At 66.4% G+C, this 48132-nt stretch carries 48 protein-coding genes and 2 pseudogenes; 37 read left to right on the forward strand and 13 right to left on the reverse strand.

Annotated elements, in window-relative coordinates:
* From TVC13_RS09580 to dapF, 5 genes and pseudogenes are all read left to right on the forward strand, one after another.
* Positions 1-331 (forward strand): annotated as a pseudogene (locus TVC13_RS09580) (transglycosylase); the annotation flags it as partial.
* Positions 332-412: 81 nt separating this feature from the next.
* On the forward strand, positions 413-1240 hold the full coding sequence (locus TVC13_RS09585) for a hypothetical protein (protein ID WP_422400989.1): 828 nt from the start codon (positions 413-415) through the stop codon (positions 1238-1240).
* A 117-nt stretch (positions 1241-1357) separates the two neighbouring features.
* Complete coding sequence (gene miaB / locus TVC13_RS09590) at positions 1358-2893, forward strand: tRNA (N6-isopentenyl adenosine(37)-C2)-methylthiotransferase MiaB (protein ID WP_422401030.1); 1536 nt, start codon at positions 1358-1360, stop codon at positions 2891-2893.
* On the forward strand, positions 2890-3798 hold the full coding sequence (miaA, locus tag TVC13_RS09595) for a tRNA (adenosine(37)-N6)-dimethylallyltransferase MiaA (protein ID WP_422400990.1): 909 nt from the start codon (positions 2890-2892) through the stop codon (positions 3796-3798). The genes miaB and miaA overlap by 4 nt, the downstream gene beginning before the upstream one ends.
* Positions 3795-4745, forward strand: coding sequence for a diaminopimelate epimerase (dapF, locus tag TVC13_RS09600; RefSeq protein ID WP_422400991.1), 951 nt, complete (start codon positions 3795-3797; stop codon positions 4743-4745). The genes miaA and dapF overlap by 4 nt, the downstream gene beginning before the upstream one ends.
* A 23-nt stretch (positions 4746-4768) precedes the next feature.
* On the opposite strand, the gene TVC13_RS09605 is transcribed toward dapF, so the two are convergent.
* Entirely contained in the window at positions 4769-5380 is a 612-nt protein-coding gene (locus TVC13_RS09605) for a class I SAM-dependent methyltransferase (RefSeq protein WP_422400992.1), read from the reverse strand.
* 143 nt (positions 5381-5523) lie between these two features.
* Between TVC13_RS09605 and hflX the strand changes: the two genes are divergently transcribed.
* Positions 5524-7092: a GTPase HflX gene (gene hflX, locus TVC13_RS09610; RefSeq protein WP_422400993.1), complete on the forward strand. Its 1569-nt coding sequence runs from the start codon at positions 5524-5526 to the stop codon at positions 7090-7092.
* On the forward strand, positions 7085-9121 hold the full coding sequence (locus tag TVC13_RS09615) for an ATP-dependent DNA helicase (RefSeq protein ID WP_422400994.1): 2037 nt from the start codon (positions 7085-7087) through the stop codon (positions 9119-9121). The genes hflX and TVC13_RS09615 overlap by 8 nt, the downstream gene beginning before the upstream one ends.
* A gap of 39 nt (positions 9122-9160) precedes the next feature.
* Here TVC13_RS09615 and lexA read toward each other — a convergent pair.
* Positions 9161-9832 (reverse strand): annotated as a pseudogene (gene lexA / locus TVC13_RS09620) (transcriptional repressor LexA); the annotation flags it as partial.
* Between the two features lie 436 nt (positions 9833-10268).
* On the opposite strand from lexA, the gene TVC13_RS09625 reads away from it, so the two are divergent.
* The 8 genes from TVC13_RS09625 (at position 10269) to TVC13_RS09660 (ending at position 16360) form a co-directional block, all read left to right on the forward strand.
* Positions 10269-10718, forward strand: a complete 450-nt coding sequence (locus TVC13_RS09625) for a LysM peptidoglycan-binding domain-containing protein (RefSeq protein ID WP_422400995.1) — start codon at positions 10269-10271, stop codon at positions 10716-10718.
* 87 nt (positions 10719-10805) lie between these two features.
* Positions 10806-11906, forward strand: a complete 1101-nt coding sequence (locus TVC13_RS09630) for a histidinol-phosphate transaminase (protein ID WP_422400996.1) — start codon at positions 10806-10808, stop codon at positions 11904-11906.
* 71 nt (positions 11907-11977) lie between these two features.
* Positions 11978-12595, forward strand: a complete 618-nt coding sequence (gene hisB, locus TVC13_RS09635) for an imidazoleglycerol-phosphate dehydratase HisB (protein ID WP_422400997.1) — start codon at positions 11978-11980, stop codon at positions 12593-12595.
* Positions 12592-13227: an imidazole glycerol phosphate synthase subunit HisH gene (gene hisH, locus TVC13_RS09640; protein ID WP_422400998.1), complete on the forward strand. Its 636-nt coding sequence runs from the start codon at positions 12592-12594 to the stop codon at positions 13225-13227. Before hisB ends, hisH begins: the two co-directional genes overlap by 4 nt.
* A 3-nt stretch (positions 13228-13230) precedes the next feature.
* The gene (locus tag TVC13_RS09645; RefSeq protein WP_422400999.1) at positions 13231-13386 is read left to right on the forward strand and encodes a hypothetical protein; all 156 of its coding nucleotides are present in this window, start codon (positions 13231-13233) and stop codon (positions 13384-13386) included.
* A gap of 27 nt (positions 13387-13413) precedes the next feature.
* On the forward strand, positions 13414-14163 hold the full coding sequence (priA, locus tag TVC13_RS09650) for a bifunctional 1-(5-phosphoribosyl)-5-((5-phosphoribosylamino)methylideneamino)imidazole-4-carboxamide isomerase/phosphoribosylanthranilate isomerase PriA (protein ID WP_325786518.1): 750 nt from the start codon (positions 13414-13416) through the stop codon (positions 14161-14163).
* 5 nt (positions 14164-14168) lie between these two features.
* The gene (locus TVC13_RS09655) at positions 14169-15017 is read left to right on the forward strand and encodes an SseB family protein (protein WP_422401000.1); all 849 of its coding nucleotides are present in this window, start codon (positions 14169-14171) and stop codon (positions 15015-15017) included.
* A 29-nt stretch (positions 15018-15046) separates the two neighbouring features.
* Complete coding sequence (locus tag TVC13_RS09660) at positions 15047-16360, forward strand: MFS transporter (protein WP_422401001.1); 1314 nt, start codon at positions 15047-15049, stop codon at positions 16358-16360.
* Positions 16361-16432: 72 nt separating this feature from the next.
* On the opposite strand, the gene TVC13_RS09665 is transcribed toward TVC13_RS09660, so the two are convergent.
* On the reverse strand, positions 16433-16858 hold the full coding sequence (locus TVC13_RS09665; protein WP_422401002.1) for a DUF1844 domain-containing protein: 426 nt from the start codon (positions 16856-16858) through the stop codon (positions 16433-16435).
* A gap of 369 nt (positions 16859-17227) precedes the next feature.
* On the opposite strand from TVC13_RS09665, the gene infC reads away from it, so the two are divergent.
* From infC to TVC13_RS09685, 4 genes are all read left to right on the forward strand, one after another.
* Positions 17228-18217, forward strand: a complete 990-nt coding sequence (gene infC, locus TVC13_RS09670) for a translation initiation factor IF-3 (RefSeq protein WP_422401003.1) — start codon at positions 17228-17230, stop codon at positions 18215-18217.
* 117 nt (positions 18218-18334) lie between these two features.
* The gene (gene rpmI, locus TVC13_RS09675) at positions 18335-18529 is read left to right on the forward strand and encodes a 50S ribosomal protein L35 (RefSeq protein WP_055240480.1); all 195 of its coding nucleotides are present in this window, start codon (positions 18335-18337) and stop codon (positions 18527-18529) included.
* A gap of 117 nt (positions 18530-18646) precedes the next feature.
* Positions 18647-19312 (forward strand): 50S ribosomal protein L20, encoded by a 666-nt coding sequence (gene rplT / locus TVC13_RS09680; RefSeq protein WP_422401004.1) that lies wholly within the window; start codon positions 18647-18649, stop codon positions 19310-19312.
* 18 nt (positions 19313-19330) lie between these two features.
* On the forward strand, positions 19331-20233 hold the full coding sequence (locus TVC13_RS09685) for a TrmH family RNA methyltransferase (RefSeq protein WP_422401005.1): 903 nt from the start codon (positions 19331-19333) through the stop codon (positions 20231-20233).
* On the opposite strand, the gene TVC13_RS09690 is transcribed toward TVC13_RS09685, so the two are convergent.
* Positions 20230-21498: an MFS transporter gene (locus TVC13_RS09690; RefSeq protein WP_422401006.1), complete on the reverse strand. Its 1269-nt coding sequence runs from the start codon at positions 21496-21498 to the stop codon at positions 20230-20232. The two genes, TVC13_RS09685 and TVC13_RS09690, sit on opposite strands and share 4 nt — an antisense overlap.
* A 165-nt stretch (positions 21499-21663) precedes the next feature.
* Here TVC13_RS09690 and TVC13_RS09695 point away from each other — a divergent pair, with 165 nt between their 5' ends.
* Complete coding sequence (locus TVC13_RS09695; protein WP_422401007.1) at positions 21664-22113, forward strand: (deoxy)nucleoside triphosphate pyrophosphohydrolase; 450 nt, start codon at positions 21664-21666, stop codon at positions 22111-22113.
* Positions 22114-22155: 42 nt separating this feature from the next.
* Here TVC13_RS09695 and TVC13_RS09700 read toward each other — a convergent pair whose 3' ends face one another.
* The 4 genes from TVC13_RS09700 to TVC13_RS09715 all read right to left on the reverse strand — a co-directional run bounded on the left by TVC13_RS09700 (position 22156) and on the right by TVC13_RS09715 (position 24618).
* A complete protein-coding gene (locus TVC13_RS09700; protein WP_422401008.1) occupies positions 22156-22644 on the reverse strand; it encodes an SRPBCC family protein in 489 nt (162 codons plus the stop codon).
* 12 nt (positions 22645-22656) lie between these two features.
* Positions 22657-23010: an ArsR/SmtB family transcription factor gene (locus TVC13_RS09705; protein WP_422401009.1), complete on the reverse strand. Its 354-nt coding sequence runs from the start codon at positions 23008-23010 to the stop codon at positions 22657-22659.
* Positions 23011-23060: 50 nt separating this feature from the next.
* Complete coding sequence (locus tag TVC13_RS09710; RefSeq protein ID WP_422401010.1) at positions 23061-24092, reverse strand: Rv2578c family radical SAM protein; 1032 nt, start codon at positions 24090-24092, stop codon at positions 23061-23063.
* A 64-nt stretch (positions 24093-24156) separates the two neighbouring features.
* Entirely contained in the window at positions 24157-24618 is a 462-nt protein-coding gene (locus tag TVC13_RS09715) for a hypothetical protein (protein ID WP_422401011.1), read from the reverse strand.
* A gap of 153 nt (positions 24619-24771) precedes the next feature.
* Between TVC13_RS09715 and pheS the strand changes: the two genes are divergently transcribed.
* The 3 genes from pheS to TVC13_RS09730 all read left to right on the forward strand — a co-directional run bounded on the left by pheS (position 24772) and on the right by TVC13_RS09730 (position 29086).
* Positions 24772-25848 carry a phenylalanine--tRNA ligase subunit alpha gene (gene pheS / locus TVC13_RS09720; protein ID WP_400488415.1) on the forward strand — a complete coding sequence of 359 codons (1077 nt, stop codon included), beginning with the start codon at positions 24772-24774 and terminating at the stop codon, positions 25846-25848.
* Positions 25849-28392, forward strand: a complete 2544-nt coding sequence (gene pheT, locus TVC13_RS09725; protein WP_422401012.1) for a phenylalanine--tRNA ligase subunit beta — start codon at positions 25849-25851, stop codon at positions 28390-28392.
* 73 nt (positions 28393-28465) lie between these two features.
* Entirely contained in the window at positions 28466-29086 is a 621-nt protein-coding gene (locus tag TVC13_RS09730; protein WP_422401013.1) for an HAD family hydrolase, read from the forward strand.
* Here the strand turns inward: TVC13_RS09730 and TVC13_RS09735 are convergent.
* From TVC13_RS09735 to TVC13_RS09755, 5 genes are all read right to left on the reverse strand, one after another.
* Positions 29083-29415 (reverse strand): TfoX/Sxy family protein, encoded by a 333-nt coding sequence (locus TVC13_RS09735; protein WP_422401014.1) that lies wholly within the window; start codon positions 29413-29415, stop codon positions 29083-29085. The genes TVC13_RS09730 and TVC13_RS09735 overlap by 4 nt on opposite strands.
* Before the next feature lie 14 nt (positions 29416-29429).
* Complete coding sequence (locus TVC13_RS09740) at positions 29430-29846, reverse strand: hypothetical protein (protein WP_152228437.1); 417 nt, start codon at positions 29844-29846, stop codon at positions 29430-29432.
* 275 nt (positions 29847-30121) lie between these two features.
* Positions 30122-30325: a helix-turn-helix domain-containing protein gene (locus TVC13_RS09745; RefSeq protein WP_321164372.1), complete on the reverse strand. Its 204-nt coding sequence runs from the start codon at positions 30323-30325 to the stop codon at positions 30122-30124.
* A gap of 37 nt (positions 30326-30362) precedes the next feature.
* Positions 30363-30887 (reverse strand): hypothetical protein, encoded by a 525-nt coding sequence (locus TVC13_RS09750; RefSeq protein WP_422401015.1) that lies wholly within the window; start codon positions 30885-30887, stop codon positions 30363-30365.
* Between the two features lie 303 nt (positions 30888-31190).
* The gene (locus TVC13_RS09755; RefSeq protein ID WP_422401016.1) at positions 31191-32156 is read right to left on the reverse strand and encodes a quinone oxidoreductase family protein; all 966 of its coding nucleotides are present in this window, start codon (positions 32154-32156) and stop codon (positions 31191-31193) included.
* A 151-nt stretch (positions 32157-32307) separates the two neighbouring features.
* On the opposite strand from TVC13_RS09755, the gene argC reads away from it, so the two are divergent.
* From argC to tyrS, 14 genes are all read left to right on the forward strand, one after another.
* On the forward strand, positions 32308-33339 hold the full coding sequence (gene argC / locus TVC13_RS09760; RefSeq protein WP_422401017.1) for an N-acetyl-gamma-glutamyl-phosphate reductase: 1032 nt from the start codon (positions 32308-32310) through the stop codon (positions 33337-33339).
* Complete coding sequence (argJ, locus tag TVC13_RS09765) at positions 33339-34508, forward strand: bifunctional glutamate N-acetyltransferase/amino-acid acetyltransferase ArgJ (RefSeq protein ID WP_422401018.1); 1170 nt, start codon at positions 33339-33341, stop codon at positions 34506-34508. Before argC ends, argJ begins: the two co-directional genes overlap by 1 nt.
* Positions 34509-34522: 14 nt before the next feature.
* The gene (gene argB / locus TVC13_RS09770; RefSeq protein WP_422401019.1) at positions 34523-35446 is read left to right on the forward strand and encodes an acetylglutamate kinase; all 924 of its coding nucleotides are present in this window, start codon (positions 34523-34525) and stop codon (positions 35444-35446) included.
* Positions 35443-36708 (forward strand): acetylornithine transaminase, encoded by a 1266-nt coding sequence (locus TVC13_RS09775; protein WP_422401020.1) that lies wholly within the window; start codon positions 35443-35445, stop codon positions 36706-36708. The genes argB and TVC13_RS09775 overlap by 4 nt, the downstream gene beginning before the upstream one ends.
* A complete protein-coding gene (gene argF / locus TVC13_RS09780) occupies positions 36705-37670 on the forward strand; it encodes an ornithine carbamoyltransferase (protein WP_422401021.1) in 966 nt (321 codons plus the stop codon). The genes TVC13_RS09775 and argF overlap by 4 nt, the downstream gene beginning before the upstream one ends.
* On the forward strand, positions 37667-38203 hold the full coding sequence (locus TVC13_RS09785) for an arginine repressor (RefSeq protein ID WP_422401022.1): 537 nt from the start codon (positions 37667-37669) through the stop codon (positions 38201-38203). Before argF ends, TVC13_RS09785 begins: the two co-directional genes overlap by 4 nt.
* Positions 38204-38299: 96 nt before the next feature.
* Positions 38300-39508, forward strand: a complete 1209-nt coding sequence (locus TVC13_RS09790; protein WP_152228427.1) for an argininosuccinate synthase — start codon at positions 38300-38302, stop codon at positions 39506-39508.
* Positions 39509-39511: 3 nt separating this feature from the next.
* On the forward strand, positions 39512-40966 hold the full coding sequence (gene argH / locus TVC13_RS09795; RefSeq protein ID WP_422401023.1) for an argininosuccinate lyase: 1455 nt from the start codon (positions 39512-39514) through the stop codon (positions 40964-40966).
* Positions 40967-41060: 94 nt separating this feature from the next.
* A complete protein-coding gene (locus TVC13_RS09800; RefSeq protein WP_422401024.1) occupies positions 41061-41582 on the forward strand; it encodes a pyridoxine/pyridoxamine 5'-phosphate oxidase in 522 nt (173 codons plus the stop codon).
* Between the two features lie 106 nt (positions 41583-41688).
* Positions 41689-42558: an SRPBCC domain-containing protein gene (locus TVC13_RS09805; RefSeq protein ID WP_422401025.1), complete on the forward strand. Its 870-nt coding sequence runs from the start codon at positions 41689-41691 to the stop codon at positions 42556-42558.
* A 38-nt stretch (positions 42559-42596) separates the two neighbouring features.
* Entirely contained in the window at positions 42597-43256 is a 660-nt protein-coding gene (locus TVC13_RS09810; protein ID WP_422401026.1) for a DNA-3-methyladenine glycosylase, read from the forward strand.
* A gap of 84 nt (positions 43257-43340) precedes the next feature.
* Entirely contained in the window at positions 43341-43910 is a 570-nt protein-coding gene (locus tag TVC13_RS09815) for an adenine phosphoribosyltransferase (RefSeq protein ID WP_422401027.1), read from the forward strand.
* Between the two features lie 110 nt (positions 43911-44020).
* Positions 44021-46288, forward strand: coding sequence for a UvrD-helicase domain-containing protein (locus TVC13_RS09820; RefSeq protein WP_422401028.1), 2268 nt, complete (start codon positions 44021-44023; stop codon positions 46286-46288).
* Positions 46289-46301: 13 nt separating this feature from the next.
* Entirely contained in the window at positions 46302-47627 is a 1326-nt protein-coding gene (gene tyrS / locus TVC13_RS09825) for a tyrosine--tRNA ligase (RefSeq protein ID WP_422401029.1), read from the forward strand.
* The last annotated feature ends 505 nt before the right edge of the window (positions 47628-48132 follow it).

Below are 48132 nucleotides of genomic sequence, written 5' to 3' on the forward strand. Positions count from 1 at the left end.
GCCTCCGCCGGCCGCTCCCGTGAACGATCCTGCCGGTGCCCAGGCCTACGCTTCCTCGCTGATGTCCGGTTACGGCTGGGGCAGCGGCGAGTTCCGGTGCCTCGTGGATTTGTGGAACCGGGAATCAAACTGGCAGACCAGCGCCATGAATCCCTACAGCGGGGCCTACGGAATTCCGCAGTCACTGCCCGGGGACAAGATGGCGGCGGCGGGCAGTGACTGGCGGACCAGCTACCGCACTCAGATTCACTGGGGGCTGAGCTACATCAGCCAGCGCTACAAAGCCCCGTGTGGGGCCTGGGCCCACTCGGAGTTAAAGGGTTGGTATTAAAGCGGTTCCGTTACCGGAATGCAACACTGCCGTTACCATTTCGCGATCTGTCCCAGAAATGCTGTGTACAGTCCCGGACCTATGGAGAACTCACAGGGCCGTCGTGAACAGAGGCAGCAGCGCGTCATTCAGCGCCGCCGCAACCGGAGGAAGGTTGGGGCCGTAGCCGTCCTCGGCGGAATCATGGTGGTCGGAACCGCCGGCAGCGCAGTCGGAGAAGAAGACCTGCGGGCCACGGCAGGCATCCAGCTGGCCAGCCTTGCCCTTCCGCTGTTCACTGATGCACCTGCACCGGAGCCTGCCTCTTCGCCGTCAGCGACACCGGAAACCGAAAGCACGGATGCTCCTGCAGAACCGACGCCGGACGCGGAGGATGATGCAGCACAGCAGGCCACGGCCCAGCAGGCTGCCGAGGCCGAGCAGGCCGCCGCCGCGGCGGAGGCAGAAGCAGCCCAGGCTCCCGCGGCGCGTGAAGCCGAAGCTGCCGCTGCCGCCGAAGCTGCTGCTGTAGCCGAAGCTGCCGCTGCCGCCGAGAAGGCTGCTGCGGAACTGGCCGCAGCCGAGGAAGCAGCGCGCATTGCCGCTGCCTCGGTTCCCGTCGACGATCCCGCAGGCGCCAAAGCCTATGCCGCGTCAGTCCTGGGCGGCCATGGCTGGGAGGCATCCCAGATGACCTGTCTGGACACCCTGTGGACCAAGGAATCCGAATGGCTGACCAGCGCCACCAACGCCAGCTCCGGGGCATACGGCATCCCGCAGGCGCTGCCCGGCGTCAAGCTCGCCACAGCCGGCGGTGACTGGCAGACCAACTACCGCACGCAGATCAACTGGGGCCTGACCTACATCGAGTCCCGCTATGGCAGCCCCTGCTCGGCACTGAACTTCCACTACGCCAACAACTGGTACTAGGCCCGAACCGCCGGGAGGGCACTTGCGGCTCTTCCCAGCGCTGAAAAGACCCCCAACTGGCCTCTCGGGGGAAATTGCGGAGCGGGTGCCGGCGGGACGTACCCTTGTAGGGTGAGCCTGTCTGTATCCCGTCCCGTGTCCGAACCGCTAGCCGGCCCGGCCACCGAAGAGCACCAGCGCACCTACCAGGTGCGGACCTTCGGCTGCCAGATGAACGTCCACGACTCCGAACGGATTTCCGGCCTCCTCGAAGGCGCCGGTTACGTCCCGGCCCAGGAGGGCGACGCCGACGTCGTCGTCTTTAATACCTGCGCCGTGCGCGAGAATGCGGACAACAAGCTTTACGGCAACCTCGGACAGCTGGCACGGGTCAAGGAATCCCGCCCCGGCATGCAGATCGCGGTCGGCGGCTGCCTGGCCCAGAAGGACCGTGACACCATCCTGGCCAAAGCCCCGTTTGTTGATGCCGTCTTCGGCACCCACAACATCGGCGCCCTGCCTGCCCTGCTGGAGCGCGCACGGCACAACGACGCAGCGCAGCTGGAGATCCTTGAATCCCTCGAGGTCTTCCCCTCGACGCTGCCCACCAAGCGGGATTCCGTCTACTCGGGCTGGGTCTCCATCTCCGTCGGCTGCAACAACACCTGCACGTTCTGTATTGTCCCGTCCCTGCGCGGCAAGGAACGCGACCGGCGCCCGGGGGAGATCCTCGCAGAAGTCCAGGCACTGGTGGATGACGGCGCGATCGAAGTGACCCTTCTGGGCCAGAACGTGAATTCCTACGGCGTTGAGTTCGGAGACCGCGGTGCCTTCGCCAAGCTGCTGCGCGCCTGCGGATCCATCGAAGGGCTTGAACGGGTCCGCTTCACCAGCCCCCACCCGGCGGCGTTTACCGACGATGTCATCGACGCCATGGCCGAAACCCCCAACGTGATGCCCCAGCTGCACATGCCGCTGCAGTCCGGTTCGGACAAGGTCCTCAAGGACATGCGCCGGTCCTACCGGTCCAAGAAGTTCCTTGGCATCCTGGAGAAGGTCCGCCGGCAGATGCCGCACGCCGCCATCTCCACGGACATCATCGTCGGGTTCCCGGGGGAGACGGAGGAGGACTTCCAGGCAACGCTCGACGTCGTTGAGCAGGCCAGGTTCGCCACCGCCTTCACCTTCCAGTACTCCAAGCGTCCCGGAACACCGGCTGCCGAGCTGCCGGACCAGCTGCCCAAGGCCGTGGTGCAGGAGCGCTTCGAGCGGCTCACCGCCCTGCAGGACCGCATCGCCGCCGAAGAGAACGCCAAGCAGGTCGGCACCACGGTCGAGGTCATGGTTACCGCCGCAGCAGGCCGCAAGTCGGAGGAAACCGGGCGGCTGTCCGGCCGGTCCCGCGACCAGCGCCTGGTGCACTTCACCGTGCCCGACGGCGCACCGGTTCCGCGCCCGGGAGACCTCGTTACCGTTCCGGTCACGTCCGCAGCGGCCTTCCATCTGGTGGCGGATCCGGCGACGGCCGCCGATTATTCGCTGCGCCGTTCCCGCGCCGGGGATGCCTGGGACCGCTCGCAGGCACAATCCTGCGGCGTTCCGGCGCCTGCCGCCGGCGGCACGGCCCGCGCAGGCGTCTCGCTTGGCATGCCTGCCCTGCCGCCGCGCCGGTGACTGCCGCACCGCTGCCCGTTCTCGCCGTCGTCGGTCCCACCGGAACCGGGAAGTCCGACCTCGGCGTGGCGCTGGCCCGGCACCTCGGCGGGGAGATCATCAACGCCGACTCCATGCAGTTCTACCGCGGCATGGACATCGGCACGGCCAAGCTGCCCGAAGCCGAACGGGGCGGCATCCCGCACCACCTGCTGGACATCCTGGACGTGACGGAAGAGGCCAGCGTCTCCGCGTTTCAGGCCCAGGCCCGGGAGACAATCGACCAGATCCGTTCCCGCAGCCGCTACCCGATCCTGGTGGGCGGTTCCGGACTCTATGTCCGGGCGGCACTGGACGTGCTTGAATTCCCGGGCACGGATCCGCAGCTCCGGCAGCGGATCGAAGCGGAACTGGAGAGCGAGGGCTTCGAAGCACTCCGGGAAAGGCTGCGGGCCGTGGATCCCGTCTCCGCCGGCCGGGTGGGCGACGCCCGCCGGGTGGTCCGGGCCCTGGAAGTTTACGAACTCACCGGGCGTCCGTTCAGCTCGTTTATGCCCGACCGCACCTACCACCAGCCCGCCATCCAGCTGGGGCTCGACGTCGAACGTCCCCTGCTGCATGAACGCCTGGCCCTGCGCGTGGACCGGATGGTCCGGCTCGGCCTGGTGGAGGAAGTCCGCGCACTGGACGCTGCCGGGCTGCGCACCGGACGGACCGCCTCGCGTGCCCTGGGCTACGCCCAGTTCCTGAAAGTCCTCGACGGGCTCTGGAGCACGGAACAGGCCGTCGAAGACACTGTTGTGGCCACCCGCCAGTTTGCACGCCGTCAGCTCACCTGGTTCCGTGCCGATCCGCGCGTCACGTGGCTGGATGCCAAGGATCCCAACCTGCTTCAGTCGGCGCTCACCGCTATTCTGGATCAGTGAGCACAACTTCCCCCGCCGCCCTGTCCGCCTCCGGTCTGCCGTCCGGCCTCGCCGGTCTCGCCTTCGCGAAGGGACACGGTACCGGCAACGACTTTGTCCTGGTTGCCGACCCGGACGGACTTCGGGACTACGACGCCGCCGAAGTAGCCGCAGTCTGCGACCGCCACAACGGCATCGGCGCCGACGGCTTCATCCGCGCAGTGCGCTCCGAGCACCTGCCCGAAGGCCAGGCCCTGCTCCAGACCAATCCGGACGCTGAATGGTTTATGGACTACCGCAACGGGGACGGCAGCATCTCGGAGATGTGCGGCAACGGAGTGCGTGTGTTCGTGCACTTCCTGCTGGAAGAGGGACTCGTGCAGCTCGCCGAAGGCCAGGCGCTGCCGATCGGCACCCGCGGCGGCCTGAAGACCGTAACCCGTACGGAGAACGGCTACGCCGTGGACATGGGCCCCTGGGAGTTCATCTTCCCGGACCACGCTGCTGCCAAGGCCATGGATACTGTGGTCAATGCGGGCGGCCTGGAAGTGCCCCGGCCGGGGCTTTCGGTCAGCATGGGCAACCCGCACACCGTCGTGGCGCTGGCTGAACTGACCGAGCTCGCCGCCACGGACCTGACCAGGGCACCCTCGGTGGAACCCGTCCCGGAAGAGGGCACCAACGTTGAGTTTGTGGTTCCTGCGGAACCCCTGGTGGTCGATGGCGTGGGGCAGCTGACCATGCGCGTGCACGAACGCGGGGTGGGGGAAACCCTGTCCTGCGGCACCGGAGCCTGCGCCGCAGCTGCCGCGACCCGTTTCTGGGCCGGTGCCGGAGCTCCGAACAGCTGGAGTGTGGCAGTGCCCGGAGGAGTCCTTGGCATCCGGTTCCTGACCGGCCCGGAAGGGCTTGAGCACGTGGAACTGAGCGGACCGGCCGTACTGGTAGCCCGCGGAACCCTGCTTTAGCGGAGCCCGCGCCGTCGGGCGCCTCAGGCGCTGCGCCGGACCATCAGGATGCGGAAGGACTTCGCGGTGCTGTGCCGGGTCACGTCAAAGTCCGGGCCCAGGTTTTCCTCCAGCCAGCGCTGGAGTGAATCCGAGCCCAGGTTCTTCTGCACTACCAGCCACGCCGTGCCGCCGGGAGCCAGCCGCGGAAGCCACAGCAGCAGCAGGGCGTGCAGCTCATCCTTGCCGATCCGGATGGGCGGGTTGGACCAGATGGTCTCAAAGCGCAGGGACGGGTCGACGTCGCCGGGCAGGGACGCGTGGACATTGCCCAGTCCCAGCGTGGCGGCGTTGTCCCGGGTCAGGCCCAGGGAGCGTTCGTTGACATCCACGGCGTACACGTGTGCCTGCGGAGACTTCAGCGCCATGGTCAGCGCGATCGGCCCCCAGCCGCAGCCAATGTCGAGCAGATTGCCGGCGGCGGCTGGATCGGGAATACCGGAGAGCAGTACCTGCGTTCCCTTATCAATGCCGTCGGGGGAGAAGATCCCTCCGGAAGTTGCGAGGGTGACCTCGCGTCCTGCCAAGGTGACACGCAGCGGCCTGCGGACCTCCGGCGTCGCCGGCTGCGAACTGAAGTAATGCTCTGAACCCATAACTACCAAGATTAGTGGCTGCGCGGCTTTCGGGCCCATTCGGCTCCGCAGCCCGGGAATGCACTTATTGCACAACCCTCCGGATCCCCGCCACAATGTGGGTCCACTGGCCTACCATGGTTAACACCGCGTCTAAGGAGATTATGACCATCAACAATTCCCGTCCCGCTGCCGGCTCAGAGCCCACAGATCTCGCGCCCGAAGAAATCCAGGGCGTGATCGACCGGATCCTGGCCAAGGAGGACGCAGCTGCTGCCAAGCAGAGCGTGAACCCCGCCGGCGGATTCCGCGGTCAGGCACAGGCCTTGTCCGCACAGCAAGCGGAGCACTCTGACTATGACGGGGATCAGCAGGATCTCGCGGACCGCCGTGCCCTGCGCCGTGTGGCCGGATTGTCCACCGAGCTTGAGGACGTCACCGAGGTTGAATACCGGCAGCTGCGGCTTGAGCGTGTTGTGCTCGCCGGGCTGTGGACGGAAGGCACTGCCGCCGACGCCGAGAACTCCCTGCGCGAACTTGCTGCCCTGGCTGAAACGGCCGGGTCCGAGGTGCTGGATGGAATGATCCAGCGGCGCCTGAAGCCGGACCCCGGAACCTTCCTCGGCTCGGGCAAGGCACAGGAACTCAAGGACGTTGTGATGGCCACCGGAGCGGATACCGTCATTGTGGACAGCGAGCTCTCGCCGTCCCAGCGCCGCGGACTGGAAGACATCGTCAAGGTGAAGGTCATTGACCGCACCGCCCTGATCCTGGACATCTTCGCCCAGCACGCCAAGTCCCGCGAGGGCAAGGCGCAGGTTGAACTGGCACAGCTGGAATACCTGCTTCCCCGGCTGCGCGGCTGGGGCGAATCCATGTCCCGGCAGGCTGGCGGTCAGGTCGGCAGCGCCGGAGCAGGCATGGGCTCGCGCGGCCCCGGTGAAACCAAGATCGAGCTGGACCGCCGGAAGATCCGCACCCGCATGGCCAAGCTGCGCCGCGAAATTGCAGGCATGAAGCCGGCCCGCGAAACCAAGCGCGCCAACCGCCAGCGCAACCAGATTCCCTCCGTAGCGATCGCCGGCTATACCAACGCCGGCAAGTCCTCGCTGCTGAACCGGCTCACCGACGCCGGCGTGCTGGTGGAGAACGCCCTCTTCGCCACCCTGGACCCGACCATCCGCCGCGCCGAGACTCCGGACGGCTTGGGCTACACCCTGGCCGACACCGTGGGTTTTGTGCGGTCACTGCCCACCCAGCTGGTCGAAGCCTTCCGCTCCACGCTGGAGGAAGTCGCCGACTCGGACCTGATCCTGCACGTGGTGGACGCCTCCCACCCGGATCCTGAAGGGCAGATCGCAGCGGTCCGCTCCGTGCTGGCCGACGTGGATGCGCGCCGGATCCCGGAGATCATCGTGCTGAACAAGGCCGACGCTGCGGACCCGTTTGTCATCGAGCGGCTGCGGCAGCGCGAACCGCGCACCGTCGTGGTCTCTGCCCGCACCGGCGAAGGCATCGATGAACTGCTGCAGGCCATTTCAGAGGGCATCCCGCGCCCGGGTGTTGAACTTGAACTGCTGGTTCCGTACGAGCGCGGCGACGTAGTCTCCCGCCTGCACAGCCAGGACGCTGAGATCCTGCGCCTGGACCACGAGGAAAGCGGAACCCGGATGCGGGTCAAGGTCCGCGATTCGCTGGCTCCGGAGCTGGAGCCGTTCCTCAGCCATGCCTAAGAAAGACACCGCCGCTGAGGTCCTGGACCTGCTGGAGACGGCCGTTTCAGCCATGGGCGGCCAGCAGCGTCCCGGCCAGCAGCAAATGGCGCGGGAAGTGGCCGAGTCCATCGAATCCGGCCAGCACCTGCTGGTCCAGGCCGGGACCGGCACCGGTAAGTCACTGGCGTACCTGGTGCCTCTGATCCACCACGCACTGGAGAGCACCAAACCCGCGCTGGTCTCCACGGCTACGCTGGCGCTGCAGGCCCAGATCGTGGGGCGAGACGTTCCGCGCCTGCTGGCCGCGCTCAAGCCCAAGCTGCCGCGCGAAGTGGACGTTGCCCTCCTGAAGGGCCGCAGCAACTACGTCTGCGTGCACAAGACGGGCGGCGGGTTCCCCGACGACGACGATCCCGGAGCGCTGTTTACGCTCGGTGAGGAAAAGGCCGTCTCCCATCCGGCTCCCGCGGCGGGACCGACGTCGGCGCTGGGCCGCGAAGTCGTGCGCCTGCGGGACTGGGCGGAGGAAACCGAAACCGGTGACCGGGACGAACTGCTGCCCGGCGTCAGTGACCGTGCCTGGCGGCAGGTCTCCGTGACGGCGATGGAATGCCTGGGCGCGCAGCGCTGCCCGGTGGCAGAGCACTGCTTCAGCGAACAGGCCCGTGCCAAGGCGGCTGTGGCGGACCTGGTCATCACCAACCATGCGATGCTGGCCATCAGTGCGTTCGAAGGCCTGGCCGTGCTCCCGGACTACGACGTGGTGGTGATCGATGAGGCCCATGAACTGCAGGACCGGGTCACCGGCGCGGTCACCGGACAGCTCTCCGGCACCGTGATCAGTGCAGCCGTAACTGCCGCCCGCAAGCACACCTCCGCCTCGGTGGAGGAACTGGCAGCTGCAGGCCGCGCGTTTGACGCTTCCGTGGAGGGGCTGCCCGCTGGCCTGATGCCCTCCGGCCTCAACGAAGAACAGCAGCTGGCGGTCTCCCGGGTGCGCGAAGCCGCCCGGGTGGCGCTGTCCGATTCCAAGCCCGAGGGCGGTGACGCCGGCGACGGCGGGCGGCAGATGGCCCGCTCCCGGCTACTCGCAGTGCTGGAACTGTGTGAACGGCTGCTCGAGGCACCGGATTCGGGGGAAGTGCTCTGGTCTTCCCGGCCCAGCACGTTCTCACCCGGGGAAGGGTACTCCCCGCCTGATGATTCAGCTCCGGCGACCCTGAACGTCGCGCCGATCTCCGTAGCCGGACGTCTCCGGGACGGGCTCTTTGACGGGCACACCGTGGTGCTTACCTCAGCCACCCTGGCGATCGGTTCCGAGTTTGGGCCGGTGGCGGGAGGCCTGGGCCTCAGCGGTGCCGGGGCACCTTCCTGGTCGGGAACCGACGTCGGCAGCCCCTTCGACTATCCCCGGCAGGGCGTCCTGTATGTGGCTAAGGATCTGCCCAAACCGGACCGGGGCACCTCACCGGCGCAGCTGGCAGAACTGGAGGCGCTGCTGAAGGCATCCGGCGGAGCTGCACTGGGCCTGTTTTCCTCACGGCGCGCCGCGGAAGAAGCCGCGGCAGCGCTGCGGGACAAGGTGGATTTCCCCATCCTGTGCCAGGGTGAGTCCTCCATGTCCGCCCTGGTGAAGGAGTTCGCCGAAGATGACGCGACCTGTCTGTTCGGGACCATGTCCCTGTGGCAGGGAGTGGATGTTCCCGGCGAAGCATGCCGGCTGGTGGTCATTGACCGTATTCCGTTCCCGCGTCCCGATGATCCGCTGATGACGGCGCGGACCAGGGCAGTGGCCAAAGCCGGCGGCAACGGGTTTATGAGCGTTTCTGCAACGCACGCCGCCGTCCGGCTGGCCCAGGGCGCCGGCCGGCTGATCCGCGCTGCGGGGGACCGCGGCATGGTGGCCGTGCTTGATTCCCGGCTCGCCACCGCCCGGTACGGCGGGTTCCTGCGGGCGGCGCTGCCGCCGTTCTGGTCCACCACCGACAGGTCTGTGGCGCTTGGCATCCTCGAACGGCTGAACGCCGGACAGCGCGCCGGAGCCTAGTTCCGTACCCCGGGAACCCACCCGGCCTGGGCGGGCGTGCTACAGGGAGCGCATTACCGACACGACTTTGCCCATGATGGTGGCGTGGTCGCCCATGATGGGTTCGTAGCGGGTGTTCTGCGGCAGCAGCCAGGTGTGGCCGTTGCGCTGCCGGAAGGTCTTGACCGTGGCTTCGTCGTCCAGCAGGGCGGCAACAATGTCGCCGTTCTCTGCGGTCTGCTGGCGGCGGACCACTACCCAGTCACCGTCGCAGATCGCGGCGTCGACCATCGAGTCACCGGAGACCCGGAGCATAAAGAGTTCGCCGTGGCCCACCAGCTGGCGGGGGAGCGGAACCATTTCCTCTACGACCTGGTCGGCCAGGATCGGTCCGCCTGCTGCGATCCGTCCGACCAGCGGGACCATTGCCGTATCCACTGCGGTAGTCAGTTCCGTGACGGATGCGGGCGCTCCGGTGCCGGCCGGGGAGTCCGCTGGATCGGTCTGCTCCTTGTGCATCAGCAGGGGCACCAGGATCTCCATGGCGCGCGGACGCTTCGGATCGCGGCGGATGTAGCCCATCTTCTCCAGCTGGCTCAGCTGGTGCGTGACGCTGGAGAGGCTGGCAAGCCCAACCGTGTCACCAATCTCGCGCATCGACGGCGGATAACCGTTGGCGCTGACGGACGCCTGGATGGTTTCCAGGATCTTCTTCTGCCGCGGGGTCAGTGCCCGGGGACGAGGGGAGTCGGCCGCAGCAGCGGCAGCCGGGCGGCCTTCGGAGTCAGTCCTACGGGGCACTTCGGCTTCCCTTCAAGCGTTCCGGACGACCCGGAGAGGCGGCAATGTCAGTGGCGGGTGTTTTCCTTTAGTCCGAACGCTGCTGCCGGAGAGCCATGCATCTCAGAACGCTCAGAGGATCGATCTGGGAAACGGGCGAATCCGGCAGTAATCCGAAGGTTTCCTGCCGATACCCACGCTAGGGGAGCGGAAGGTCATTTTCAAACATTTGTTCGAGTGAGTCTCGACAGCGTTCGTAGATAGATGCTAGAAAAGGAACAGCAGGAATCGAATACATGTTCGATTCAAGGATGCCAACAGTTCGAATCCACTTTCGAAGCCGGGGATGCGCCGGTGCGGAAAGGACTCGGGCCGGAAAGGTTTAGCCATGTCCGTTCAGTTTGCGGCAGCCCGTACTTCACTGGGCTCCATTCGCTTCATTCCCGCTCCTCACCGTGCCGCAGGACGCCCCAGTGCGGAACAGCCCGCGGCGGCCCGTTCGGCGGCTGAACGCCGTCCCGCACCGGCCGGTCCGCTGAAACTGACCCGCCGGGGCCGTCTTCTGCTCATCGGCGCTCCGGTCCTGCTCGGCGGAGCCGCGCTGCTGACCTTCATCGGTTTCTTCACAGCGCCCGCCCTGGCCTCCAGCGACAGTGCCGAGGTGACGCGCACCCAGCAGGTCAGTGTGAGCACCGGAGACAGCCTGTGGAGCCTCGCCGGACAGTACGCGCCTGAACGTGATCCGCGTGCCGTCGTCGCCGACATCATCGAACTGAACAACCTTGCCGACGACGTCGTTCCCGTCGGCGTGCAGCTCTACATTCCGGTAGCGGGCTAGACAGTCCCCAGCAGTATCCGGCGCGATCGGTCCGTCACCTTTACGGCCGATTCTGCGCCCCGGCAGCCAGCGCCTTAAGCTGTACGGGTGAACGAACAGCTGGAAAAACTCAACCGCCTTCCCCTGCGAGATGACCTGCGGGGCCAAACCCCGTACGGGGCTCCGCAGCTGGAAGTGCCGATCCTGCTGAACGTCAACGAGAACACTCACGGACTGCCGCAGGAAGTCGCGGACGCTATCGCCGACTCGGTGCGGGAAGCCGTCACGGGGCTCAACCGCTACCCCGACCGCGAGTTCACCGAACTGCGTGAACGCCTGGCCTCCTACCTCGGCCACGGACTGGCAGTCGAAAACATCTGGGCCGGAAACGGATCCAACGAGGTCCTGCAGCACATTCTGCAGGCCTTCGGCGGCCCGGGACGCACTGCCATGAGCTTCCCTCCCACGTACTCCATGTACCCGCTGCTCTCTAGCGGTACGGGTACCGAGTACATCACCGGCACCCGTGCCGCGGACTTTACGCTTAGCGTCTCATCAGCTGCCGGGCAGGTTCGGGATGCGAAACCGAACATCGTTTTTCTTTGCACCCCGAACAACCCCACCGGCACGGCCCTGGGACTGGATGTTGTGGAAGCCGTGTACGAGGCGGGCGAGGCCAGCAATGCCATTGTGATCGTGGATGAGGCATACGCCGAGTTCTCCCACGCCGGCACCCCGAGTGCGCTCTCACTTCTCCCCGGCCGGGAACGGCTGATCGTCTCGCGGACCATGAGCAAGGCCTTCGCCCTGGCCGGCGCCCGGCTCGGGTACATGGCCGCTGCCGCTGAGGTCACCGATGCCCTCCGTCTGGTCCGCCTGCCGTATCACCTCTCGGCCGTCACGCAGGCCACCGCCAACGCTGCCCTGGCCCACGCGGATGCGCTGCTGGCCAATGTGGAGGACATCAAGGGCCAGCGCGACCGGATCGTGTCCGAGCTGACCGAAATGGGCCTGCAGCCGGCCGAATCAGACGCCAATTTCGTCCTCTTTGGCGGACTCGAAAACCCGCGGAAGACGTGGCAGGGACTCCTTGATGCGGGCGTGCTGATCCGCGACGTCGGAATCCCGGGGCATCTTCGTGTAACCGCGGGCACGGAAGCGGAAACCACTGCCTTCCTCACCCGGCTGCGCGAGCTGCTCTCCGCGTAGCGCAGCGAGCACCGGCAGGGTGCGCAAACACTAGACTGGTAATCAGAGCCCCTTCTTCCTAAGGAACCTTTATGACCGTGGAGACCGCCACCGGCCGTACGGCCCGCCTTGAGCGGACCACCAGCGAATCATCCGTCCTCGTGGAACTGGATCTGGACGGCACCGGCCGCTCAGACATCAGCACCTCCGTGCCCTTCTATGACCACATGCTCACGGCGCTGGCCAAGCACTCGCTGATCGACCTCACGGTCAAGGCCACCGGCGACACCCACATCGACGTCCACCACACGGTGGAGGACGTAGCCATCAGCATCGGCGAAGCGCTGAAGACCGCGCTGGGATCCAAGGCCGGCATCCGCCGGTTCGGTGAAGCCACGGTGCCGCTGGATGAGGCGCTGGCCAACGCCGTCGTCGACATTTCCGGCCGCCCCTACCTGGTGCACTCCGGCGAACCGGCCGGGCAGGAATACCACCTGATCGGCGGCCACTTCACCGGGTCGCTGACCCGGCACGTCTTCGAAGCGATCACCCTGCACGCACAGATCTGCCTGCACATGACCGTGCTCGGCGGCAGGGATCCGCACCACATTGTGGAAGCGCAGTTCAAGGCCTTCGCGCGCGCCCTCCGTGCCGCTGTGGAACCGGATCCCCGCGTTGAGGGAATTCCCTCCACGAAGGGCGCACTGTGAGCCGCAACGTCACGGTCCTTGACTACGGTTCGGGGAACATCCACTCCGCTGTCCGTGCCCTGGAACGGGTCGGGGCGAACGTCACCCTGAGCTCCAAGTCCTCCGATGTCCTGGAAGCAGACGGCCTGGTCGTTCCCGGCGTGGGCGCGTTCGCCGCAGTGATGCAGGGACTCAAGGACGTCGATGCGCTGCGGATGATCGGACGCCGCGTGGCGGGCGGACGCCCGGTGCTGGGCATCTGCGTGGGACTCCAGGTGCTGTTCGATGAAGGCGTTGAGCACGGCGTCCGGACCCAGGGCATGGGCGAATGGCCCGGCGTCGTGGAACGTCTCGCAGCCGACGTAGTTCCGCACATGGGCTGGAACACCGTGGAAGCCCCTGCCGGATCGCGGCTCTTTGCCGGCATCGAAGACGAACGGTTCTACTTCGTGCACAGCTACGGTGTGCAGAAATGGGACTTCGACGTTACCCAGCCGGCTATGCAGCCGCCGCTGGTGACCTGGGCCAACCACGGCGGCCCGTTCGTTGCCGCAGTGGAGAACGGTCCGCTCAGCGCCACCCAGTTCCACCCGGAGAAGTCCGGGGACGCCGGAGCTGCCCTGCTTGAAAACTGGCTAAAGGGATTGGGATAAGGCATGTGGAGTGTTGTCCTCATGGGCCTGGCCGGTCTGCTGATCGGCGGAGCCATTTCCTTCCGGCGGCAGGGCATGCCGCGCTTTGTCTCCATCAGTTTCTGGATCCTGGCGGGTATGTCCCTGCTCGGCGCCTACGTCCTTACCCTCGGCCTCTGAGCCGGCACCATCACTGAAAGCAGGACCATGTCCCTCACCGAAACACCCATCCTCGAACTGCTCCCGGCCGTGGACGTAGCTGACGGCCAGGCCGTCCGCCTGGTCCAGGGCGAAGCAGGTTCTGAGACCAGCTACGGCGACCCGCTGGATGCTGCCATGGCCTGGCAGAACGACGGCGCTGAGTGGGTGCACCTGGTGGACCTGGACGCAGCCTTCGGCCGGGGAAGCAACCTGCCGCTGCTCAAGCGCGTGGTGGAAGAACTTTCCATCAAGGTGGAGCTCTCCGGCGGCATCCGCGATGACGCCTCGCTGGAAAAGGCACTTGAACTCGGCGCACGCCGCGTGAACCTGGGCACCGCCGCCCTGGAGAACCCGGAATGGACCGCCAGCGCCATTGCCCGCTACGGCGACGCGATCGCCGTCGGGCTCGATGTCCGCGGCACCACGCTCGCTGCCCGCGGCTGGACCAAGGAAGGCGGGGACCTCTGGGAGGTTCTCGCCCGCCTGGAGGACGCCGGCTGCCCGCGTTACGTCGTCACCGACGTCACCAAGGACGGGACCCTCCGCGGTCCGAACGTGGACCTGCTGCGTGACGTGCTGGCACGCACCGACCGCCCCGTCGTCGCCTCCGGCGGCATCTCCAGCCTGGATGATCTGGCTGCCCTGCGCGAACTGGTTCCCCTGGGCCTGGAAGGAACCATCGTGGGCAAGGCACTGTACGCCGGTGCCTTCACGCTTCCCGAGGCGTTCGACGTCGCCGGCCACCCGGAGCGCTAGCAGCGGTGGCTAAGCGCGAACTGCCCGGGCACATTGCCGCGGCACTGGCAGCCGCCGGGGGGCTGGCGGACTCCGCGGGTGTGCCCTGGGCGGGGCGCAGCCTTGAAGGTGAAGGCAACCCGCTGCACCAGTTCGACAAGGACGACGGGCAGCCGGACGCCGGGTACACCAGCGCCGTCCAGGCTCTCGTGGCCGGCACGGGCACGGAAACCGGAGTCATCAAGTCGCTGGCCACCGCCCGCGTCTACGTGGCGATCGTGGCAACGCTGGGCGAGGAAGCGGAATCCGAGCACGGGCTCACAGCTGACAAGGAAGCAGACCTTGCGCTGGTGACCCTCACTGCCCCCGACGGCCGCAAGGCGCTGCCGGTCTTCTCCTCCGTCGATGCGCTCTCGCGCTGGCACGCGGAGGCCCGCCCGGTGGCCGTGTATGCACCGCGCGCGGCACTGTCCGCCGTCTCGGAGGAGGCACAGCTGCTGGTCATCGATCCCGGCAGCGATGTGACTTTTGTGGTCCGCCGGCCCGCTATGTGGGCGCTGGCGCAGCAGCGCGAATGGATGCCTTCCTATGAGGACCCCGCGCTGGCTGGGATCGTTACCGAGGCAGCCGGCCACGAACCGGCTATCCGCCAGGTCCGGCTGAGCGCCGGCGGCGGCGTAGCCTCGCGCACGGCAGAGGGTAGGCTGGTTTCCGGCGGCGGCGCCGGACCGGAACTGAGGATTGTCCTCCAACTGGCACCGGGACTGGACGCGGCAGGTGTCAAGTCCCTCGCAGCAGCGCTGCAGCAGCGCCTTGCCAGCCATCCTGAATTCGTTGAGCGCGTTGATTCCCTGGAACTGAAAATCACGCGCTGACCGGCCGGAACGGCCAGAAGAGAAGTGCAGTGAACTTTAGTGTCTACCGGGACCTGCTGGCCATCGTCCCGGTCCGCCGGCTGCTCCTGGTCGGTATGATTGCGCGTTTCCCGCACGCTGCGGCCGGCGTGCTCCTGACCCTCCACGTAGTGCTCACCCTGGACAAGGGTTATGCCGCTGCCGGAGCGGTGGCGGCACTGGTGACCATCGGCATCGCCGTCGGCGCCCCCTGGCGGGGGCGGCGGGTGGACAACGTGGGGCTCCGCAAAGCGCTGATTCCCTCGGTCATCTCTGAAGCCGTCATCTGGTCCGTTGCCCCGCACGTGAGCTATGAGTGGCTGCTGGTGCTGGCACTGATCGGCGGCATTTTCACGCTGCCCGTGTTCAGTGTGGTCCGCCAGTCCCTGGGCATCCTTGCTACGGGGGACAAGCGCCGGACGGCCTTCACCCTTGACTCGATTGCCACCGAAGTGGTGTTCATGGGAGGCCCCGCCGTCGGTGCGGTCCTGGCCACCTCTGTTTCCACCGCCGTCGGGCTCACCCTGGTGGGCCTGTGCACGGCCTGTGCAGGCCTGTTCCTGATGTGGTTCAATCCGCCCACGCGTTCTGAATCCCTGAAGGCCCCGGAGCACGACGTCGAAGCCGCCACCGCAGCCGTTGTCTCCTCCGCGCCCGCCCACCTGGGCGAACCTGCGGCCGAACTGGCGCAGGCCGCCGGTGCAGCCGCTGAGGAGGAGGATCCAACCCTGCGCGGCGGGCTGCTTGCCCGGGTGACCGCCGGCTTCTCCTGGATGACCCTCAGCGTTGCAGTGGTGTTCGCGGTAGCCGCCGGTGCCGGCCTGCTGCTGGCGGGCAGCGACGTCGGCATCGTGGCATCGGTGGAAGCCTCCGGAAATCCCGGACAACTCGGGATCGTCTTCGCCGTGTGGTGCTTCGCCTCGCTGGTTGGCGGCCTGGTCTACGGGGCAATGAAGCGGCGCATTTCGCCGATGCTGCTGCTGCTGGCGATGGCGGTGCTGACCCTGCCCATGTCCCTGGCCACGGATACGCTCAGCCTTGCCCTGCTCTCAATTCCCGGCGGACTGCTGTGCGCACCGGTGCTGTCCGCGGCCTCGGAGCGCGTGGCTGACCTGGTCCCCGAGGAGCGCCGCGGAGAAGCCATGGGCTGGTATGGCTCTGCCCTCACCACGGGTACAGCGATTGGTGCGCCGCTGGTGGGCATGGCGATTGACCTGGTGGGTCCAGGGGCAGGTTTTGCCTTCGCCGGGTCGGCCGCCGCGCTGATGGTACTGGTCACTCTCGGCGCCCGTGCCGTGGTTAACTCCCGGCGTGCGCACGTCTAGACAACTGCCGCACTAAACGCAGCCGGGGCCCGAAGAGCGCCCTCTTCGCCCCCCGGCCTTGGTGCGGGAAAATTAGTTGACGGGTCCGGTGAACTTCTCGCCGGGGCCCTGTCCGGGAGCATCCGGAACGGAGGAAGCTTCGCGGAAAGCGAGCTGCAGGGAACGCAGCCCGTCGCGCAACGGACCGGCGTGCTGGCTGCCGATTTCCGGAGCGGCGGCGGTGACAAAGCCAGCCAGCGCGGTAATCAGCTTGCGGGCCTCGTCCAGGTCCTTGAGGTCCTCGGCGTCGGCGCCTTCAGCCAGGCCGCACTTCACGGCCGCGGCACTCATAAGGTGGACGGCGGCGGTGGTGATAACTTCAACTGCCGGTACTTCGGCGATGTCGCGGACCTGAGCCGAAACGGGGCTCTCGGAATGGGTGTGGTTTTCTTCTTCGGAGGTTCCGGGGAAGGAATGGCGGGAAGAATCGCCAGCCGGATTGCTCTGTGGGGTACTCATACTGGTAAGCTTGTCACAGACCGACCGGTAGACGTTATTTGCAGCAGCTCACCGATGATGAAAATCGATGGGCTGCTGTTGCAGGTAACGGAACCGGTATGCAAGCGGAGACTCTCCCACCCGCGTCAGCCTGATAAATCCCGCCTCACGGCAGGATCAGAGTTGCCGGGTTCTGGTCGGCCTTCCAAGGCAGCATCTTCGGATGAACGCCTGGAAGCGCACTGTTCGCAGTGCCAGCCGATCCTCGAGGCCTCCGATTGCGCGTGCAATTGGGGGCCTTCTTCAGTTGCAGGCGGTAGCCGTTTTGAGTCAAACAGGAGCTGCAACATTAGCGAGCCAAGAATCAATGATCGGATCCGTGTCCCTGAGGTGCGGTTGGTAGGACCGGCTGGGGAACAGGTAGGTGTGGTCCGGATCGAGGACGCCCTTCGTCTGGCAGCGGAGTCCGACCTGGATCTTGTAGAGGTAGCACCGCAGGCAAAGCCGCCGGTGTGCAAACTAATGGACTTCGGCAAGTACAAGTACGAAGCCGCAGTCAAGGCCCGTGAGGCGCGCAAGAACCAGACCAACACGGTCCTGAAGGAAATCCGTTTCCGCCTCAAGATCGACACCCACGACTACGAGACCAAGCGCGGGCACGCCCTTCGCTTCCTCGCTGCGGGTGACAAGGTCAAGGCCATGATCCAGTTCCGCGGACGTGAGCAGCAGCGCCCTGAGATGGGTATCCGTCTGCTGCAGAAGTTCGCTGAGGACGTCTCCGAGGTGGGTGTGGTTGAGTCCAGCCCCCGCATTGACGGCCGGAACATGGTCATGGTGATCGGCCCCCTGAAGAACAAGGCCGAAGCCAAGGCCGAAGCCCGCCGCGCCTCTCAGCGCGCCGAGGCCAAGGCTGCCAACGAAGCCGCCAAGAAGGGCGAAGCTCCGGCACGGGTTGATACCAGTGCCGACAAGGCGCCCATGACGCAGAGCCTGGCAGATCTGCTGCCGGACGGCCTGCGCCTTGGTTCCTCCGCAGCAGAGGCCGACAAGGCCCGCGCCGAGCAGGAGCAGGCTGAGAAGGCAAAGGCAGCACAGGCCGCCAAGGCCGCTGCGGACAAGGCTGCTGCCGATGCCCGCCGTGCGGAGGACGCAGCGAAGGCTGCTGCCGCCAAGCCGGCACAGGCTGCCAAGCCCGCTGCGGCACCGGCACCTGCAAAGCCGGCTGAAGCGCCGAAGCCCATGGCAATGCCCAAGCCGACTGCTGTGAAGCCGTCCGTGCCGAAGCCCGCTGCCCGGCCGAAGCCGGCAGCTGCGCCCAAGCCTGCTGGCAAGGCACCGGCACCCGGTGCAGGCCAGAAAAAGCCTGGCACAGCGGAGTAGGCCACCGCGCAACACCGCTAGAAACGCCCAGGCGTCCCTAGGAAACCCTGGCACCTGTTACAGGTGCCCATATCCCCGCGGGTTTGTACCGCGGAAACCAAAAGGAGATCGGTTCCCATGCCGAAGATGAAGACCCACAGTGGCGCCAAGAAGCGCTTCAAGCTGACCGGCACCGGCAAGCTCAAGCGCCAGCAGGCCAACCGCCGCCACTACCTGGAGCACAAGTCCTCCCGCCTGACCCGCCGTCTCGCCGGTGACAAGATCGTCACCCCGGGCGAGGCCAAGGTCATCAAGAAGATGCTCGGCAAGTAACCATCTTCCCCAGCGGTTCTGAGAAGGACTGCTCCATATATCAACTAACTTTCCCGCGGCCCGTCAGAGGCCGCAGCACCGGTAGTGTGCACGGGACTATTTCTAAGGAGTACGCACGTGGCACGTGTGAAGCGGGCGATTAACGCCCATAAGAAGCGTCGGGTAATCCTCGAGCGCGCCAAGGGTTACCGCGGACAGCGTTCGCGCCTGGTCCGCAAGGCCAAAGAGCAGCTGCTGCACTCGTATGTGTACAGCTACGGTGACCGCCGCAAGCGCAAGGGCGACTTCCGCCGCCTGTGGATCCAGCGCATCAACGCTGCTTCCCGCGCCAACGGCCTGACCTACAACCGTCTGATCCAGGGCCTGAAGGCTGCTGAGATCGAGGTAGACCGCCGCATGCTGGCCGAGCTGGCCGTGAACGACGCCAACGCGTTCGCCACCCTGGTCCAGGTTGCCAAGGACGCACTGCCGTCCGACACCTCCGCTCCGGCCGCTGCTGCTGCAGCTCCGGCCGCCAAGAAGGCACCGGCCAAGGCTGCTCCGGCTGCAAAGGCTGCTCCGGCTGCCACTGCTGCTGTTGCTGACGGCGGCTTCAAGGCTTCCGAAGGCGAAGCTCCCGAAGGCTACGTCATCAAGGGTGCCGCAACCGGCAAGTACCACGTTCCGGGTTCCACCTGGTACGAGCAGACTGAAGCTGAGTACTGGTTCAACTCCGTGGAAGCAGCCAAGGCTGCCGGCCTGGAGCCTGCTGGCGGCGAAAACCGCCAGAAGTTCCAGGGCTAATTTCGGTACCTGCTGAACATGTTTGACGCCGGACGCCCCCCAGCGCCGCTGATGTCCAATCCCCGAGCTGATCGGGTGAAGGAAGCAGCGAAGCTGGCGGGGCGTTCGGCGCGTTTAAAGACCGGCCGTTTCCTGGCCGAAGGACCCCAGGCCGTCCGTGAGGCGCTTGTTGCGCACCGTGCCGCCCTTGCGGAAGGCCGGGCCGGCGTCGTCGTCGAGGCGTATGCCACGCAGGCGTGCCTGGACCGGCTCCCGGAACTTGCCGAGCTGGCAGAGCAGGCCACACTGCGCCTGGCCACGGACGAGGTCCTGGCCGCCATGGCAGACACCGTCACGCCGCAGGGGATTGTGGCTGTTTGCCGCATCCAGTCCCCGTCGCTTGACGACGTACTGGCCACGCGGCCCAAACTCCTCGCCGTGATGTGCGAGGTACGGGACCCCGGCAACGCCGGAACGATCCTGCGTGCGGCGGACTCAGCCGGCGCGGACGCGGTGATCCTCACTGCCTCCAGCGTGGACATCCACAATCCAAAAGCCGTACGGTCCACCGTCGGCTCACTGTTCCACCTGCCCGTGGTTTCGGGCGTGGACTTCGCTGAACTTTCCTCCCGGCTGCACGAAGCCGGGATCACCATCCTCGCGGCTGACGGCTACGGCAGCCAGGACCTGGACGCGCTCCAGGATTCCTCGGCCCTGCGCCGCCTGGCGCCCGCCGCAGACACGCCCGGTGACACCGGGCCGCGGCTTGAGGATCCCTCTGCCTGGCTGTTCGGCAACGAAGCCCAGGGCCTGGCCGAGGACGAGCTTGAAGCCGCTGACTACCGCGTAGCCGTTCCTGTTTACGGGCAGGCCGAGAGCCTCAATGTGGGCACGGCAGCAACTGTGTGCCTCTACGCATCCGCGCGGGCCCAGAACCGCTAGAACCGCGTTGGCGGCGGCCCGTGCCGCCCTCCGTTCCCAGGCGCCGTCCCGGCAGCCGCGGTCTTTTCCGCTGCGTTTACCGGACGACGCCGGTCCAGGGCACCACTGAGCAGTGCAACTCCCAGCCCCAGCAGTGCCAGGACAGCACCGACGATTGCCGGTGAGCGGAAACCCCAGCCCCAGGCGATAACCAGTCCGCCGGCCATAGCGCCCAGGGCGTTGGCCATGTTCAGGGCGGCGTGGTTCAGCGAGGACGCGAGTGATGCCGCGCCGGGGGAGACATCGAGCAGGCGGGTCTGCAGTGCGGGCGTCAGGGCAGAGCCGATGGCGCCGACCAGGAAGACCAGGATGATGGCGCCGGCCTTGTACTGCACACCCCAGGCGTACACGGCCAGGATGACCACCGTGCCTGCCAGTACGGCGTAAATGCTGCCCATCACGGAACGGTCGGCAATCCGGCCGCCCACGATGTTGCCCACTACCTGACCGACGCCGTAAAGGCCCACGATCAGCGGCAGCACTCCCATGGAGAAACCTGCAACCTCTGTCATGGTGGGGGAGATGTAGGTGTAGACGGCGAAGAACCCGCCGAAGCCGACGGTGCCCACCAGCAGGGCCAGCCACATCTGCATGCGGCGCAGCGCACTGAGCTCGCGCCTGATGCTGGCATCCGGGTGCGCCGCCTGGAAAGGAACGAACCAGGCCACCAGCGCCACGGTCAGCAGGGCAATGGCACCAACGAGGACGAACATCCAGCGCCAGCCGGCCAGCTGGCCCAGCCAGGTTGCGAACGGCACGCCGATCACGTTGGCGATGCTCAGGCCCAGCATGACCATCGAGATGGCCCAGCCTCGGCGGGTCGGGGCCACCAGGGATGCGGCGATCACGGCTGCGACGCCAAAGAAGGCGCCGTGGGGCAGCCCGGACAGGAACCGGGTGACCAGCAGCCACCCGTAGTCCGGGGCAATGAAGGATGAAAGATTGGCCACGGCGAAGAACGCCATCAGTCCCAAGGCCAGCCACTTGCGCGGCATCTTGGCTCCGGCGGCTGCAAGCAGAGGCGCACCAACAACGACGCCGAGGGCGTAGGCGGAGATGACGTGCCCGCCTTCGGGGACGGAGACACCGAGCTCGGCGACCATCTCCTGAAGCAGTCCCATGATGGCGAACTCGGTGGTGCCGATGGCGAAACCGCCGGCGGCAAGGGCCGTGATGGCCAGGGAAACGTGGCGGGTTTTGGGCGTCGCTACGCGCAGGGAAGGCATAAGTGGGGGTGCTTTCGGATCAGCGGTTGCCGCGGAGCCGTGGAAAAGGCACGGGCGCGTCTGGCGGCCCGGGGCCGGAGCATGGACGCTGCCGTTGGCCGGGGCCAAACGGCCACGATGCCGTTCCTTCCAATTCTAGGCCAGCGGGCACCGTAGACTCGATCTGTGTCGAATTCAGAACTGAAGCAGGTAGTCGGAGCCGCGATCGTGGATGACCTGGGCCAGCCGCGGAGCCTGCTGGCTGCCCGGCGCACGGCCCCGGAAGCCTATGCCGGCATGTGGGAGTTTCCCGGCGGCAAGGTTGAACCGGGGGAGTCCTGCGAAGCGGCCCTGCACCGCGAGCTCACCGAGGAGCTTGGCGTCGAAGTGATTCTGGGAGCGGAGGTGGACGGACCCCTTGAACAGGGCTGGCCGCTGAATGCCAAAGCCGCGATGCGGGTGTGGCTGGTTGAGGTGAAGACCGGGGAGCCGCAGCCGCTCGAGGATCACGATGAGCTGCGCTGGGTCCGCCTGGATTCCCCGGAGCTTGCTGAACTGCCCTGGATTCCGGCAGACCTTCCAATTGTCACGGCGGTTCGCGCGGCCGCGGGTCAGCCCCCGGCAGGATCCGCCTAGCCGGGGCCCCGCCGCCGCTGGGGCCCCGCCACGGGACGCCGGTCAGGCGTCCGCGAGGATCGCATCCATCTGTGACATGGCGCAGGCCACGCCGTCAATGGCGCCCATGGAGATCTGTTCCTCCATCTGCTCCCGGTCCGCAAATGCCGTCACGACTTCAACGACCGTTCCCCCGTCCCGGGCGGTGAAGGTGACGGTGACGTCGGAGATTGGCATGTCGTCCCGGCGGGTGCCGTCCTCCTCGGCAAAGCCGTCGCGGAAGCGCAGCTTCTCCGGCGGGTCGACCGAGAGCACCTCCCACCAGCCGTGGTATGTCTGTCCGTCCGGTCCGGTCATGAAGTAGGTGACCGTGCCCCCGGGCGTCAGATCGTGCTGCGGAACTGTGGCGGGGTGCGTGGGCGGACCCCACCACCGCTCGAGCTTCCGTGGGTCGGCCCACAGCTCCCAGACTCGCTCGGGAGCTGCCTCGAACTCCGCGAGGGCGGTGATGGTCAGGGTGTCGTATTCCTTGTCGATGCTCTTCAGGCCCATGACTGATCTCCTCTACCGGGGTCCATCCCCGGGCGTTTCCTGCCGCAGCAGGTCGGACATCCGGTTCAGCCGGCCTTCCCAGGCCTCAGCCAGCGCGTCCAGCGCGCGGTGTGCCTGGTCGACGGCGTCCGGTGCGGTGCTCACGAGCTGTTCCCTCCCGTGGCGAACCTTGATGACCAGGCCTGCCCCTTCAAGGACCGCGACGTGCTTCTGCACTGCCGCGAAACTCATGGGATAGGCCTCGGCCAGCCGCGATACTGACAGCTCGCCTGCGGCCGCACGGCGCAGGATGTCCCTGCGTGTGCTGTCCGCCAGGGCATGGAACAGGCGGTTCACGGCTTCGTCTGACAACGCATCTACAACCATTTGGTTGTAATTTAGGACGCGCTCAGCCACTGGTCAAGGCCTCGCACGAACTAAAAAAGCGTCCCGGCAGCGACGGGCAGTCCCGCTGGAGTCTTCGGGGCCGGCCGGGACGCGCCGCGTGTGGCGAGGAACTGGTTCCTGCCGGCGAAGCCGTGGCGTTTCTTGAAGTGGTTGATCCGCCCCGCGAGCCACTGCCGGTATTCCTTTGAGGCGTAGGTGCCTCCGTTGTACAGCTTGTCGTAGTGCGCGGAAAGCTGCGGATAATCACGGTCCAGCCACTGCCGGTACCACTCGCGTGCACCCGGTCGCAGGTGCAGGGCGCCGGCCGTGACGGAGGTTGCGCCGGCGTCGGCCAATGCGGAGAAGAGGGCATCGAGGGACTCATCGCCGTCGGTCAGCCACGGCAGGATCGGCATGGCCATCACGTTGCAGTCCATGCCGGCCTCCCGGATGCGCCGGATCAGGTCCAGCCGCGCTTTCGGGGACGGTGTACCCGGCTCAACCCGGTTGGCCAGCTCCGGATCCAGCAGTGCCAGCGAGATGCCCATGCTGATGCTGGTCTGCTGCGAGGCTTCGGCCAGCAGCGGCAGGTCGCGGGCAAGCAGGGTTCCCTTGGTCAGGATGGAGAAGGGTGTTCCGCTGTCCGCCAGTGCGCGGATGATGTCCGGCATGAGCTTGTAGCGGCCTTCGGCGCGCTGGTACGGGTCGGTGTTGGTACCCATGGCCACGTGTTCGAACTGCCACGACGGCTTTGCGAGCTCCTTGCGCAGGATCTCGCCGGCGTTGGTTTTGACCACCAGCTGACTGTCGAAGTCCGCGCCGGTGTCCAGGTCCAGATAGCTGTGTGTCTTGCGGGCAAAGCAGTACACACAGGCATGGCTGCAGCCGCGGTATGGGTTCACGGTCCATCCGAAGGGCATGGAGGAGGTCTTCGGCACCTTGTTCAGGACGGATTTCGCGAGTACCTCGTGGAACGTTACGCCCGCGAACCCCGGTGTCTGCACGGACCGGACCAGTCCCTGCAGGGGAAGCAGTGCATCTGCGGTCGGCGCTGCTTTTGGTTCCTGTTCCTGCCACCTCATGCCCACCATTAGAACATACGTTCGAATTCCCGCCTACCCCTCGAGAGGCCAGTTGCGGCTCTTTTCAGCGCCGAAAAGAGCCGTAACTGGCCTTTCGGCGGGGAGAGGGACGGGGTCGGTAGCCGCCGTCGGCAAGTCCGGCCAGGATCTCAAAGATGTTCGACGACGCCGGGTTCCCGGAACGCAGTTTGGAGAACCCGGCTGCAGCGAAGTAAAGCGGCAGGAACGCCAGTCCCAGCACGGCGTACTGGCTGCTGTGCCTTGCCTCATGCCGCAGCAGAGCGGATGCGGGTTCGACGGCGAACGCCCCGGATACCCGGGAACGGTAAAGGATCACGTTGCCTAGGGTGAAGGCTGCCGCGCGGGGGAGCTGAAGGCTCCAGCCTCCGGCCAGCAGCAGGCCGCCGGGGCCGCGCCGCACCGGCACCCGGCCCAGTCGGGCAGCCAGCAGTCCAGCCGCCGTCGTGCCGTTGGCCAGGTTCACTGCGCGGCGCAGGGACTGCATACGGGACAGGGGTGGGCTCATGCGCCCATGTTAGGGGAGGATCATGCCTTCACACTGCCCGGACGGGGAGCATGAGTTGGTTAGACTGGTAGCCGCAGGCTGCGTACCTTTGCCTGCAGCATCCCTTTACTCACCATCCACATCAACACGGCCGGAAACAGGTAAGAACGGTACATGTCGAATTCCATACCGGGGACGGACTCCCCAGACAACGCGGCACCCAATCCGCTCGACGAGTCAGCCATCGCGGCTGCCGTTGATTCAGCGCTCGCAGCCATCGCCTCTGCAGCGGACCTGGATGCCCTCAAGGACGTCCGCATCGCCGTCACCGGCGAGAAGTCCCCGCTGTCCCTGGCCAACCGCCAGATCGGCGGACTGCCCAAGGACCAGAAAGCCGCCGCCGGCAAGGTAGTCGGCCCGGCCCGCGGCCGAATCAACCAGGCGCTCGCCGCCCGCACCGTTGAGCTTGAAGCTGAGCGCGACGCCCGGATCCTCGTCGAGGAAGCCGTAGACGTCACCGCAGCTCCGCGCCGCCGCCGCATGGGCGGACGCCACCCGCTCTCCACCCTGCAGGACCGCGTCAGCGACATCTTCGTGGGCATGGGCTGGGAAATTGCCGAGGGCCCCGAGGTTGAATCCGAATGGTTCAATTTCGACGCCCTGAACTTCAAGCCGGACCACCCTGCCCGCGAAATGCAGGACACCTTCTTCGTGGAGCCTCCCGAGGCGCACCTGGTGATGCGCACGCACACCTCCCCGGTGCAGGTCCGCTCAATGCTCGAGCGTGAACTGCCCATCTACGTGCTGTGCCCCGGCAAAGTGTTCCGCACCGATGAACTCGACGCCACTCACACGCCCGTGTTCCACCAGTTCGAAGGCCTCGCGATCGACAAGGGCCTCACGATGGCAGACCTGGTCGGCACCCTAGAGCACTTCACGCGGGTGCTGTTCGGGGACGAAGCCAAGGTGCGGCTGCGCCCGAACTACTTCCCGTTCACCGAGCCCAGCGCCGAGCTGGACATCTGGCACCCCGGTGCCAAGGGCGGTCCGCGCTGGATCGAGTGGGGCGGCTGCGGCATGGTCAACCCCAACGTGCTGCGCGCCGCGGGAATCGATCCCGAGGTCTATTCAGGTTTTGCCTTTGGCATGGGCATTGAACGTGCCCTCATGTTCCGCAACGAAGTATCCGACATGCGGGACATGATCGAAGGCGACGTACGTTTCAGCGAACACTTCGGGATGGAGATCTAAGTGAGAATCCCACTTTCCTGGCTGCGCGAGTACGCCCAGGTACCGGCGGACGCAACCGCCGAAGACGTCATGTCCGAACTGGTGAAGGTCGGTCTTGAGGAAGAGGACGTCCACCGTCCCACCGACGAACTGCAGGGCCCGATAGTTGTTGGCCAGGTGCTCTCCAAAGAGCCCGAGCCGCAGAAGAACGGCAAGACCATCAACTGGTGCTCCGTCCGTGTGGTGCCGGAGGGTGCTGAGCAGACGCTGACCGGTGACGGTATTGACCCGTCCGGCGTGCAGGGCATCGTCTGCGGTGCGCACAACTTCGAGGTGGGGGACAAGGTTGTTGTCACCCTGCCCGGCGCCGTGCTGCCCGGAGACTTCCGGATCAGCCCGCGCAAGACCTACGGCCACGTCTCGGCCGGCATGATCGCATCCGTGCGTGAACTCGGCATTGGCGAAGACCACGACGGCATCCTGGTGCTTTCCACCCTGGGACTTGATCCCGAGGTCGGCACCGACGCGATGGAACTGCTGGGCCTCTACGACCAGGCCGCGGAAATCAACGTCACCCCGGATCGCGGCTACGTCTTCTCCATCCGCGGCGCTGCACGCGAGTACGCCCACGCCACCGGCACCAAGTTCACCGACCCCGCCGCCACGGTGGAGGTTCCGGAAGCCGACGGCGCCGGGTATCCGGTGCGACTGGCCGACGAAGCCCCGATCTACGGCAAGGCCGGCTGCGACCGCTTTGTGGCCCGCACCGTCCGCGGCGTGGACCCCACCCGCCCCACGCCGCCGTGGATGTCTTCACGCCTGCGCCTGGCCGGCATGCGGTCCATCTCGCTGGTCGTGGACATCTCCAACTACGTGATGCTCGAGCTCGGCCAGCCGCTGCACTTCTACGACCTGGACAAGCTCACCGGCGAAATCGTGGTCCGCCGCGCCAACCCGGGCGAGACCCTGAAGACCCTCGATGACAAGGTCCGCACGCTGGACCCCGAAGACCTGCTGATCACTGACGGCTCCGGTGCCATTGGCATCGCCGGCGTGATGGGCGGAAACGCCACCGAGGTCTCCGACGCCACGCAGAACGTCCTGATTGAAGCCGCCCACTTCGAGGAAGTCTCGATTGGACGTTCGCGCCGCCGCCACAAACTCCCGTCCGAAGCGTCCAAGCGCTTCGAGCGCGGCGTTGACTGGCATGTCGCGGACATCGCGGCACAGCGCGCCGTCGACCTGCTGGTGGAACTGGCCGGCGGCACCGCCGACGCGTCCATCACCGACGCCGGCACCGCACCGGAGACCCGCAGCATTTTCCTGCCCGCGGACTTCCCGGCCAAGCTGATCGGCCTGGAGTTCACCGAGGACCAGATCACCGGCACGCTCACCGACCTGGGTGCAGACGTTGAAAAGGCCGACGGCGGCTTCCGGGTGATTCCCCCGAGCTGGCGGACCGACCTGGAAACCCGCGAGGACCTCACCGAGGAAATCATCCGGCTGGTGGGCTACGACAAGATCCCCTCCACCCTTCCGGTTGCTCCTCCCGGCCGAGGCCTGACCCGCGTCCAGCAGCAGCGGCGCCGCCTGCAGCAGTCCCTCGCGGCGTCGGGCCTGACCGAGGTGCTGTCCTACCCCTTCGTCACAGAAGCGGACAACAACACCTTCGGCACCCCGGTGGCCGGCGAAGAGCGCCCGGCGGTCAAGCTGGCCAACCCGCTCTCCGCCGAGTTCGGCTACCTGCGCACCTCGGTGCTGCCGGGCCTGTTCGACGTCGCCAAGCGGAACCTCTCGCGCGGCTTCCGTGACCTGGCGCTTTTCGAATCTGCACTGGTCTTCCTGCCCGGTGAGCAGAACGGCACCGAGTCGATTCCGCCGCTGGGCATCAAGCCGTCAGAGGAAGTCCTGGACGGCCTGTACAACGGCATTCCGGACCAGCCGCTGCATATCGGCGTGCTGTTTACTGGCCACGAATCACCCGCCGGCGCCGGCCACACCCCGCGCGCCTGGGATTGGGCCGACGCCGTCGACACCGCCCGGCTCATGGGTGACGTGCTCGGCGTCGAACTGGTGATCAGCCAGGGCGAACACCAGGCATTCCATCCGGGACGCACTGCCAAGATCTCGCTGCGCAGCGGCGAAACCGTTGGCTACGCCGGCGAGCTGCACCCGAAGCTGCTCGCGGCCCGGGATATGCCGGCCCGCACCGTGGCGCTGGAGCTCAATGCCGACGCACTGTTCGACGCCGCACCGGACGTGATCGTGGCGAAGGAGATCTCCACGTTCCCGGCCACCACGCAGGATGTGGCGCTCATTGTGGGCGAAGACATCCCGGCCGAGGCTGTGCTGGAAACCCTGCGTGAAGGTGCCGGCGATCTGCTGGAAGACATCGCGCTGTTCGACGTCTACACCGGCAAGGGCATCGAGCCGGGGCACAAGTCCCTGGCCTTCGCACTGCGTTTCCGTGCTCCGGACCGGACGCTGACCGCCGACGAGGCCTCGGAATCCCGGGCCGCCGCCGTCGCGCTGGCTGCCGAGCGTTTTGGTGCCGTGCAGCGGTAGTTCCACCTGAAAGCGCAAAGCCCCGCCGGAATCTTCCGGCGGGGCTTTGTGCGTTTTTGCTAGCTTGTAGCGGGTGAGCGCTCTTTCCCGCCCCGGCACCTGGTACCTCTTCGACTACGGCATGGTGATCTCCGCCGCGCCGCTTCCGGAAGACTGGGACGCGCTTCGGGAAGCCACCGGACTGGATCTCCAGCCAGCGTCGAGTCCCTATTGGGCCACCCGGCTCGAGTACGACGGCGGCGGGCTAAGCCCCGCGGATTACTGGGCTTCGGTCCTCGGCCGGCGTGTGGATGAGAACGAGCTGGCCCGGCTCGAGGAGCTCGACGCCCGGCAGTGGTCCCGGCTCAATCCCCGTACCCAACAAGTGCTGGAGTTCCTGGCCGGGGAAGGCGCGCAGCTGGCCCTGCTCTCAAACATGCCTGCGGAGATGTCCTACCGGTACGAGTCGGAGGCGTCCTGGCCGGCGTTCTTTGCTGCCCGCTATTTCAGCGGCCGGCTGGGCATGGTCAAACCGGATGAGCGGATCTACCGGCACGTCCTTGACGGCCTGGGTGCAGCCCCCGAAGACGTGGTCTTCATCGACGACAATCCGGCGAATATCGAAGCAGCCAAGGCGTTAGGCATGCAAGTGGTGCTGCACGCGGAGGGCACGGACCTGCGGCAGGAATTTGCTCTGCTCGCCGATCCGGGCTAGCCGCCCCGCGACGTACGCCCCACGGCGAGCCACCAGTCCAGAGCTTCATCGTCCGCGATGATGTCCATGGGAACGTTCATCCATCCTTCGCCCATCGGACGGCCCGCGCCCATGAAGGCAGGCTGGCCGCCGACGGCGAGCAGCTCCCGGTAATCCGCCGGATCCACACAAACCAGCAGGTTCCCGTCCCGGCCAGCCGACACCGTCAGACGTCCGTCCACCATAAAAGCCACGCCGCCGAACATGTTTTTCTCCCGGACGTCTTGGTGGGAGGCAAGGCTCGCCCGGATGCGCTGGGCCAGGGTCTCCTGCGCCGGGTCCGACTGCATAATCCTGCCGCCTTTCAGTGAGGACGGTTGCCCACGGGATCTGCCGAACTGGTTTTCCGGTTCGCCACCAGGAGCGGGGCGGTCATTCCCATGCCAATCAGCAGATATCCGATCGCTATCCAACCGTGCCCCGGAATCGAGCTGACGTAAAGAGCTACGGGGACGACGACTACTCCCAGCAACAGCAGAGTTCCCGCCAGGCGCTTGCCTGTTGGTTGGAATGTGCGGAAGGTTTCGTGTCTTGCGGCGGCCCGGCGGTCCCTGATCACCTGGAGGGCAGCGGCGAGCCCGGTGAATAGCAGCATCAGCTGGGCCGCCTGTGCGTCGGGCGGCAGCCCGAGCAGGTTGCCGCTCAGAATGCCGGCAGCGGCGAGTGCGATGCTGACGGCGTCGACCTGCGCGACCCGATCCGGGCCTTGTGCGCTCATCATGGGGTCGAGTCTCGCACAAACGCGCGGCGCCCGCAGTGCAGCCGAGGTATCGGACACGGGGCGGGGGATGCGCGGTGATTCTGCTGCCGGTTCAGGAAGATCCGACCGGTTCGCACTTCTGCTGCCGCTTGGATCAGGCAGCAACCCCCCAAACCGGCGACAGAACCCGGATCTGCTCCGCTTTGTGCAGATCGCTCCGCGGCATATCGGAGCGATTGCCACAAAGTGGAGCGGAACCGGCAAGCCGGCAGCGGGCTAGACGCTGACAAACAGTTTCAAGTCCGAGGCTCGATGCTGAAGAGTTCGCCCGGCGTGGTTTCCAGAGCGTCGCAGACGGCTGTCAAGGTGGTGAACCGAACGGCCTTGGCCTTGTTCGTTTTGAGGATGGAAAGGTTTGCCATGGTTATGCCGGTCCGCACTGAAAGCTCAGTCAACGTCATTCCCCGCTGGAGCAGCACCTTATCCAGATGGCACACCACTCGGTGGCCGCTGGCTGGCTCGGCAGCGGATCGAGTGTCAGACAAGTCCGTCCGTCTCTTCCTGCAGCCGTCCGCCTGCCTTGAAAGCGCTGGAGAGCGCCAGGCCAACGACGCCGCTGGTGATCATGAAGTACGGCCACCGGGGAGCGTCGGTGCTGATTACTGCGTAATCCGCGCCGAGCGGGAAACCTTCGGTGCCGAAATTGCTCGCCACCTCAAAGACGGCCCGGTTTGCCGTAGCGTCGAGCGTGCCGTACAGAAGCCCAGCTCCAATCAGGAGAAAGCTAAGGGCCAGTAGATTCTTCCGTACCCGCGCTGTGAACGGCCGTCCGGCAGAGATTTCCCGCAGGACTCTCGCGATGAGGAACGCAGCCACCAGTGCCAGGACAATGTAAAGCAGTGCAGGGGTCGCACACAGCACGCGCAGCCACAACGGAATATCCACCAGATAGCCAACTGCACCCTCACGGAGTTCGGCCTGATTGATTTGGGGGAGCATAACGAGCTGCACCCGCGGATCAGCACCCCCGAAGGCCAACGGAGTCCGGCCGAAGATCGTCACGAATGCCTCCGCAGCACTACCGAGTGCTGCGAGGCAGGCAACGATCCAAACCGAGAACACCGCCAACTGGACGGACTTCGGTTTTCTGGTGTGCGTCAGGCTGGCCATCATTCCCCCATATCGATTGTCAATAATATTGATAAACGATATGACGGGTTGGTGCGGATGGCAACACTGTCGAGAGAATCGGGATCGCTCCGGTTTGTGCATTTCCTCCGCGGCGTACCGGAGCGTTTGTCACAAAGCGGAGCGAATCCCGAGGCAGCGCCAGGGGAAAGGAGACGGCAACAATCGGACCAGACGCTACGGAACCAGCAGCACCTTGCCGGTCGTCTTCCGGCCCTCAAGGTCCTCATGCGCCCGGGCAGCGTCGGCCAGTGGATAGGTTGCACCAATCCGCACATCCAGGGTTCCGGCCTCCACCATTTCGAACAGCTCACGCGCACGCCACTGGCGCTCCTCGGCGCTGAGCAGGTAATCCCTTATGGTCGGCCGGGTCAGGTAGAGCGAGCCCAGGGCGTTCAGCCGCTGGATGTCGAACGGAGGCACCTGGCCCGACGCTCCGCCGAACAGCACCATCATTCCGCGCGGGCGCAGGCTGGCCAGAGAACCGTCGAACGTGGCCTTCCCGACGCCGTCGAACACCACGTCCACGCCGCGCCCGTCCGTCAGCTCGCGCACCCGGTCAGCGAAACCGTCGTAGCGCAGCACATGGTCCGCACCGGCCGCAGAGGCCAGTGCTTCCTTCTCATCCGTGGAAACGGTGGTGATCACCGTGGCGCCCTTGGCCTTCAGCAGCTGGGTCAGCAGCAGGCCGACGCCGCCGGCTCCGGCGTGCGTCAGGACGGTTTCCCCGGCCTGGACGGGGTAGGTGGAGTTGCACAGGTAATGCGCCGTCATGCCCTGCAGGGGAAGGGCCGCAGCCACCTCGCTGCTTACGCCCCGGGGAACGGGCAGGGCCTTGGACGCATCCAGCAGCATGTATTCCGAATAGGCGCCGCCGCCTTCGGCCGTGGCCACCCGATCCCCGTCGCTGAAAGCGGCTACGTCCACGCCCGCCTGGACTACGGTGCCGGCGGCTTCGGAACCCGGAATGAAGGGATAGTCCATCTTGTAGACACCGCTGCGCTGGTACGTGTCAATGAAGTTCACGCCCGTGGCCGCGACCTTCACCAGCAGCTCGTTGGGGCCGGGGACCGGAAGATCCACGTTTTCATAGCGCAGGATTTCGGGTCCGCCCGCTTTCGGGACGACAATGGCCTTATGCATGGAATGCCTCTTCCGATGGATTGGCGGCAATAAACGGGTACGCGAATCCATCGTAGGACGGCGGCCGCCGGGAGGCACGGATACCCGCCCGCCGGAGTCACATTGCATAATTATGAAGCCTCATGCATAAAACTGCTGTAGGGTGGTTGGCATGACGATTTCCGTAGCTGTATCAGGTGCCAGCGGCTATGCCGGCGGCGAGGTCCTGCGCCTGCTCGCAGGCCATCCCGGCGTCGAAATTGGTGCCATCACCGCGCACAGCAACGCCGGTTCCAGGCTCGGCGAACTCCAGCCGCACCTGCATGCCCTCGCTGACCGGATCCTGGTGGACACCACCGTTGAAAACCTGACCGGGCACGACGTCGTTTTCCTGGCCCTGCCGCACGGCGCCAGCGCTGAGATCGCTGCGCAGCTGCCGGAAAGCACCCTGGTGATCGACGCCGGCGCCGACCACCGGCTCACCGATCCCGCCGCGTGGGAAAAGTTCTACGGCTCCCCGCACGCCGGGTCCTGGCCCTACGGCCTGCCCGAACTCCCCGGCCACCGCGAAATCCTCCGCGGCGCACGCCGGATCGCCGTTCCCGGCTGCTATCCCACGTCCTCGCTGCTGGCCCTGGCGCCCGGTTTCGCGGCCGGCCTGCTGGAGTCCGACGACGTCGTCATCGTGGCCGCGTCCGGCACCTCCGGCGCGGGCAAGGCTGCCAAGCCGCACCTGCTCGGTTCCGAAGTGATGGGCGGCATGAGCCCCTACGGCGTAGGAGGCGGGCACCGGCACACCCCGGAAATCGAACAGGGCCTCTCCGCCGCGGCGGGGGAGCAGGTCTCCATTTCCTTTACCCCGACGCTGGCCCCCATGGCGCGCGGCATCCTCACCACCACAACGGCGAAGGTCCGCCCCGGCGTCGACGCCGCAGACCTGCGTTCAGCCTGGGAAGCGGCCTACGCCGATGAACCGTTTGTCCGGGTGCTGCCCGAAGGCCAGTGGCCCGCCACCAAGATGGTGGTCGGCTCCAACTACGCCGCCCTGCAGCTCGCCTATGATCCGCACGCCGGCCGCGTGATTGTCTCCGCCGTGATCGACAACCTCACCAAGGGCACCGCCGGCGGCGCCGTCCAGTCCATGAACATTGCCCTTGGCCTCGAAGAGACCACTGGGCTCACCCTGCAGGGAGTAGCACCGTAATGAGCACCAACGCAGCAGCAGGCATCACCGCACCGGCAGGGTTCCGTGCCGCCGGCGTCACCGCTGGCCTCAAGGCTTCCGGTGGACGCGACGTCGCACTGGTGGTCAATGACGGTCCCGCCAAGGCAGCAGCAGCAGTCTTCACCCGAAACCGTGTCGCCGCAGCACCTGTGCACTGGTCACGGCAGGCCATCTCCGACGGCCGGGCCGATGCCGTATTCCTGAACTCCGGCGGCGCCAACGCCTGCACCGGGCCGCAGGGTTTCCAGAACACCCACGCCACCGCAGAGAAGGTTGCTGACCTGCTCGGCATTTCCGCGAACGACGTTCTGGTCTGCTCCACCGGCCTGATCGGCGAGCAGCTGCCCATGGACAAGCTCCTCCCGGGCGCCGAAGCTGCCGCAGCCGCCCTGGATTCCGACGGCGGCGCCCTCGCTGCCGAAGCGATCATGACCACGGACACGGTCTCCAAGCAGGCAGTCTTCACCGGAACCGGATACAGCATTGGCGGCATGGCCAAGGGCGCCGGCATGCTGGCACCGGGCCTGGCCACCATGCTGGTGGTCCTGACCACGGACGCGGACCTCGACGCCGCTGCCCTGGATGCGGCGCTGCGCGCCGCCACCGCCGTCACGTTCGACCGCACCGACTCCGACGGCTGCATGTCCACTAACGACACGGTGATCCTCATGGCTTCCGGCGCTTCCGGCGCTACACCGGACACCGAGGAGTTCACCCGCGGACTCACCGAGGTGTGCCACTCGCTGGCCCAGCAGCTGATCACCGACGCCGAGGGCGCCAGCCACGACATCGCGATCACCACGGTCAACGCGGCCACGGTGGCCGACGCCGAGAACGCCTCCCGCGCCGTTGCCCGTTCCAACCTGTTCAAGACCGCGATCTTCGGCAACGACCCGAACTGGGGCCGCGTGCTCTCCGCCGTCGGCACCACCGACGCAGCCTTCGAACCTGACCAGATCAACGTCACCATCAACGGCGTGCAGGTCTGCCGCGGCGGCGGCATCGGAGATCCGCGCGAAAACGTTGACCTCACCGGCCGTGCCGTGAGCGTCGAAATCGACCTGGCCGCCGGCACCGAGTCCGCAACCATTTGGACGAACGACCTGACCACCGACTACGTCCACGAAAACTCGGCGTACAGCAGCTAGGCAGGAAGAGGAGCATGAGCACAGCCACCCAGCAGGACCAGGCAGCGGCGCAGGACAAGGCCGCCACCCTGATCGAGGCACTGCCCTGGATCCAGCGCTTCGCCGGCAGCACCATCGTGATCAAGTACGGCGGCAACGCCATGATCAACGATGAACTGCGCCAGGCGTTCGCCGAGGACATCGTCTTCCTCCACCACGTGGGCGTCCATCCCGTTGTGGTGCACGGCGGCGGACCGCAGATCAGTGCCCTGCTGGACCGGCTCGGCATTGAATCCGAGTTCAAGGGCGGACTGCGCGTCACCACCCCCGAAGCCATGGACGCTGTCCGCATGGTGCTTACCGGGCAGGTGGGCCGCGAACTGGTCGGCCTGGTCAACTCCCACGGACCCTACGCCGTCGGCCTCTCCGGCGAAGACGGCGGGCTGCTGCAGGCCGTCCGCACCGGAACCGTGATTGACGGCGAAGAAGTGGACCTGGGTCTCGTCGGCGAAGTGGTGGGTGTAAACCCCGGCGCCATCCTGGACCTCATCGAAGCCGGCCGGATCCCGGTGATTTCCACGGTGGCCCCGGAAATCGGCGCCGACGGCAACCCCACCGGGCAGGTGCTCAACGTCAACGCGGACACCGCAGCGGCCGCCCTGGCTGTGGCGCTGGGAGCCTGCCGCCTGGTGGTCCTGACCGACGTCGAAGGCCTCTACGCCAACTGGCCGGACAAGTCCTCGCTGATCTCCGCCCTCACCGCCGGCGAACTGCGGGACATGCTGCCGACCCTTGAATCGGGCATGATCCCCAAGATGGAAGCCTGCCTGGCCGCCGTGGACGGGGGAGTGGACCGCGCCGCGGTCGTCGACGGGCGCATGGCCCACTCGATGCTGCTGGAAGTCTTCACCACCGCCGGCATCGGCACCCAGATCATTCCGGACGGAGCAGAAGCATGAGCACCCCGACTACGCCCGCAGATACTGCGGCCTCCTCGCTGGTTGATGCCTCCGGCTCAGGCAGCGAATGGCTCGCCCGCTACACCGACTCGTTGATGAACGTCTTCGGCACCCCGCAGCGCGTCCTGGTCCGAGGCGAGGGCTGCACCGTCTGGGACGCTGACGGCAACGCCTACCTGGACCTGCTCGGCGGCATCGCCGTCAACGCCCTGGGCCACGCCCACCCGTTTGTCACCTCGGTGGTCGCCGGCCAGCTCAACACCCTGGGACACATCTCCAACTTCTTCACCAGCCCCACCCAGGTGGCCCTCGCGGAAAAGCTGCTGCAGCTGGCCCAGGCCCCGGCCGGCTCCAAGGTCTTCTTCGCCAACTCCGGCACCGAGGCGATCGAAGCCGCCTTCAAGCTGGCCCGGCGCAATTCCACCGGGGAACGCACCCGGATCATCGCCATGGACCGTGCCTTCCACGGCCGGACCATGGGTGCCCTGGCACTGACCGCCAAGGCGGCCTACCGGGAGCCGTTCGAACCGCTGCCCGGCGGCGTCGAGCACATCCCGTACGGCGACGTCGAGGCGCTGCGTGCCGCTGTGGATGAGACTGTCGCGGCTGTGTTCATCGAACCGATCCAGGGTGAAGCCGGTGTGCAGGTGCCGCCGGCCGGTTACCTGGAAGCCGCCCGGCAGATCACGCGCGACGCCGGTGCGCTGCTGGTGTTCGACGAAGTGCAGACCGGAATCGGGCGCACCGGGCGCTGGTTTGCCTCCGAAGGTGTGCTGCCGGACGCGATGACCGTGGCCAAGGGACTGGGCAGCGGCTTCCCAATCGGCGGGCTGATCACCTTCGGCCCCGAGGTCTCCGCCCTGCTGACCCCCGGCCAGCATGGAACCACCTTCGGCGGAAACCCCGTGGCAACCGCCGCCGCACTGGCCACGCTGTCCGCGATCGAAACCGACAACGTCATGGCGAACGTACAGGCCACCGGCGACTTCCTGCGCGAGGGCCTGCGCGCCGTGGACGGTGTCACCGAAGTCCGCGGCGAGGGCCTGCTGATCGGCATCGACCTGGCTCCGGACCTCGACGGCGCAGCTCCCGCAGCCGTTCAGGCAGCGCTGGACGCCGGGTTCATCATCAACGCCACCGGCCCGGCCACCCTGCGCCTGGCACCCCCGCTGATCCTCACCACCGACCAGGCAGCAACCTTCCTGGACAAGCTTCCCGCCATCCTGCAGGCCGCCGCGGCCACGACGATTGGACAGTCATGACCCGCCACTTCCTCGTTGACACTGACCTGACCCAGGCCGAACAGGCCGAAGTCCTCGACCTCGCAGACGCCCTGAAGAAGGACCGCTGGAAGTACCAGCCCTACGCCGGTGAAGGCTCCGGCCGGCAGACCGTCGCCGTCATCTTCGACAAGACCTCCACCCGCACCCGGGTGTCCTTCGCCGCCGGCATCTCCGATCTGGGCGGCGTGCCGCTGATCATCGGCGCGGGGGAATCCCAGCTGGGCCACAAGGAATCCATCACGGACACGGCCAAGGTCATGGAGCGTATGGTCTCAACCATCGTCTGGCGGACCTATGCCCAGTCCGGGCTGGAGGAAATGGCTGCGAACTCCTCCGTTCCGGTCATCAATGCGCTTTCCGATGACTACCACCCCTGCCAGCTGCTGGCGGACCTGATGACCATCCGCGAGCACAAGGGCACCCTGGCCGGCCTGACCCTGACCTACTTGGGCGACTGCGCCAACAACATGGCCAACTCCTACCTGCTCGCCGGCGTCACCGCCGGGATGCACGTCCGGGTCGCCGGACCGGTGGGCTACCTGCCGGATCCGAAGATCGTCGACGCCGCGGCCGCCCGTGCCGAGGAAACCGGCGGATCCGTGCTGATCACCACCGATGCGGCGGAGGCACTGGCCGGAGCCGACGTCGTCGCCACGGACACCTGGGTCTCCATGGGCCAGGAAGAGGAGAAGGCTGAACGGCAGGAGCTGTTCCGGGACTACGCCGTGGACAGTGCCGCCATGGCGCAGGCCGCGGAGAACGCCGTCGTACTTCACTGCCTGCCCGCCTACCGAGGCTACGAGATTTCCGCCGACGTGATCGACGGCCCGCAGTCCGTGGTCTGGGACGAGGCTGAGAACCGGCTGCATGCCCAGAAGGCACTGATGGTCTGGCTGATGGCGCGGTCCGGTCTCACCGGAATCCCGGAGGAAGCGGCATGACCATGCCCACCACCAAGACGGCCCGGCAGGCGCGCATCCGTGCGCTGCTCACCGGGCGGTCGGTGCGGTCGCAGGCAGAGCTCGCCGCTCTGCTGGCGGACGATGGTGTGCAGGTCAACCAGGCCACGCTCTCCCGCGACCTGGTGGAACTCGGTGCCGTGCGCATGCGCGGCAAGGACGGCGTGCTGGTGTACGCCGTGCCCGCCGAGGGCGGGGAACGCACACCGCAGTCCGGGATTCGCCAGGAAGTGCTGGACGCGCGGCTGGCCCGCCTGTGCGGAGAACTGCTGGTCACCGCCGAGGCATCCGGGAACATCGTGGTGCTGCGCACTCCTCCCGGTGCGGCTAACTTCCTGGCCCTGGCGATCGACCACTCGATCATGCCGTCCATCCTGGGCACCCTGGCCGGGGATGACACCGTGCTGCTGGTGACCCGGGAGCCCGACGGCGGTGCGGAGCTGGCTGCGCGTTTCCTTTCCATCGCGGACGAGGCAACCGCCAGCGGGCAGGCACCTGACAATCGCATACTGTAGAAGCTGGTCCCGGGCAGGAAATCCCCGCAGCTTCCCCCTGTTTTCACAACCAACCCGCAGCCTGCGCGCTGCACCAATCGCAAGAGGAGCACATTCGTGAGCGAACGTATTGTTCTGGCCTACTCAGGTGGCCTGGATACGTCAGTGGCCATCGGCTGGATCGCCGAGGCCACCGGCGCCGAGGTTATCGCCGTGGCGGTCGACGTCGGACAGGGTGGCGAGTCGCTTGAGACCATCCGCCAGCGTGCCCTCGACTGCGGCGCCGTCGAAGCCTACGTGGCTGACGCCCGCGACGAGTTCGCGGCCGAGTACTGCATGCCGGCACTGCAGGCCAACGCCCTGTACATGGATTCCTACCCGCTGGTTTCCGCGCTTTCCCGCCCGGTAATCGTCAAGCACCTGGTTGCCGCTGCACGCCAGTTCGGCGCGACCACCGTCTCCCACGGCTGCACCGGCAAGGGCAACGACCAGGTCCGCTTCGAAGTCGGCATCCAGACCCTGGGCCCGGACCTGAAGTGCATCGCCCCGGTCCGCGACCTGGCCCTGACCCGCGACAAGGCCATTGCCTTCGCCGAGGAGAAGAACCTGCCGATCGTCACCACCAAGAAGAACCCGTTCTCCATCGACGCCAACGTCTGGGGACGCGCCGTGGAAACCGGCTTCCTGGAAGACATCTGGAACGGCCCCACCCCGGACGTCTACGAGTACACCGCCGATCCGGCCTCCGGCATCGCCGCTGACGAAGTTGTCATCACCTTCAAGGAAGGCGTTCCGGTGGCCATCGACGGCAAGCCCGTCACCCCGCTGCAGGCCATCGAGGAGATGAACCGCCGCGCCGGCGCCCAGGGCATCGGCCGGATCGACATCGTCGAAGACCGCCTGGTGGGCATCAAGAGCCGCGAAATCTACGAAGCCCCCGGCGCCATGGCCCTGATGGCCGCGCACCGCGAGCTCGAGAACGTCACGGTGGAGCGCGAGCAGGCCCGCTTCAAGAAGACGGTCGGCCAGCGCTGGACCGAACTGGTCTACGACGGCCAGTGGTTCTCCCCGCTGAAGAACTCCCTGGACGCCTTCATCGAAGACACCCAGAAGTACGTCTCCGGCGACATCCGCATGGACCTGCACGCAGGCCGCGCCACCGTCACCGGTCGCCGCTCGGAGTCCTCGCTGTACGACTTCAACCTCGCCACCTACGACACCGGCGACACCTTCGACCAGTCGATGGCCCGCGGGTTCATCGAACTGTTCGGCATGTCCTCCAAGGTGGCCTCCGGCCGCGACCAGCGTTTGGCAGAAGGTAAGTAAGAAATGAGTAACGGCAAGCCGTCAATCGAATCCCAGCCTGGAGCCGGCGGCTCCACGGTCCAGGGTGCACTGTGGGGCGGCCGCTTCGCCGGCGGTCCGGCCGACGCACTGGCAGCCCTGAGCAAGTCCACCCACTTCGACTGGCGGCTTGCCGGCTACGACATCGCCGGTTCCCGGGCACACGCCCGGGTGCTGCACAAGGCAGGCCTGCTCGACGACGCCGAGCTGGCCGGCATGCTGGAAGCACTGGACGCGCTCGACGCCGATGTGCGCTCGGGCGCCTACCTCCCGGCAGAGTCGGACGAGGACGTGCACGGCTCCCTGGAACGCGGGCTGATCGAACGCGCCGGACCGCAGCTGGGCGGAAAGCTCCGCGCCGGCCGGTCCCGCAACGACCAGATCGCCACGCTGGGCCGGATGTACCTGCGCGACCACGCCCGGATCATCGCCGCCGGTGTGCTGGCCACGGTCGATTCCCTGGTGGAGCAGGCCGAAAAGCACCTCGGTGTCGCCATGCCCGGCCGCACCCACCTGCAGCACGCCCAGCCGGTGCTGCTCAGCCACCACCTGCTGGCCCACGCCTGGGCCCTGCTGCGCGACGTGCAGCGCCTGGCCGACTGGGACAAGCGCGCAGCGGTGTCCCCCTACGGGTCCGGCGCACTGGCCGGTTCCTCCCTCGGACTGGACCCCAACGCCGTTGCCGCGGACCTGGGCTTCGACTCCGCAGCCTGGAACTCGATCGACGGCACCGCCTCGCGCGACGTCTACGCCGAGTTCGCATGGATTGCCGCCATGATCGGCGTCGACCTGTCCCGGATCAGCGAGGAAATCATCCTCTGGGCCACCAAGGAATTCTCCTTCGTCACGCTCGATGACGCCTTCTCCACCGGCTCCTCGATCATGCCGCAGAAGAAGAACCCGGATGTGGCTGAACTGGCCCGCGGCAAGGCCGGCCGCCTCATTGGAGACTTGACCGGACTGCTGGCCACGCTCAAGGGCCTGCCGCTGGCGTACAACCGGGACCTGCAGGAAGACAAGGAACCGGTCTTCGACGCAACGGACACGCTGGAGCTGCTGCTGCCGGCCGTCTCCGGCATGATCGCCACCCTGGTCTTCAACACTGAGCGCATGCAGTCCCTGGCTCCGCAGGGCTTCGCACTGGCCACGGATATCGCCGAATGGCTGGTCCGCCAGGGCGTGCCGTTCCGCGAGGCGCACGAGCTCTCGGGTGCCGCCGTGAAGCTCGCCGAAACCCGCGGCGTCGAACTCTGGGACCTGAGCGATGAAGACTACGCCGGGATCTCCGAGCACCTCACTCCGGAAGTCCGGTCTGTGCTCTCCACTGAGGGTTCGCTGGACAGCCGGAGTTCGCAGGGCGGGACTGCACGTTCGGCCGTGGAATCGCAGCTGGCTGAACTGAAGAAGCAGCTCGACGCCGCGCGCGCCTTCGCTGCCTAACCTTCCCCATCGAGAGGCCAGTTACGGCCGGTTTGAGCCCTCAAACCAGCCGTAACTGGCCTTTCGTGTATCCGATGGGCGCTAGCGTGGAGCCATGCCCAACCCGAACCTGCGCCGCACGCTGCGGGCGCTGCCCGACTTCGCTCCCAACCTGCCCACATTCGACCCCGAGGCTGCACCGGAAGACCCGGCGGAGCTGTTCCTGGTCTGGCTGGAGGAAGCACTCGCGGCGGGTGTGCCCCAGCCGCATGCCTTCTCCCTCGCCACGGCCGACACCGCCGGGAACCTTTCGTCCCGCATGCTCATCCTGAAGGACCTCGACGCCGACGGCTGGCACTTCGCCACCTCGCGTTCCTCCCGGAAGGGACGCGAACTGGAGCAGAACCCCCGCGCCGCAATGAACTTCTACTGGTACGCGCAGGGCCGCCAGGTGCGGGTGGCCGGTAACGTGGTGCAGCTCAGCACCGAGGCCTCCGCCCGGGACTGGGACGAACGCCCGGGCGCTGACGGCACGGAGAACCCGTCCTGGCAGCTCTACGCATTGTCACCCCGGGAAGTCGAGTTCTGGCAGGCCGCTCCGCAAAGCCGGCACATCCGCCACCGGTACGAGCTCTAGGCACTCTGCCGCACGCCCGGGACAAGGAGTGCGCACCCCCTCCCGCCCGGCGGCTGCCGCCGCTAGCCTGAAATGGTCCGCATCCCACGTCCAGGAAGGCCGGGCCATGGCTGAAAGCCCATCACCGTCCAGCAGCAGCGAATCCCGGCCGGTTCCCGAGGGCCGGATCGAAAAGGTCACCGACGGGTGGGTGCTGGCGTTCGACAAGCAGCTTGATTACCCCACCGCCCATATCTGGGATGTCCTGACCAACCCGCAGAAGGTGGAACAATGGCTGGGCCCCATCCATCCCGACTGGGAGCTGGGCAAGGAATACACGCTGGAGAAGGGCGGCAGCGGGGTCTCCGGGACCGTCCTGCAGCTCAACCCGCGTTCCAGCCTGCAAATCAGCTGGGATGACGAACTGGGCGAGGAATCAGTCCTGGACTGGCAGGTCCTGGAGTCCGACGGCGGTTCGCTGCTGACTTTCCGCGCGCATTCGGATACTGCGGATTTCCTGGCCGAAGGCAGCGCCGGCTGGCAGGGCATCATGGGCGCGTTTGCCGCCGTCGCCGCCGGAAACCCGCCGCCGCAAGAGGAACCGGGCGACTGGGAGGCTTTGCGGGACGCGTACTCCCGGGAGTTCGACGTCAGTCCCACGATGGGCAAGGTAGTGGACAACCCGGATGGCAGGAGTCTTGAGTTCGAACGCTGGTACAACGCGCCGGCCGAGGACGTGGGCGCTGCCCTCGAAAGTTCCAGCGGCAACTTGGGCATTGGCGAAGAAGCGGTCATCGAAGTGCGCGACGACGACGGGCTGGCCAAAGTGTACGTCCGCCAGCGGGTGCAGGGCGGGACCACCGAAGACACCGCGGCGCTGATGGCCGCCTGGCACCTGGCCCTGGATTCGGCGGCGATCCGGCTGCAAGGCGATACGCCGCATCCCAATTCCCACCGGCTGCGGGCACTCGAAGCGCTCTACCGCACAGCCCTCTGAGTTTTTTGCAGCGGCCGTCCGGCCCTTACGGTAAGGGCATGGACGTTTCCGATGCCCGCAGCCTCCTGGCCGTCCCCGCTACCGAAGCAGCTCCCTGGCTGTTGGGTGCCGTCCTGCACCGGGAATCGCCTGAGGGGCCGGTAGCTGTCCGCATCACCGAGGTGGAGGCCTACCTGGGCGAAGCGGATCCCGGTTCGCATGCCTTCCGCGGCCAGTCCGCGCGCAACTCCACCATGTTTGGTCCCGCCGGGCACCTCTACGTCTACTTCACCTACGGCATGCACTACTGCGCCAACGTGGTCTGCGGTGAGGAGGGCCAGGCCACCGGCCTCCTGCTGCGGGCCGGTGAGATCGTCGAGGGGAAGCCGGTTGCACGGCTCCGCCGCAAGGAACCCAGGACGGACCTTGACCTGGCCCGCGGCCCTGCCCGGCTGGCCCAGGCCCTGGGCATCAACCGGGAACTGAACGGCGCTGACGTCTTCACCGAACCCCTGCGGCTCGAGCTTCCGCCCGAACCGGCGGACGCTGCTCTGATCTCCCGCGGCCCGCGGGTGGGGGTCAGCGGCGAGGGTGGGGGAGAGGCCTACCCCTGGCGCTACTGGCTTACGGGCGAACCCACCGTCTCCAAGTACCGGGGGGGCCCGGCGGGGGGGGCGCCCCCCCCCCGCGCCCCCCCCGCGACCGCCAAAACGTCCTAAGCCACGGCCACATGTGACCAGCGGCGCAGTCCCGGAATAACACCGGGCAGGCTAGTCCGGGCCCCGGCCCGGTAAGGTAGATGGGTGAAAGACGAAGCTTCAGCCCCCCTTGCCGGCTCAGCTGCACCGGCAGAATCCATCCTCGAAACCATTGACCGCCTCTGCGCAGTGGTGCCGAATTACCCGACGCCGGGGGTGACGTTCCGCGACCTGACTCCGGTCTTCGCTGACGGACCGGCGCTGCGCGGCATGGTCGATGCCCTGCTGGCCGAGTTCGAAGGATCCTTCGACTACGTTGCCGGCGTCGAAGCCCGCGGCTTCCTGCTTGCTGCTGCCGCCGCCTACGCCTCCGGACACGGTGTCATCACTGTCCGCAAGCCGGGGAAGCTGCCGCGCCCCACCTACAGCGAGACGTATTCAATGGAATACGGCACGAACAGCCTCGAAGTGCACATCGGTGACATTCCGCACGGCTCCCGTGTACTGGTCCTTGACGATGTCCTGGCCACCGGCGGCACCCTGGGCGCCACCGCCCGGCTCATCGAACGGGCCGGTTCCAGCGTCGCCGGCATCGGCGTCGTACTGGAACTCGACGGACTTGGCGGCCGCGAAAACCTGGCCGGTTATAACGTCCACTCGCTGCGCACTTACTAGCCTTTTGCCCCCGGGCAGCCCGCCGATAGGCCGCACTCTGGACAGGGCATACAAAATGTGCCGATGCGGGGTAAACTTGACGGTCTGCCTTTGCGAGAGGGAACGCGAACATGCCTGAAGTATCTTCGGCCCATACGGAGCTGGAAAACGAGCGCCAATACGTGGCCGGCTTGTACCACCGGCTCGATGAGCTGCGCGAGGAAAAACGTGAGCAGCTGGCCCAGGTGCGCCGCAGCCACTCCGCGGGGTCACACCAGAACCGGTCCGAACGCGACGCGTTCGCGACGATGTACGAAGACCGGCTTGCGCAGCTGATGGCCGTCGATGACCGCCTGGTCTTCGGCCGGCTGGACCTCGACGACGGCGAGACCCGCTACATCGGCCGCATCGGCCTTTCCACAGCGGACCTGCAGCGCCTCATGGTTGACTGGCGTGCCCCGGAAGCGGGCACCTTCTACCAGGCAACAGCCTTCGAACGGCAGGGCGTGCGACGCCGCCGTCACCTGATGCTCAAGGGCCGCGAGGTCCAGGGCCTCGAAGACGACGTGCTGGACTATTCAATGCTCGAAGAAGGCCAGGACCTGCAGGGTGAAGGCGCGCTGCTGGCGGCCCTGAACTCCAAGCGGACCGGCCAGATGTCGGACATCGTCGGCACTATCCAGGCTGAGCAGGACCGCATCATCCGTGCGCCGCTGCCGGGAACACTGGTGGTCCAGGGCGGACCGGGCACCGGCAAAACCGCCGTCGCCCTCCACCGGGCCGCGTATCTGCTCTACACCCACCGCGAACGGCTGAAGTCCGCCGGCGTCCTGCTGGTTGGCCCGTCCAACGCCTTCATCCGCTACATCGAACGTGTGCTGCCCTCCCTGGGCGAAACCGGCGTCGTGATGTCCAGCCTTGGGCAGCTTATGCCAGGCATTGCAGCCACCGGTGAAGAAACTCCCGCAGCTGCGGAGATCAAGGGCCGGCTCGCGATGGCCGACGTCGTTGCCCGCGCCGTTGCCAACCGCCAGCGGAACTTCACCGAGCCGCGGCGCCTTAACATTGAAGGCACCTGGGTCACCCTTACTCCCAAGCAGGTGGCCCGTGCCCGTGACCGTGCCCGTGCCACCGGCAAGCCGCACAATGAGGCGCGCGTGACGTTCGTAAAGATCCTGCTGCGCGAGCTCACCGACCAGATGACGGAAATCCTCGAAGAGTCAGCAGGTGCCGGCAACAGCACTGACCGCGCATATCTGGCCGAGGACGTGCGCAGCTCACGCGATGTGCGGGTAGCGCTGAACCTGTGCTGGATGCCGATGACGCCGGAAAAGCTCATCAGTGAACTCTTCAGCAAACCGGGCCAGCTGGAAGCTGCCGCTCCGGAACTGACCGACGCCGAGCTGGACGCGCTGCGCCGCAGCCCGGACGCTCCGTGGACCGAGGCCGATGTGCCGCTGCTCGACGAGGCCGCGGAACTGCTCGGCGACCTGGACGCTTCCGCCGGCCGGGACAGCGCCGCGCTGGAAGAAGCCCGCAAGCGGGACCTGGCCAACGCCGAGCGCGCGATCGAAAACACCGAAGGTTTCCTGGAAGATTCAGGTGCCCACGGCATCCTCTCCGCAGAGGACCTGGCCAATCACAATATGGCCACCGAGCAGCGGCTCACCGCCGCGGACCGCGCCGCCGTCGACCGCACCTGGGCCTTTGGCCACGTGGTGGTGGACGAGGCGCAGGAACTCTCGGCCATGCAGTGGCGGCTGCTGATGCGCCGCTGCCCGCTGAAATCCTTCACCGTGGTGGGCGACATCGCGCAGACCTCCTCCGCAGCCGGAGCCACCTCGTGGCAGCAGGCCCTGGCGCCGTTCGTGGGGGAGCGGTGGACGCTTGAAGAACTGACCGTCAACTACCGCACGCCGGCGCAGATCGCCGAGGCCGCGGTCCGCATGGCCAATGCGGCAGGGCTGGTGGTCTCCGCTCCCAAGGCCGTGCGCGAAGGACAGTGGGCGCCGTTCCTGGACACTGTTCCCGAGGGCGGACTGCTGCCGAGGCTGCTTGAGACGCTCCCGGAGGATCTGGCCGCGATTGAGGGCGGTCTCCTGGCTGTGATCACCGAGGAGCACCGGCTGGAAACCGTCCGCAGGGAAGTTACGGCGCTGTACGGAAACCGGGTGGGTACCGGTGCCGGCGGCCTGAGCCAGGACATCGTGGTCATCTCCCCGCGGGAGGCCAAGGGGCTGGAGTTCGACGCCGTCGTCATCCTTGAACCGTCCGAACTGCTTACCGCGGCCGCCGGAAAGGTGGGAGATCTGTACGTTGCCATGACCCGTCCCACACAGCGACTGCGTCTTATTGCGGAGCATGGCATTCCGGCGGGCATCGACGGCAGTGAATCCTGATAATTTAGAAGGCGTGCCACAGAATACCCAGACCTCCGAGGGCCTTGCTGCCCAGCAGAACGATCCGAGCTTTGCCAACATCTGGCAGGAACTGAAATGGCGTGGGCTGATCAAGCTCTCCACCGATGAGGCGGAACTTGAAAAGCTGCTCGCCGGGGACCCGGTCACGTATTACTGCGGCTTTGATCCCACAGCGCCCAGCCTCCACCTGGGCAACCTCGTGCAGCTGCTCACGATGCGCCGCCTCCAGCTGGCCGGCCACCGGCCCCTGGCGCTGGTGGGCGGATCCACCGGTCTGGTCGGCGACCCGCGCCCGACGGCGGAACGCACCATGAACACCAAAGAAACGGTGAATGAGTGGGTTGGCTACCTGCAGGGACAGGTGCAGCGCTTCCTCAGCTTTGAGGGCGAGAACTCCGCCCGCATGGTGAACAACCTGGACTGGACGGCGCCGATGAGCGCCATCGATTTTCTGCGGGACATCGGCAAGCACTTCCGGGTGGGCACCATGATCAAGAAGGAAATCGTTGCCTCCCGCCTGAACTCTGACGAAGGCATCTCCTACGCGGAGTTCAGCTACCAGGTGCTTCAGGGCATGGATTACCTCCAGCTCTTCCGCGACTACAACTGCGTGCTGGAAACCGGCGGATCGGACCAGTGGGGCAACCTGACCTCCGGCACCGAGCTGGTGCGCAAGGTTGAAGGCGCCACGGTGCATGCACTGGGCACTCCGCTGATCACCAACTCCGACGGCACCAAGTTCGGCAAGAGCGAAGGCAACGCCGTCTGGCTGGACGGATCCATGACCAGCCCGTACGCCATGTTCCAGTTCTGGCTGAACACCGCCGACGCCGATGTGATCGACCGGCTGAAGGTCTTCACCTTCCGCACCAAGGCGGAAATCGAAGAACTGGAGCGCTCGGTAAAGGAAGCGCCGCACAAGCGGGAGGCTCAGCGCGCCCTGGCCTATGACGTGACCTCCCTGGTCCACGGCACGGAAGCCACCGAGAAGGTCATTGCTGCTTCGGCTGCCCTGTTCGGACAGGGATCGCTTGAAGAACTCGATGAAGCGACGTTGACTGCGGCCACGGCGGAACTTCCGCGGGCCGAGGTGGATTCAGCCGGCCTGGGCATCATCGACCTCCTGGTTGCCACCGGACTGTCGAAGACCAACTCCGAGGCACGGCGGACCATCACCGAAGGCGGCGCCTACGTGAACAACCGCAAGGTCACCGAGATTGACGCGGTGATCACCGAGTCAGAGCTGCTGCACGGCAAGTACCTGCTGCTGCGCCGCGGTAAGCGCAACCTGGCGACGGCCGTGGTCACAGACCAGTAGTACGTGAAAGTGAGAGGCCGGTTCCCATCGGGGAGCCGGCCTCCTGCCGTTTACGGGCGCCGCTGCTGCTTGCGGCCCGGCAGGCACTTTTGTGGCCGATGGTTGGGGTGCAGAGCGTCACACGAAGCCGGCTTGCACGGGCGCCCGGGGGTGTGTAAAGTAATTGGAGTCGCCGCGGTTGGGGCGCCGGAAGCTAGATCTTCCGGAGATCCCCGGGACGGTGGCCAAACCACACAAAACAAAAAGCTGGTTCACGGCTACGCTGTGAAAGAGCTTCGTTTTCGCGTGGAATCATCTAATTGTTTCGAGCAAATTTCGGGAAATTCACCGAATTGCGGAAAACGAAAAGATGGAATATGCTGGTAAAACACCACAGCGGCGCGAAAAGAAAAGAAAGTTCCTGGTTGGGAATGGTTTTTCTGAGTAGGCCGGATGTGCCTGTTGTTTGAGAACTCAATAGTGTGCCAAGTTTATTGATACCGATTATTTATTGATTGGTTGAATT

The organism is Arthrobacter sp. 3Tela_A, assembly GCF_049311025.1.
Classification (GTDB): domain Bacteria; phylum Actinomycetota; class Actinomycetes; order Actinomycetales; family Micrococcaceae; genus Arthrobacter_B.

Coding starts and splice junctions, on each gene's coding strand:
- argH (WP_422401023.1), top strand. CDS start 39,512: ATGAGTAACGGCAAGCCGTCAATCGAATCCCAGCCTGGAGCCGGCGGC.
- TVC13_RS09705 (WP_422401009.1), bottom strand. CDS start 23,010: ATGGTTGTAGATGCGTTGTCAGACGAAGCCGTGAACCGCCTGTTCCAT.
- TVC13_RS09585 (WP_422400989.1), top strand. CDS start 413: ATGGAGAACTCACAGGGCCGTCGTGAACAGAGGCAGCAGCGCGTCATT.
- TVC13_RS09685 (WP_422401005.1), top strand. CDS start 19,331: ATGTTTGACGCCGGACGCCCCCCAGCGCCGCTGATGTCCAATCCCCGA.
- TVC13_RS09615 (WP_422400994.1), top strand. CDS start 7,085: ATGCCTAAGAAAGACACCGCCGCTGAGGTCCTGGACCTGCTGGAGACG.
- TVC13_RS09800 (WP_422401024.1), top strand. CDS start 41,061: ATGCCCAACCCGAACCTGCGCCGCACGCTGCGGGCGCTGCCCGACTTC.
- TVC13_RS09665 (WP_422401002.1), bottom strand. CDS start 16,858: ATGAGTACCCCACAGAGCAATCCGGCTGGCGATTCTTCCCGCCATTCC.
- TVC13_RS09625 (WP_422400995.1), top strand. CDS start 10,269: ATGTCCGTTCAGTTTGCGGCAGCCCGTACTTCACTGGGCTCCATTCGC.
- TVC13_RS09805 (WP_422401025.1), top strand. CDS start 41,689: ATGGCTGAAAGCCCATCACCGTCCAGCAGCAGCGAATCCCGGCCGGTT.
- pheS (WP_400488415.1), top strand. CDS start 24,772: ATGTCGAATTCCATACCGGGGACGGACTCCCCAGACAACGCGGCACCC.
- argF (WP_422401021.1), top strand. CDS start 36,705: ATGACCCGCCACTTCCTCGTTGACACTGACCTGACCCAGGCCGAACAG.
- hisB (WP_422400997.1), top strand. CDS start 11,978: ATGACCGTGGAGACCGCCACCGGCCGTACGGCCCGCCTTGAGCGGACC.
- TVC13_RS09605 (WP_422400992.1), bottom strand. CDS start 5,380: ATGGGTTCAGAGCATTACTTCAGTTCGCAGCCGGCGACGCCGGAGGTC.
- TVC13_RS09710 (WP_422401010.1), bottom strand. CDS start 24,092: ATGAGGTGGCAGGAACAGGAACCAAAAGCAGCGCCGACCGCAGATGCA.
- TVC13_RS09740 (WP_152228437.1), bottom strand. CDS start 29,846: ATGATGAGCGCACAAGGCCCGGATCGGGTCGCGCAGGTCGACGCCGTC.
- argJ (WP_422401018.1), top strand. CDS start 33,339: ATGAGCACCAACGCAGCAGCAGGCATCACCGCACCGGCAGGGTTCCGT.
- argC (WP_422401017.1), top strand. CDS start 32,308: ATGACGATTTCCGTAGCTGTATCAGGTGCCAGCGGCTATGCCGGCGGC.
- TVC13_RS09820 (WP_422401028.1), top strand. CDS start 44,021: ATGCCTGAAGTATCTTCGGCCCATACGGAGCTGGAAAACGAGCGCCAA.
- argB (WP_422401019.1), top strand. CDS start 34,523: ATGAGCACAGCCACCCAGCAGGACCAGGCAGCGGCGCAGGACAAGGCC.
- TVC13_RS09715 (WP_422401011.1), bottom strand. CDS start 24,618: ATGAGCCCACCCCTGTCCCGTATGCAGTCCCTGCGCCGCGCAGTGAAC.
- rpmI (WP_055240480.1), top strand. CDS start 18,335: ATGCCGAAGATGAAGACCCACAGTGGCGCCAAGAAGCGCTTCAAGCTG.
- TVC13_RS09755 (WP_422401016.1), bottom strand. CDS start 32,156: ATGCATAAGGCCATTGTCGTCCCGAAAGCGGGCGGACCCGAAATCCTG.
- TVC13_RS09810 (WP_422401026.1), top strand. CDS start 42,597: ATGGACGTTTCCGATGCCCGCAGCCTCCTGGCCGTCCCCGCTACCGAA.
- hflX (WP_422400993.1), top strand. CDS start 5,524: ATGACCATCAACAATTCCCGTCCCGCTGCCGGCTCAGAGCCCACAGAT.
- TVC13_RS09690 (WP_422401006.1), bottom strand. CDS start 21,498: ATGCCTTCCCTGCGCGTAGCGACGCCCAAAACCCGCCACGTTTCCCTG.
- TVC13_RS09645 (WP_422400999.1), top strand. CDS start 13,231: ATGTGGAGTGTTGTCCTCATGGGCCTGGCCGGTCTGCTGATCGGCGGA.
- TVC13_RS09735 (WP_422401014.1), bottom strand. CDS start 29,415: ATGCAGTCGGACCCGGCGCAGGAGACCCTGGCCCAGCGCATCCGGGCG.
- TVC13_RS09785 (WP_422401022.1), top strand. CDS start 37,667: ATGACCATGCCCACCACCAAGACGGCCCGGCAGGCGCGCATCCGTGCG.
- priA (WP_325786518.1), top strand. CDS start 13,414: ATGTCCCTCACCGAAACACCCATCCTCGAACTGCTCCCGGCCGTGGAC.
- TVC13_RS09700 (WP_422401008.1), bottom strand. CDS start 22,644: ATGGGCCTGAAGAGCATCGACAAGGAATACGACACCCTGACCATCACC.
- TVC13_RS09775 (WP_422401020.1), top strand. CDS start 35,443: ATGAGCACCCCGACTACGCCCGCAGATACTGCGGCCTCCTCGCTGGTT.